Raw genomic sequence first — 50,866 nt, forward strand, 5'->3', positions numbered from 1 at the left:
AATTGTTGAGCATTATGCACACACTCATCGTGCATCAGAAAACCTTCGATTATTCAAAGGCTTTTCAGGTTACGGCTTGACAATTCCCTTTAACGGGCATTTCGAACGGAGTGAGAAATATCGCGCCATAATGAGATTTCTCCTCGCTGTGCTCGTCGATGACGAAGCGGCGCGCTTCACTTTGGAAATAGCAATGGAATTAGCCGGGGAGCTTGGCAGGGGAACCGATAAGCGCCTCCAAGAGCTCGGCGTCGCTCAGATGATTGTTTTCGATCCGTTCCGCTTTCAGGTAAGTCGCTCCGATCCAGACCAGAAAATGTTCGATCCGCTCTGAACGGACCGGGTCCTGGCCCATATAGCGATCAAAATGATCCAGACTGCCGCGCTGTTCGCGCGCCGCCATGCGCGCCGCTCTGACGGCATGATCAATGTCGAGAACCAGGGTGCGCGCGCCGGTTGCCGGAACGATGGCCCGCAGTGCCCGATCCGCAAGCCAGGGCATTCGGATGTCCTCAACCCGGTCGAAGAGATGTCCCAGGGCAAAGGCCAGCAGGCGGATGGCGGTGTGGCTGACCACAAGGATGGAGCCCTCCGCAGGCGGGCGAAACCGACGGATGTCGCGCCAGACGAGCAGGGCTGTCAGAAAGGGGAGAAGGCGGCAATGGAGCGGCAGGGTAGCGAGAAAGAGTCGTTCCATCCAGAGGTTGAGGGCGCTCTTGTTTTCCGAGGTCCGCCGGTCGTCGGCCTGGGCGCTGAAGGCCCCGCGCCGGCGTTCCACCTGGATTCCGGCCGCCTGGGCGGCGTCGGTCAGCACATTGGCGCAATGATCCTTGCCAGCCAGATCGGTTCCCAGGATCAACAGGGTTTTGGGAAACGAGGTGAGGAGTTCGCGATGGAGCGTCATTGTCAACCGTCCAGAGGCGGGGAAAGAAAGCGCGGGCGTCTCAGGGGCCGCAGCACTTTTTAAATTTTTTGCCGCTGCCGCAGGGGCAGGGACTGTTCCGCCCCACCTTCGCAGCGTGGCCATCGTCGATCAGATCGCCATTAACATACAGCCATTCCCCGGCCTCCCGCACGAAGCGGCTGACTTCGCGGAGGCAGAAAACCCCGTGAGCGCTCCGCGCCGTGGCCCGAAACTCGACCAGACCTTCGGCGTCCTCTTCCCGCCCCTGTTCGGTGCGCAAAATTTCCAGGCCGCGCCAATCAGGAATGGTCGCGGCGTCGATGGCGGCCGGCCGGGTGTTGGCCCGCCAAGTCCGCAGCAAATAGGCCGCGTCCGCCTTGGTGTAGGCGGTGTAGCGGGAGCGCATCAAGGCTTCGGCGGTTGGCGCCGCGATCCGGCCGCTCAGAATTGGCCCGCAGCAGGCTGAAAAGGGGACGCCGGAGCCGCAGGGGCAGGGTGCTTGATCAATCATGGTGGTGCAATCCATAAGGTCCTCCGCAATTGAGCCGCGATCAGGCAGCCACGCCCGGCGCGTCGGTTTCAAGGGCTTCACGCACCTTGACGGCCAGGTCGGCCAAGGTAAACGGCTTCTGCATGAAGTGCATGCCCTCGTCGAGCACCCCGTGGTGGGCAATGACGTTGGCGGTGTAACCGGACATGAACAGGCGCTTGAGGCCAGGGTAGAGGGACAAGAGGTTCTTGGCCAGATCGCGGCCGTTCATCTCCGGCATGACCACATCGGTCATCAATAGATGAATTTCGCCGGCGTGCTCCCGCGCCAACCGGATGGCCTCTCCCGGAGTGACGGCCGCCAGCACCGTGTATCCCTGCAGCTCGAGCATAGTTTTGGCAATGTCGAGAATCATGGTTTCATCCTCCACCACCAGAATGGTTTCGGAACCGCGCGCAACCGCTCCCGCCGCCGCAACCTCCTGGCGTTGCTCGGCCTTGCCCCGATGGCGGGGCAGGTAGACGCGGAAGGTGGTCCCCTGTCCGGGTTCGCTGGACACGTTGATCAGGCCATTGTTCTGCTTGACTATGCCGTAGACCGTGGCCAAACCCAGGCCGGTGCCCTTGCCCGTCTCCTTGGTGGTGAAGAAGGGCTCGAACAGGTGCGGCAGCAGCTCCGGCGCGATGCCGCAGCCGTTGTCGCTCACCGCCAGCAGCACATAGTCGCCGGGCGCGCATTCCAGGTGCTCGGCGCAGTAGGCCGCGTCAAAGACGACGCTGTCGGTTTCGATGGCGACCTTGCCGGTGTCGCCGATGGCGTCGCGGGCGTTGACGCAGAGGTTGACCAGCAACTGGTCGATCTGCGAGGGGTCCATGTTGACCGGACCGACGTCGGCGCCCGGCCGCCAGACCAGATCAATGTCCTCGCCGATGAGGCGGCGCAGCATCTTGAGCATGCCGTCCACCGTCTGATTGAGATCCATCACCCTGGGGGTCACGGTCTGTTTGCGGGCAAAGGCAAGCAACTGGCGGGTCAGATCGGCCGAGCGCTCGGCGGCCTCGCGGATGTGCTGCAGGCTGGAGAAAAGCGGCAGGCCGGGGTCGGTCTGATTGAGGACCAGTTCCGCGTGGCCGAGAATCACACTGAGCATGTTGTTGAAATCGTGGGCCACGCCGCCGGCCAAGCGCCCGATGGATTCCATTTTCTGGGATTGGAGCAACTGGAACTGGAGTCGTTCCTTGTCCGCCTCGGCCTGTTTGCGGCCGGTGATGTCCTGCAGGCTCAGCTGGATCAATTGCCGGTTGCGGTGCATAAAAGACATCAGCTGCACCTCGGTTTCCCAGATCTCGCCGTCTGGCCGCTGGTGCCGCCACTCGAACACCAGCGATCCCTGGGTGAGAGCCTGGCTGATTCTGTTCGCAGCCGCAATGTCTGACGGCTCGTGATCGTACTGGAACTGCGGCGACACCTCTGCAGGCCCCTTGCGCAGCAGCTCGGCCCGGTCCGCGACGCCGTACATGCGGACCGCCGCCGGATTGCAGTCGATAAAGCGGCCGGTTGCCGGATCGATCACCGCCAGCGGAATGTGGGAATCGTGGAACAGCACCTTGTTGAAGGACTCGCTCTCCCGCAGTTCGTCCTCCGCCTGTTTTCGCTCGCTGTAATCATAGATCAAGGACAGCATGACCTCGGCGCCGCCGAGATTGACGGCCACCGCAGACCACAGGGCGTCTCGAACCTGTCCTGATCGAGCGACGAAGCGAATCGGCTCGTCGCGAAACGATCCGGTTGCCTTGAGCCGTTGGCCCAAACGGGTTCTGCTTGCCGGATCCTCCCAGATGCTTTGGGCGTAGGAGGTGTTGCCGATGGTCTCTTCCCGCGTGTATTCGAGCATCCGCAGCCACTGTTCGTTGACGTCGATGAAGCGGCCGGTGGCAATGTCGGAGATGACCATGGGCGCTGGAGAGAGGACAAAGGCCTTGGAAAAACGCTCCTCGCTCTCGCGCAGCGCCGCTGCCGCCTGTCGCTGCTCGGTGACGTCGAGATAAACGGCCATCAACAACCGACGGCCGGGCGCGCCGATGAAACGGCCAAACAGCGAACAGATGCGGATGGAGCCGTCGCGACAGCAGAGCTGCGCTTCAAAACCGGCCACTGACTGCTCTTTGTTGGCCAACTCGACAAATCGTCTGCGGTCGTCGGGATTGCGCCACAACCCAATGTCAAACCCGCTTCGGCCTTCGGCTTCTTCCCGCGTGTACCCGAAGGTCTGATGCCAGGTCTCGTTCCAGGTCGTTCCCTGATAACCGTCGACCTCGGAGGCGAAGGCCATGGGAACCGGCGCCGATTCAAACAGCTGGATAAAGCGGCTCTCGCTCTCCCGCAACTCGTCGTTGCGCTGTTTCACTTCGCGCAAGGCCTTGGCCACTGTTCTCCTCAGCTGGAGATTCCAGAAAAAACCCAGGCAGAGCAAGGCCGCAACGCCTGCTCCGTACCACTTGATTTCGGACCAGGAAATTGTGGAAAAAAGGGAGTGGCCGGTCCAGGAGGCGACAATCGCCGCGATCTCGCGCCCCGACATCCGGTTGAAGCCGTCGTCCACCACGGCCAGGAGCGCCGCATTGCCTTTTCGGACTGCGGTGTGGAGCGGGCTGACCGCGACCGGACGCGCGGTTTCGCGAAACAACCCGTTGGCGGCGTGCTTGGCCAGGTAAAAACGCCCCACCTCGGCGTCAAGGGCCAGCACCTTGATCTCGCCCCGCACCGCAGCGCCGATCAGGGTTTCAGCGTCGGCGTAGGTCTGGAGCAGGATCGTGGGATGGCCCTGGCGGATCAGTTCCACCGCGCTGTCGCCGGCGACAACCCCGACCGGAAATCCCTGCAGATCCTCAAGACCTCGGATGCCGTGGATTTGTTTGTGGAAAAAAATCGAGCTCGGAATCGAGAGATACGAGCGGGAAAAATCAAAGCGGCCAAGACGCTGCTCGGTTTTGAACAGCCCGCCGACCACGTCGGCCTCTCCGCGGTCCACGGCGACGAGGGCCGCCTCCCAGCGCATCAGACGAAACTCAACCGGGATGCCGGTCTTGCGGCTCCACAACTTCCAGACGTCAACGGTGATGCCGGCGGGACGACCTTCGGCGTCGAGAAAGGTGAAAGGGGCGTAGGCGGCGTCATCAACAACCGTTATCCGGGCCGGTTTGACGGGAACGACCCCGGCGGCGGAAGGGCCGGAAAAGAGCTCAGCAGGGCTGAAAACGCCCACCAGGAGCAGTGCCCAGACGGACGCCGTTACAAAAATCCACCGTGTGGCGCTGTGTGCCATGCGTGCAAGCCCTCTTGCTGTGTCCATGTTCCGGCCTGCGTAAAACGCCTGGGCGGATGTCCCGCGCGCTGGACCTGAACGGTTGCTTCACTGTAGCGAATGAATTCGAGATAACCTAAAAAAAATCCTGGAGGCGCTATATTATTGAGGTCTGTCCCAATCCGGGAGCGGCTTCGCGACCGCCGGATTTTGGTGGATTGAGCAAAAAATCAGGGAATTTCCCAGTGTTGTCGGCAAGCCGCCCATTTCCCGGCTTGCGCAACAGGGCTAAAAAGGCTATTTTCAGGGTTTCGCCGTAACGCCGGTTCGTGTAACCTTTTCAGATTGCTTCCTTTTTTAAACTCAACCGTTGCATTGCCCACCTCGCCATGAAAAACCCAGACGCACCACCTGCTCCTTCCTCCGCCATCCTGCTCATCCATTGCCCCGACAACAAAGGCATCGTGGCCACGGTCAGTGAGTTTATTTATAAGAACAACGGCAACATAACCTTTCTTGACCAGCACGTTGACGCCCTGCGCCAGGTCTTTTTCATGCGCATCGAGTGGGAGTTGGAGAATTTCATCATCCCCGACGACAAGATCGACGAGTATTTTGCCACCCTGATCGCCCAAAAATACGACATGAAATGGCAGCTGCACTTCTCCCACGAGACGCCGAGGATGGCCATTTTCGTCTCCAAATTGCCGCATTGTCTCTACGACATCCTGTCTCGCTGGAAATCCAAAGAGATTGATGTGGAGATTCCCCTGATCATCAGCAATCACCCCGACCTGGAACCGGTGGCCCGCCAGTTCGGCATCGACTTCCATCTCTTTGCGGTCAACAGCGACAACAAGCGGGAACAGGAGCAGGCGCAACTGCAGTTATTGGCCGAGCACAAGGTGGAATTCATTGTCCTCGCCCGGTACATGCAGATTCTCTCTGACGACTTTATCAGCAAGTATCGCAATAAAATAATCAATATCCACCACTCCTTCCTCCCCGCCTTCCCCGGCGCCAAACCCTACCACTCCGCCTTTGAACGGGGGGTCAAAATCATCGGCGCGACCAGCCATTACGTGACGGCGGATCTCGACGCCGGGCCGATCATTGCCCAGGACGTCATCCGGGTCAGCCACGCCGATTCGGTCGAGGATCTGGTGCGCAAGGGCAGGGATCTAGAAAAGGTGATTCTTTCCCGCTCCATCTGGCACCACCTGCAACGGCAGATCCTGGTGTTCCAGAACCGCACCGTGGTCTTCACCTGAGGTTCGCCCCGGTTTACATCGCCTCGGGCAGCGGTTCGGCGTCCGGCGGCGGTCCGTCCATTTCAAACAGGTGAAACTCCAGCGTGCCGTCGTAAATCAAAAAGGTGGCGACGTACCTACCGGGCTCGTCGGGAACTGCGGTGTTGGTGGTGTAGATGCCGATGTAGCGGTCCTGGGGCGGCATTTCGGGATCGACCAGCACCCACATCAGCGGCGCGTTGTCTCCCTTGGTCTGCACGGTCAGAATCTGGCCGCCAAAGGGAATGGGCACGGCCTGGACGCGGTTGGGCGTAAGTTCAAATTTCCAGATGGTTTTCATGGCGGTTGCTCGGTTGGGGGTGATCATGTCGGTTGCAAGGCTTGGTTGCGTGCCCCCTTTGTACCGTCCTTGACCGCAAGGCGCAAGACCTCGCCGCATGCCGGCGGCGGTGCGGACCGGGCGAGATCGCCCTTGCGGATTTTCACATTTCTGTTATCTGTGCAGTAGTTTTTTCCGGACCGTGAACGGAACCCTGCGACTTTCCATCAAAGCCGTTCCCAGAACTTCTTCCCATCAGGATATGTTATGAAATTTCCTATTGATTTGTCGGCGTACACGCCCTTGCGTTTCTCCGTGGCCCAGGACGGGCTTTCTGCGGAGCAGCGCGCCGCCTTGGTGCAGAACATCAATCTGGTGCGCGACAGTATCGTTTTTTTCACCGCCCTGGCCAACACCAAAGGACTGGGCGGCCACACCGGCGGGGCCTACGACATTGTCCCGGAGCTGTTGATCGCCGATGGGTTCATGAAGGGCGGCGACTCCTGCTATCCGGTCTATTTTGACGAGGCTGGCCACCGGGTAGCGATTCAATACGCCATGGCGGTGCTCAACGTCTTTCAGCCGGCCGAAGCGCTGCTCCATTACCGTGAATTCGGCAAGGGTTTGTACGGTCATCCCGAGCGGCATGAGGAAGCCGGAATCTTCTTCAGCTCCGGCCGTTTGGGCCACATGTGGAGTCACGTCAACGGCGTGGCCGAGGCGCACCCGACCCAGAACGTGTTCATGTTTGGCAGCGACGGGTCCCAGCAGGAGGGCGACGACGCCGAAGCGGCCCGCTACGCCGTGGCCCGGAACCTCAAGGTCAAGCTGCTGCTCGACGACAACGACGTCACCATCGCCGGCCATCCCACCGAGTACATGAAGGGCTATGACCTCGAGCGCACCCTGTCCGGCCATGGTCTGGTCGTGCAGACCTGCCAGGGCGAGGATCTGGACAGCCTGTTTGCCTCCATCCGCCAGGCAATTGTCGTCGACGGACCGGCGGCGGTGGTGGTCAAACGCAAGATGGCGGTCGGCGTTGCCGGCATCGAAGGATTGCCCAAGGGCCACGACGTCATTCCCGTGCCGCTGGCGATCGACTACCTCACCGCCAAGGGCCACGCGGCCGCGGTGGCCATGCTCCAGCAGGTTCCGGCCAAGGCCGCCAAGGTCGAGTATCGCGGCAGTTCAACCCAATCGGCCAAAAACCGCGACGAGTTCGGCAAGATTGTCAGCGACCTGATCAAAGAGATGGACAATCCCGCCTCCCGGGTGCTGGTGGTGGATTCCGACTTGGAGGGCTCCTGCGGCCTGCACCACGTCCGCAAAAACTGCCCGGAGGTGTACGTCCACGGCGGCATCATGGAGCGCAACAACTTCTCGGTGGCCGCAGGTTTTGGTTCCAGCCCCGGCAAGCAGGGAATTTTCGGCACCTTTGCCGCCTTCCAGGAGATGGTGATCTCCGAAATCACCATGGCCCGGCTCAATCAGGCCAACGTCATCGCCCACTTTTCCCATTCCGGGGTGGACGACATGGCCGACAACACCTGCCATTTCGGCATCAACAACTTCTTTGCCGACAACGGCCTGGCCGAGCACGATCAAACCCGGCTCTACTTCCCGGCCGACGCCCTGCAGCTCAAGGCGATCCTGAGCTCAATCTTCAATAATCCTGGCCTGCGTTTCGTCTACTCCACCCGCTCCGCCACCCCGTTTATTTTGAACGAAAAGGGCGAGAACCGCTTCGGCGACGGGTACGCCTTTGCCCCGGACAAGGACGAGGTGATCCGCGAAGGTCGCGACGGCTACATCGTTTCCTACGGCGAGATGCTCTATCGCTGCCTGCATGTGGTGGAATTGCTCAAAGAAGAGGGCATTCAGCTCGGCCTGATCAACAAGCCGGTGCTCAATGTGGTGGACGAGGCCATGCTGGCCACGGTGGGTTCCAGCCCGATGGCGCTGGTGGTTGAGACCCAGAACAGCAAGACCGGCCTAGGCGCCCGCTACGGCAGTTGGCTGCTGGAGCGCGGCTATGCTCCGAAATACGGCGCGATGGGAACCTGGAAGGACGGCGCCGGCGGACTCTCCGAGCAGATACCCCACCAGGGCCTGGGAACCGCGGCAATCCGCGAAAAAGCGCTTGAACTGCTCAAAAAGGGCTGAGGCTGCTTAAAGCCGCTCCCACCCTCCACTCTATCCGTCAAACCCGCGTTGATGTAGGTGCCAAGCCTTCATCAACGCGTTCTTTTTTCTTGCGCTGTTGTTCGCTCAGCGCCGTCGGCCAAACTGCTCAAAACTGACCTGATTGCTGCACAGCGAGGATGCCGGATGGCCGCTCTTCGCGCCCTCCGGATACCCGACGCCGACCATCGCCAGCACCATCATCCCCGCAGGCAGACTGAGCAGTTCGCTCATATATTCTTGGGAGCTGGAGCCGTCGTCGCGTTGCCGCAACCGGATCTGCACCCAGCAGCTGCCCAGACCAAGATCGGCAGCCTCCAGGTGGATCAGGGCGGCGGCAATCGAAGCGTCTTCCACCCAGACGTCGCTTTTGTCCGGATCGGCGCAGACCACGATCGCCAAAGGTGCGCCGCCCAGGAAGGTTGCGCCGTGGGCCTTGGCGACCGCAAGCTGTTGCAGCCGAGCCGGGTCAGTCACCACGACGAATTCCCAGGGATTGTTGCCCTTGGACGAGGGGGCGCGCAGGGCCGCCTCCAAGAGGAGATCGAGTTTTTCCCGCTCCACCGGCTGGGCGGTGAAACGGCGGATGCTTCTGCGGGCGCGCAAGAGATCAATCAACATACAGTCCTCCTTAATTTAACGCTGCATTGCGGCCAGAGCGGCGGATATCTCGTCCTGGACGGCGGTGATGCACGCCTCCGGGTCGTGGGCGTCGCGGATGGGCCGGCCAATGACCAGATAATCGGCGCCGTCGGCAATGGCCCGCCCCGGCGTGGCCACCCGCTGCTGGTCGTTCAGATCGGCCCCGGCCGGGCGGATGCCTGGGGTGACCATGACAAAATCATGTCCTAAGCGGCCGCGCAACAACGCCGCTTCCCTCGCCGAGCAGACCACCCCGTGACACCCGAGACGGAGCACGGCCTCGGCCCGTTGCAGCACCAGATCATCCACGGTTCCCGGATACTGCAACTCGCGGAGCTGTTCCGCCCCAAAGCTGGTGAGCACGGTCACCGCCAGGATCTGAATCCCGGTTTCGGCCGCCAGGGCCGCCTCCACCACCGGCCCGTAGCCGTGCACCGTGGTCAGACTGACGCCCCGATTGGCAAACTGGCGCACCGCCAACTGCACCGTGGCCGGGATGTCGTAGAGCTTGAGATCAAGCATCACCTTGCAACCCTTGCCCACGATGTAGTCGACCATCGGCCAGCCGCCGGCAAAAAACAGCTGCAACCCGACCTTAAAAAAGCGGATGCGGCCGCACAAGCGGTCCACCAGCGCCCTGGCCTCGCCGGGGTCGGCAAGGTCAAGGGCAAAGATAATGCGTTCTTCCAATGGAATCGCGGTTGGGTTCATGCCCGGATCATCTCCTCGCTGAGCATGCGGTCGGCAAAATCAAAGACGAACTGCCGCTGGGCTGGGGTGGCCAGGGCGATGCAGGTGCAGTGCATGTTGCTGGCGCTGCGCACCAGCAGCTCAAAACGAATCGAGCCCTGTTCGAGCACCACCGTAAAATAAAAAGGGCCGCACTCCCCGTGGTTCAACTGCTCCGGGCCCAGCAGGTCCGGGGGCACGCTGAGAAAAAAGACGCCTTCCAGGCCACCCGGTTTCAGGGTGCGCTTGAGGTAGCTGTCAAGGGCGTCGCGTTCGAGAAAAGAAATCTCGTCAATCATGTACTGGCGCATAATGTTTCACATTTCCAATCGTGGGATATTACAGATATTCAGCCGCCAGCGAGGCCAGATGGCTGCGCTCGGAGCGGGTCAGGGTGATGTGGCCGCAGGCCTCCTGGCCCTTGAGCCGCTCCACGGTGTAGCTGAGCCCGTTGCTGCTGGCGTCCAGGTAGGGGTTGTCGATCTGCTCCGGGTCGCCGGTGAGGACCATCTTGGTGCCCTCGCCCGCTCGGCTGACAATGGTTTTGACCTCGTGCGGCGTCAGGTTCTGGGCCTCGTCGATGATCACGTACTGACGCGAAATCGAGCGGCCGCGGATATAAGTTAAGGCTTCAAGTTCAATCCGGTCTTCGCGGAGCAGCCGATTGATGCCCAATTCGGCGGCCGCGTCCTGCTTGCCGCCGTTGGTCAGGCCCATCAGGTAGGCGAGATTGTCAAAGATCGGCTGCATCCACAGCTTCATCTTCTCATCCTTGGTGCCCGGCAGATAGCCGATGTCGCGGCCAAGCGGAATCACCGGCCGGGAAACCAGCAGTTTTTCGTAGCGGCTCGACTTGAGGGTGTTGGCCATACCGGCCGCCAGGGCGAGCAGGGTCTTGCCGGTGCCGGCCTGACCGATCAACGAGACCAGCGAGACCGTCGGATCCATCAGCAGCTCCAGGGCCAGCCGCTGCTCCATGCTCCGGGGTCGGAGGTTGGAGGCGGAGTCATAGGCCGGATTGAGCGGCTTTAACAGGTTGCCGGCCACCGCCCGGCCAATCCCGGTGTGCTTCTCGTTGACCGCATCAACCAACAGAACGAACTCGTTGGGCTGAAGCTCCTCTCCGTCCCACAGCAGCTCCTTGCTGTGGTGAAAGCGGTCGATAGTGGCCGCCGAGGTCTTGAGGCTGCGCCAACCGGTGTAGAGTTGATCGAAATCAGCCTTTTCCTTCTCAAAATCCTGCACCTCGATGCCCAGGGCGTCGGCCTTGAGCCGGGCATTGATGTCCTTGGACACGAAAATGACCCGTTTGCCTTCCCTGAACAGGCGGTAGGCGGTGGCGATGATGCGGTTGTCCGGAATGTTGAGATCAATGCAGGCGCCGCCGTCTCCCTCCTTTTCCATGGTGATCCAGACCACGCCGCCGTCGCTGGTGGGCACGCCCTTGCCCAGACTGCCCTGGACGCGCAAGCGGTCGAGGCTACGGATGACGTGGCGGGCGTTGCGGCCCAACTCGTCGTTGTTCTTCTTGAATTTGTCCAGCTCTTCAATCACCGTCATCGGCAGCACCACGGTGTTGTCGGCAAAGCAGGTGATCGCGTCGCTGTTGTGGAGCAGAACATTGGTGTCGAGGACGAAATATTTGGCGGCCATGCAACTCCCTAAAACTGAAAAGGGGGACGGTTGACGAACGGGTTACAGGTCAAGACCGGTGGTGTCCTGGTTAAGGACCTCGCAGCCGTCCTCGCCCACAATCACCATGTTTTCCAGGCGGATGCCGCCCCAGTCGGCCAGATAGAGACCCGGCTCGACCGTGACCACCATGCCGGCCTGCAGCTGTTTGGTCCCGCGCGGCGACAGGCGCGGCTCTTCATGCACCGCAACCCCCACCCCGTGTCCCAGACCGTGCCCAAAGGCTTCATACCCGGCGTCAATCAGCGTCTGCCGCGCAATCCGGTCGACCTCAGCCCCGGTGACCCCGGCGCGAACGGCGCCGATCCCGGCCAGCATGGCCTTGCGCACTGCGCGGTGGCGGTCGATGTAGGTCTGATCAGGTTTGCCGGCGACAAAGGTCCGGGTCATGTCCGAACAGTAGCCCTGATACACCAGCCCCATGTCGATCAGCACCAGATCGCCAGCCTGCAACTCGCGGTCTGTGGGCACGGCGTGCGGCCGGGCGGCGTTGGTTCCAAAAGCGACGATGGTGTCGAAGCTCGGGCCTTCCGCGCCCATCTCCCGCATGGTCAACTCCAAGGCCAGGGCGATCTCCCGTTCGGTCATGCCAGGTTCGATGGTGTTGTACACCGATTGAAAGACTTTCTCGTTCAATTGGGTGGATTGGCGCAACAGGCGCAATTCGTGTTCGTCCTTGATTGCCCGCATCTTTTCGATCAGCCCGCTCTCGGCCTGCAGGGTCAAGCCCCGCTTTTCAGCCATGGCGGCCAGACGCAGGAAGGACGAGTGGAGAAAGTAATCGCTTTCAAAGGCTAGCGTCCGAACGCCGCTCTTTTTGCACAATTTCTCCAACAGCTGCAGCATCCCTTTGGCGTAAGTGTCCACCTGAAAAAGCGGTGATTCCGCCTCGGCCTGGAGGGTAAAACGGGAATCGGTCAGGAGATGCGGCATCCCCTCGGCCGGGATGAGGAGAAAGCCGGCGCTCTCCTGGATGCCGTGGTCGGGCGCGGTGTAGCCGCTGAGGTAGCGGCGGTTGTCCGGCTGGGAGACCAGCAGGGCGTCCAGCCGTTTGCGCCGCAGGACCTGTTGCACCCGGGTGAGCCGTTCAAGCTCGGCGTTGCGGCTCATGATCAGGCTCCGGTCCAGTCCTTGAGTTGGGCCTTGAATTGCTCCATGGCCTGACCGTACTGCGCGTCGATGTCGGCCTCCAGTCGGTTCCACTGCTCCTTGAACTGGGGTTCCATGGTGGGATCGATCTTCATGCTGTCGGCCTTCATCCCTTTACGGAGCAGCATCTGTTCGATCTGCATTCGCATCTGCTCCTTGAGCTGCTCATACAACTGCTTGCGATGCTGCCCGTACTGGGAGGCAATGGTCTGTAATTCCTGGCAAAGAGCGGCAATATCCGGGGTTCCCTGATTGAGTTCGACCACGCCTTTGACGGCCTGTTCGATCCGTTTGACGCCGTCTTCGTCGCGGGGCAGAAAGAGGTTGCGCAGCAGCGAGGCCAGCATGCCCTTGCGGACCGATTCCTGCTGGGACGGGTCCTGCTCGCGGAGGATTTCGACGAGGGTGGCCTTGCCGCCGTTGAGGTACTCGGCGGTCAGTTGCATGCCTTTTTTCAGGCTTTCCTCGTGGCGCATCTCGTCCGGAGTGGCCATTCCCATGCGGGCGGCGCGCTCCATCACCAGATCCATGGTTGATTTTATTCCAGCCATTGTCGGTTTCTCCTAGCAGATTGTTGTGGGGGGTGCATATGGCCTGCGAATATAAACACTGTCTGCGGAAACTACAAGTTGCGGCAACGAACCAGGCGGGCGGCGAAAAAGCCGTCCAGCCCGTCGGCCGGGTTGGGACGGAAAAATCCAGACGCATCGGCCAGCCGCCGGGCAGACTCCGGCAGCAAGGGAGCCGTTCCCTCAACCGAAAAGAGCGGGCAGCGTTCCAGAAAAAGACGGACCACCTCGCTGTTTTCCTCAGGCTCCAGCGAACAGGTGGCGTAGACGAGAATGCCGCCCGGTTTGAGCAGACCGGCGGCGATCTCCAGCAGGTGGGTCTGGGTCTGCTGGTACGTCGCCAGCTCCTCGGGTTGACGGTTCCAACGGATGTCGGGCTGGCGCCGGATAACGCCGGTGCCCGAACAGGGGGCGTCGATCAAAACAGCGTCAAAGGGCTGGGGCCGGGTGGCGGCAAAGGCCCGCAGATCAGAGCGCACCGCTTGGACCGCATCGTTGTGTCCCAGCCGGCGCAGGTTTTCTCCCAGCAGGCGGGAACGGCGCGCGTCAGGCTCCACAGCAACAATGCCGCCGTCCGGCGGCAGCATTTCGGCCAGGTGCGAGGTCTTGCCGCCCAAACCGGCGCAACCGTCGAGCACCCGACAGCGGGCGGGCAACGGACCGACAAGTGGTGTGGCCAGTTGCGCCGCCTCGTCCTGGACCTGAAAATTCCCTTGCTCATAACCGGGCAGGCCGGCGATGGAGCCCGGGAAGGTTTCGACGATCAGACTCAAGGGGCTGAAGCGGCCGTTGCGGACAACGATTCCGGTCTTTTCCATCAGGGCCTTGAGGGCTGCACGACTGGAGCGGCGACTATTGACCCGCAGGGTGAGGGGTGGCTCAACGTTGTTGCTGATGCAGATCGCCCGTGCCGTTTCCGCGCCGAATGCCGCCTGCCAACGCTCGATCAGCCAGGCCGGGTGATTGAGGATCGGCGGGCTGGCGGCCGCCGTCTGCTCGGGGCTAGGCAGAGTGGCTCGGCCCCTGGCGATGGCGCGGAGGATGCCGTTGGCAAAGCCGATCAGCCAGGCGGGTTGACCAGCGGCTTTAAGGGTGTTGACCGTAGCGTTGACCGCCGCCGATTCCGGGATGCGGTTGAGAAACAGCAGTTGATAGACCCCGATCCGCAGGGTCATCAGGGTGCGCGGCTTCATTTTCCGCAGCGGATGCTTGGAAAAGGTGCGGATGATGTGGTCAAGGTGTTCCTTTTGCCGTAGCACGCCGTAGACCAGGGTTTTCACCAGGCCGCGGTCAATGTCGGCCAACCCTTCGATGGCGGAGTGAAACAGGAGATCAATCGAATTGTGGGTGGTGGCCCAGAGGCAAAGGATGTCAACGGCGGTGGCGCGCGGCGTGGGGGGAGGCGAGGTCATTGTTGGGCGTGATGTCCTTGAGGAAGAGAGAAGGGCCATTGGCTAATGGCAATATTCCCGACGGGAAGGACTGCAATTGGTTCATGGTCGAGGGAAAATGGGGTGGATGGGCACATCGGTCGATCTCCTTGAGGGCTCTGGCTCTGACAACCTGGGTTGAATATCCTATTGGGCGTGTCTGCAGAGGCGATGAAACTGCTTGTTAGGTTGCGCGGGCTCTGGGCCAGGAAAACACTTCCTGTTCCGTGACTAATACATCCATGGGCACGTCGTGGGGGAGAGCGGGAAGGTGATCCGCCACTTGTCGGGAAAAAGCCAGACCGATGCGCAGGGCTTGAGCGGCGGCGCCAGAGAGAAAGCGATCATAATAGCCGCCGCCGTACCCCAGTCGGTTGCCGGCGCGATCAAAAACAGCGCCGGGAATCACCGCCGCTTCGATCTGCGAGGGCGGCAGGAAACGGAGCGGGGCGGCGAAATCGGGCTCGGGAATCCCTTTATAGCCGGGAATCAGGTCAAGGGCAGGGTTGGTTATCACCACCGCCGACATCCGGGACTGTGCAGGTTGAGTCAGGGGCACGCAGACGGTTTTACCCGCCGCCAGGCAACGACGAATCAAATCCCAGGTTTCCACCTCGCTCTGGTAGCTGCAGTAGATAAAAACGCTGTTTTTCTCCTGAAAAACAGGCAAACGCATCACCGAGTCAACAATCTGCCGGCTCAAAGCGGCGCGCTCTGTCGGCGACAACAGAGCGCGTGCCGCCAAACATTGACGACGCAACAGTTGCCGCTCTGCAGCCTGGTTTTCTGTCATGGAGGAGCCTCTGCAAAAAAAAGGGCGGCACCCGTTGGATGCCGCCCTGTCGCCGTTGTTAAAAAACGATTACATCGGCAGCAACAGTTTGTTGGTGTCCTCGTTCCAGGTCACCACCAGATACCAAAGGGTGCAAAAACCAATGATCAAGGCCATGGTGTACCCGTAGCCCATGGCGTCGGGCAGATAGACGTAGCTGCCCAGATAGCCTTTGCCTTCAAAATCATAGGCTTGGAACCATGCCGACACCAAGGAGTTGGAGAGCGAGAAAAACGGCACCGCAACCCAAAGTTTGATCTGGCCTTCGCCAACCCGCCACAAAGCGCCGGATCCGCAACCGCCGGCCAGCATCGCGCCAAGGCCGAAGATGAAGCCGCCCACTACGCCGCCCCAGCCAAAGGTGCCGCGCACGTAGTTCATCGGATCAAGCACCGGCTCGCCGCCGATGCGGGTGGCCACGCTATATTTCAGCACTGCGGCGCCAACGGCGACTATGACGATGGACAAGGCCACGGATTTGGCCATTTTGCAGTCGCCGGTCATATGCGGTTCACGGAAACCCTGAATCATGCACCAGCGGCCGCGCTGCATGGTGTAGCCGAGACCAGCCGCTATCAATACGATGCCGGAAAGCGAGGAGATGTATTCCACATAATCGTCGCCGTCAAAATTGGCGTAATAATTGGCGCACCAGATAAGACCAACCACGCCGGCAACGCCCAAAATCCATTGGATAGGGTACGGGATATTCAGCGTCCAGGAACCGCCGCCGCCCCAGCTGATGAGCTCCATTTCCTTGTACAGCAGCCAAAGTCCCAGTAAAACGCCAGGAACCAGACCAACCCACATGGCAAAACCATTGGCGGCAAGATTGCCGATGGCGTTGTACATGCCGCCGACGTTGCAACCGCCGGCCAGCGCCGCGCCGATGCCCATGAGAATACCGGCTATAATGGCCTTGACGTACTCGCGGATCGGGGGAAAACGGAACGCAAACTGACCGCCGAGACAGGCGGAAATAAAAGCGCCGCCGATAAAGCCAAGACCGATAACCGAACCGGTGTTAAACAGCATCGATTTAGTGAGAATCTTGTCGCCGTCTTCGTTGACGAAACCAACCAATTCCGCCAGATCGCCATTGAAAATGCCGGCCTGCCAGAGCATCCAGTCGCCCCAGTTGCGAATGGCGCCAACCGCGCCCCAAGGACGCCACCAAGCCATGATAAGAATGCTCAACAGGGCAACGATAATGCCGGTGATGACGGGATTCCACTCCTCCTGACAGAGCACTTTATATAAGTGCTTAATTTTTTGCCAAAAAACCTTAATGTCTTCCATTTCCGAACAGCCTCCTTTCCCTTTTTTTGATAACGACGCCAGACTCAAACTTCTAAAAATAGGTTTATTTTACTAAAATTCAGCAAAAATACCTTTGCCCTCGATATTTGTCAATACAAGTGAACATTTAAAAAAAACGATTCAATAATTTGTTTTTGTTGGATAAAAAAATGATTCTATCCTCATTACTGAATCCTTATTCAATTTTTGTTTCTATCTTGACAACCCACCCTTTTATCTATAAACTAAATCGTCCTTTTTTCATGTATAAAATGGTCTTTTTAAAAAAGTATTTTCTTAAGGAGAACAACAATGAGTGACGTTAAAGTAGCGCCTGAAGGTTTGGCTGTTGCCGTAGTTCTGGATGCAAGAGGTTTAAGCTGCCCCATGCCGCTCCTCCGCACCAAAAAAGAGATCGGCAAGATCAGCGCCGGTCAGATTCTCCACATCCAGGGCACCGATCCGGGTTCCAGAAACGATATTCCAGGTTGGTGCGAACGCGCTGGTCACGAATATCTTGGAGAGAAGGAAGAAGCTGGTTACATTAGCTTTTTTATTAAGAAAGGATGATCATTCCATCTTTACAGTCCTTTTGAAGGAGGAAAAAGCCAATGGCTGCTGATCCAAACAAACTCGGAATTTTTGTTACCTCGCCCCAGCACATGCGTCATATCCTTGGCATCGCCAAGGCTGCGGTTCGCGCTGGCAAAACGGTAATGGTTTTCTTTACATACAAATCCATCCACCTGACCAAAAATCCTCTTTTTGTCGAGTTGACCCAACTGTGCGCCGTTGAAAACATTGCCATCTGCGCGGACAGTTATATTTGCGAAGGATTTGACAACGTCAACGACATCCCTCGCGGCCTGATCGACAAGCAGATGCGGACCCAAGCTTTCCACGGCGCCATTCTTGACGAATGCGCCAAGTATATCGTGATGTAAGGAGATACGGAAATGGAATCATTGAAAGTTTACATCCTGATCGCCAACCGTGTATACAATGACGGTATCCGTTCCGGTTTGGGCCTCGCCGTAGAAAACCACTACGCCTTTCCTGTTATCATGAACGGAGAATTTCCGCGCATGTCTAACTACATGGCTGAAAACATCGCTTGGATTTCCGATATGGAAGGCCAGGTGTACAGCTGCGGCGCCGAGGCTCCCACCGATCTGCCGGAGGGAACCGAGATTGCCAATATTTCCTTGGAAGAGCTTGGCGAGGCAATGAGAGAAGCCGATTTTATTATTCCCTACGGTCTTCCCAAACAATCCCACGAGCCTCCAGGTGCTTGTAGCGAATAACAAGAGAATACGAGGAATGGTGATACAATGAAAATATTGCAGGTATACAAGTCAGAACCCACCGAGGACGTAAAAAAACTGGTTGAAATTCTCAACCGTGACCGTACCGCCGATGAATTCAAATTGTACATGGGCGAGCCGAATTACGACACCTTGGTTCAGAAAATTTTTGCCAACGATAAGACAGTTTGCTGGTGGTAAGGCTTTTTTAACCGCTGCGCATTACACTGCGAACCCCCTGTCATTGCTGAATGACAGGGGGTTTTTATTTTGCGTTAAGAATTGTTTCCATGACGCAATCGTGGAAATAGGGCCTGAACGCCCGTATGAGTGTGTTGTCCCGCGTGGGATGAATTCTATTGGTCAATAAGACCACAACGGTTTCCTTTTCAGGATCAATCCAAAACGATGTTCCGCTGAACCCCAGATGGCCAACACTCTGCGGTGAGAAATATCGGCCGCTACTCGATTGCCCTGGCGACGGCGAATCAAATCCCAATAGCCAACTCTCTTTTGGGTGTTTGCTGGTCAAGGCTTTGTTGAGCAGCGCGGTTGCAATACTTGGCCTATCTATTCGACCTTTCCATACATCCAAAAGATATTCGCACAGGGTCATAACCCCTTCAATTGTTCCAAACAGACCAGCGTGCCCCGCAACCCCGCCCATGAGCCAACTGTGCTCATCGTGTACCTCTCCGTGCATTAATTTTTTTCGCCAGGGGCATTGTTCCGTGGCGGCGATAGAGTCTAAAGCCCTCGTCAAAGGTTCATCAATGGGTAAAAAGCACATTTGATGGGAGAGTTGCAGGGGAGCGGCGACGACATTTTCAAAAAGCCGGTCGAGTCGAAACCCTGATGTTTTTTCAAGTACCACCCCCAAGAGAATAAAACCAAGATCGCTGTACATACACCGTTCACCAGCGCCATATTCCAGCGGTTCCTGAAGAGCTTTGTTTATCAACGATTCTTTGGCTCCGGACAACAGTTGGGGCGAAAATTCCTTAAAAAAAGGCTTATACGCAGGCAACCCCGAAGAGTGATTCAAAATATGGTGGAGGCTTATCTGTCGTTTGTCTTTGGGGAGTAAGCCATCCAGCACCCCTAGAGGACATTTGTTCCATTGCAGCAGGCCTTTTTTTATAAGATCAAGCGTGCATAAGGTCGTGCACAGCGGCTTGGTTAATGAGGCCAAATCAAACAGGGTTTTAGTGGTTACCGCTTGACCTTCGGGTCCCATCCGAGTCGAACCGCCGCAGAACCGTCCGCGATGACTAGTGGTTTTATGCAGCACACTCACGCCTGCCGCCACCCCGCAAAACACCCCTTGTTCAAGGCCTTGCCGACACACCTCGAAAAGCTTTTTATTTAATTGATTTTTCATTATTTTACAGCCTCTTGCATCAAACAATTTGTTTGATCTTTCGTCTCTTTTCGAGTATTTTTGATTGATTAACAACTTGTTAAAAACACTGTTAAAAACCTGTGGCAGAGAATGTTGAAAAGCCACAAAGGCCGCTGAACAGCCTCTTTTCAAGACAAACCAACAAACCTGCACACAGCGCTTTTAACATAAAATATATATAAAATACAGATTGTTATAAGCGATACAAACATATCAACAGCCATAACATCAACAACAAATACTCTATAAATAAAGGATAGTTATTATGGCCTTCCAGTTTAATATAGGCAGAGACGATTTACTTCGAGCCATAGGGGCTCAGCAGAATATAACGAGTAAAAAAGGAACCTTTGCCATTTTGGCGAACGTTCTTATTGAAGTGGAACCTAACCGCGTCGTTTTCACCGGAACCGATATGGAAATAGGTCTCAAGCAAATTGTCCCGGCGGAGGTTGTTGAAACAGGCATATTAACCCTTCCGGCAAAAAAACTTTTTGAAATAGCCAGAGAAACAGGTTCTTCCATCATTTCATTCAAAGAATTGGAAAACAATTGGGTGGAAATAACCGCTGGACCCAGCCTCTACCGCTTGGCTGGAATGTTGGCCGATGAATTTCCTCAATTTCCCGCATACGATGAAAGCGCCATGGTGGCTATGGATTGTTCCATCATGGTGGATCTGGTCGATAAAACCATTTTTTCGATTGCTCAGGACAAGGAAAATATGTTCACCCTGACTGCGGCTATGCTGCAGAAAGAAAAGAAAGACGATAAATTGATTTTCAAAATGATTTCCTCTGATGGACATCGTTTAACCATTATGAGCAGGGAAGTCGACGAAACCCTCGATGCGTTGCGAATGAACGACAGAACCTTGATTCCGCGAAGAGGTGTTCAGGAAATACGCAAATTTTGCGACAACAAAACGAGTTTGTTTTTTGGGATTGAGGAAAAGCAAGCTGTTTTGAAAACTGACGATGCGTTGCTTATTATTCGACTTATGGAAGGAGATTTTCCTGATTTTCAAGGATTGCTCAATATATTATCAAAAGATAATTCTATTCAAATTGAAAGAACCCGATTTCTTGAAAGTTTAAAAAGAATCAATCTTTTTACAGAAGACCTCTTTCATGCGATTAAAATTGATATAGCTGACAACAAAATGATTTTGACCTCGCAAAATGCAGATTTTGGTTCAGCAAAAGATGAAATAGATGTCGAATACACTGGAGAACCGCTGTCACTTGGATTTAATTGTCGATATTTTATCGAAAGTCTTCAAGTCATGGAAGGAGACACGGTCACTGCAAGTATCAACACTCAGGAAAGCCCTTGTATGATAACCTCTGATGACGACATCGGTTTTTTAAGTATTATTATGCCGATGAAATTGTAATAAATATAAATTTTTAAATGTATATTGTTTTGAGTTATATTTGGTAGTTAAAAACATATTGATATGTTTCATTATTTCATAACTACCTTTAAATTTTTATAAAGAAGGAAAAAAGTGAGTGATTTAACCAATACATCGTATGGAGCTGAACAGATCAAGGTCCTTGATGGACTGGAAGCCGTGCGAAAAAGACCTTCCATGTACATCGGAAACACCGGTGTTGAGGGACTGCATCATCTTATTTATGAGGTGGTGGACAACTCCATTGATGAGGCTTTAGCGGGACATTGCAATAAAATTAGTATTGTCATTCACGAGGACAACTCTGTTACCGTCAAAGACAATGGTCGCGGCATTCCTGTGGACAAGCATCCCACAGAAAACATGTCCGCGTTGGAACTTGTTATGACCACCCTGCATGCAGGCGGCAAGTTCGATCATTCGAGCTACAAGGTATCCGGCGGTCTTCACGGCGTGGGCGTGTCGGTGGTCAATGCCCTGAGCGTCCACACCATTGCTCAGGTGCAGCGCAACGGTAAAATTTATCGTCAAACATACGAGTATGGGATCCGCACCTGCGACTTGCAGGAAATTGGAACAAGTGAAGAGACCGGGACGAGCATCTATTTTCAGCCGGATCCGGACATTTTTACCGAAACCACGGTTTTTCAGTACGAGATAGTCAAAAACCGGATGCGCGAGTTGGCTTTTCTTAATAAAAACATAGAAATAATTCTCAAAGATGAACGTGACGGCGCTGAGGATAACTATCATTTCGACGGCGGCATAATCTCTTACGTAGGGTATCTCAACCGCAACCGGACCTGCGTTCATCCAGAACCGATTCTCATCTCCGGCGAGCGCGACGGCGTGCAGGTGGACATTTGTCTGCAGTATTTCGATGGATATTCCGAGCGGTTGTTTTCCTTTGTCAACAATATCAACACCCGTGAAGGCGGTTCGCATGTGGCCGGTTTTCGGGCGGCGCTGACTAAATGCATCAACCGCTATGCCAGCGACGACGTGGTTCCGAAAAATCTCAAGGAAAAGATGGGCGGCGACGATGTCCGCGAGGGATTGACCTGCGTCATATCAGTGCGCGTCCCTAATCCGCAATTTGAGGGACAGACCAAAACAAAATTGGGCAACTCCGAAGTAAAGTCCATCGTCGAATCCTTGTGCAGTGAAAAACTCGGGGCCTATCTGGAGCAAAATCCAGCGGTGGCGCGGGGTATTTTGAGTAAGGCGGTCGAGGCGGCCCGAGCGCGGGACGCGGCCCGCAAAGCGCGTGATCTTTCGCGCAAAAAAGGCAGCCTCTCGGTGCTCATGGCGGGAAAACTGGCTGAGTGTCAGAGTAAAAATCCGGCTGATCGCGAATTGTTCATCGTCGAGGGTGATTCGGCGGGTGGTTCTGCCAAACAGGGTCGGGATCGGGCCATTCAGGCTATTTTACCGTTACGCGGTAAAATTATGAATGTGGAGAAAGCCCGTTTTGACAAAATTTTAGGTTCAGAGGAAATTAAACAGTTGGTGGCCTCCCTGGGGACCGGCATTGGTTCTGAAGAATTTGATCTGGAAAAACTGCGGTATCATAAGGTAATCATCATGACCGACGCCGACGTCGACGGAGCCCATATCCGAACCCTGTTGCTGACCTTTTTCTATCGACAGATGTTGCCGCTCATTGAAAACGGGCATGTCTACATCGGCCAGCCGCCCTTGTATCGACTGGGGAGGGGCAAGAAAGAACAGTACTTCCTCAATGACGAAGAACTCAACGCCTACCTGTATTCCCAGGCCAGCCAGTTGATGCGCATCCAAACCGATGCGGACGTTGTGATTGCTGAAGATGAAATGGTCAACGTCTTGCGCAAGCTTTCCGCCTTTGAGCGGGTTGTCGCGTATCTGGAGCGTTTGAATATTAAAGAATCCATGACCATGTTCTTGCTGGAAAACAATGTACACTCCGCTCTGCAGTTCGAAGATCGAGGTTTTGTCGAGCGATTGGCCGAACAAATCAAAGACAAGGCGTCCCAGATTGGCGTTATCCGTTCCTGCGTTTGGCGACCGGCCTGTTTTGAGTTTGACGTCACTTTCGCCGGTCAATCGCATATGGCGGCTGTGCTTGGTCCCAATATTCCTCTGATCAACGAATTCCGGCATGCGCTGGAACTGTATAAGACCCTCAAACAATATCTGACCACTTCCTTTCACTTAACAAGAACCGGCGCCTCCGGACAGGAAACAGTGGTGACGGCTGAAAACTGGCACAGTTTGATCGAACTGGTGCGCGAGGAAACGTTTAAAGGCAGTCATCTTCAGCGGTACAAGGGTCTTGGTGAAATGAACCCGGAACAGTTGTGGGACACCACTATGAACCCAAGCAACCGCACCTTGGTTCAGGTAAAGATTGATGACGTTGAAGTCACCGACGACATGTTTACGACGCTCATGGGAGACAAGGTCGAACCGCGGCGGGAATTCATACAGAATCACGCCCTCGAAGTGGCTGATCTTGATATCTGACGAGTGACCGTCAATCAAGCAACAGCCTCGCTCCCTTTAAGTTAGAGTCAATCAGGAATTTACAATGACGGAACAATCAGTAGAAAGTGGTCAACAACCAACCATAGCCATATCCAAGGAGTTGCGCAAATCCTACCTGGATTACGCCATGTCGGTGATTATCGGCAGGGCCTTGCCCGATGTCCGCGACGGTTTGAAGCCGGTGCATCGCCGCACCCTGTTTGCCATGCGCGAATTGGGCAACACCTATAACCGGCCCTACATCAAATCGGCCCGCATCGTCGGTGATGTAATTGGTAAGTATCATCCCCACGGCGACACCGCCGCCTATGACACCTTGGTGCGCATGGCCCAGGATTTTTCGATGCGCTACCCTTTGGTGGACGGCCAGGGCAACTTCGGTTCGATGGACGGCGATTCAGCGGCGGCCATGCGGTACACTGAAGCCCGCATGACCCGGTTGGATCAGGAACTGGTGGCTGATCTGGAAAAGGAAACCGTCGATTTTGTTCCCAACTACGACAACTCCCTGCAGGAACCGGCGGTTCTCCCTTCCAAGATCCCCAATATCCTCATCAACGGTTCGGAAGGCATTGCGGTGGGTATGGCCACCAAAATTCCGCCGCACAATATCACCGAGGTTATTGACGGACTGATCGCGTTAATGGAAAACCCGGACATCACCGTGCATCAGTTGATGGAAATCATTACCGGACCTGATTTCCCAACCGGTGGTTTTATCTGTGGCCGAGCTGGAATCCGAGAAGCCTACGAAACCGGTCGCGGCGTCATTATCATGCGCTCCAAAACCCATATTGAGCAGCGCGGAGCCCACGGGGAATCGATCATTATCACCGAAATCCCCTTTCAGCAGAACAAAGCCTCCCTGGTGGAAAAAATAGCCCTGCTGGTCAAGGAAAAACGGATCACCTCGATCAGCGAAATCCGCGACGAATCGGACCGGCACGGGGTGCGGGTGGTGTTGGATCTGCGCAAAGATGAAATCGCAGACATCGTCATCAACCAGTTGTATAAAATGACGCCGTTGCAGAAAAGTTTTGGCATCATCTTGCTCTGCATCGTCAACAACAAGCCGGAAATTCTCAATATTAAGCAGATTCTGCAACACTTCCTGGCCCATCGGAAAACAGTGGTGTACCGGAGAACCGCCTTTGAACTGCGCAAGGCCGAGGAACGGGCCCATATCCTCGAAGGGTTGAAAATAGCCATCACCCATCTTGACGAGGTGGTGGAGTTGATCAGGGGATCGGCCAATCCGGCGGTGGCAAAAGAAGGTTTGATGCAACGCTTTGAGCTTTCCGAGATTCAGGCGCAAACTATCCTCGATATGCGTCTGCAACGTCTCACTGGCCTAGAGCGAGATAAAATTGTCAGTGATTACCAAGAAATAATCGAAAAAATCAACTGGCTGCAACAGGTATTGAACGACGACAACCTAGTGCTGGAGATCATTCGCGAAGAGTTTGCGAAGATTCGCGAGGATTACGGCGATGGGCGTCGCACTGAAATTATCGACGCACCCGACGAAATTTTGCCTGAAGACATGATTACGCCTGAGGAAATGGTGGTCACCATCTCCCACACTGGCTACATCAAGCGCAATCCGATGAATCTGTATCGGGCGCAGCGTCGGGGCGGCAAAGGCATTAAAGGCATGGTCACCCTGGACGACGACTTTGTCTCCAGTCTTTACACCGCCTCTTCGCTGGACACTTTCCTCTTTTTCACCAACAAAGGACGGGTTTTCTGGCGCAAGGTCTATGAATTGCCATTGGCCGGCCGGACTGCGCGAGGCAAGGCGATTGTCAATCTGCTTGAGTTGGGCGATCAGGAAAAGGTGGCAGCCGTTTTACCGGTGGCTGATTTGGCCAATATGGACGACACGCTTTCGGTGCTCACCGTCACCAAGCTCGGCCGGGTGAAGAAGACTTTTATATCCGAATACAAACGGCCGATGCGCAAAGGAAAGTTTGGTTTAACCATCCGTGACGACGATGAAATTCTCACCGCCGCGATCACCTCGGGCGACGATGAAATATTTTTGGTCACCAAGAAAGGGTTGTCGATCCATTTCCACGAATCCAACGTCCGCGCCATGGGGCGTCTTGCCGCCGGCGTCAAAGGTATATCCCTGGGCGAGGACGACGTGGTGGTGGGTGTGGCGGTCTTGAAAAGCGATGATTCCATTCTCACCGTCACTGAAAACGGTTACGGCAAACGCACTGCTGTGTCTGAGTACAAACTGCAAAGTCGCGGCGGCAAGGGCGTGTTCACTATTAAAACCAGCGAACGTAACGGCAATGTCGTTGGCGTCTTGCCAGTGGTTGACGAGGATCAGGTGATGCTCATCGCCAACTCCGGCAAGATCATCCGCATGCCGATGGACACTCTTCGCATCATCGGCCGCAACACCCAGGGCGTGCGTTTGATCAATCTGGAAGAAGGGGAAATGGTGGTCGACATGTCCATGCTTGCCCGCGAAGAAGGAGTGGACCTTGAGGACGACATCATTGAGGGGGAGTATGATGAAGAATAAAATTGCCATGATAGGCGCCGGCAGCTGGGGCACAGCCTTAGCCTTGCTGTTGGCGCGAAAGGGTCTTCCGGTTGTTCTCTGGGACCGAGACGTGGATCATATTCACCAGTTGGCTCAAGATCGGGAAAATAAAAGATACCAGCCGGGTCATGGCTTTCCCGATGTCTTGGACGTTACCGGCAACCTTGCCGAGGCTGTAGACGGAGCCGAATGCGTGGTCATGGTGGTGCCTTCCCACGGCTATCGCGCGGTGTATCGGCAACTTTATCCACTGCTCAAAGAGGATGCGCTTGTTGTCTCCGCCGTTAAAGGCATTGAGATCGACAGCGGCCTGACCATGACCGGCGTCATGTGGGAGGAGAATTCCACCCCGAAACGTCTTCATTTGGGCGTCTTGAGCGGTCCGAGCTTTGCGGCTGAGGTGGCGGATCGTCAACCCACGGCGGTGACGGTGTCTTTTGCCGACGCCGAGGCGGCTGAGACGGTTCAACGCCTATTTTCCACAGATTACTTCCGCGTTTATACCTCCGACGACGTTGTTGGCCTTGAGATCAGCGGCGCGATGAAAAACGTCATTGCCATAGCAGCGGGAATCTGCGATGGGTTGGGGTATGGGCTCAACACCCGCGCCGCCCTGATGACCAGGGGTTTGGCCGAGATAACCCGCATGGGTGTGGCGCTGGGCGGCCAGCCGCAGACCTTTGCCGGCTTGGGCGGCATGGGTGACCTGGTTCTTACCTGCACCGGCAATTTGAGTCGAAATCGCACCGTTGGTTTGAAATTGGGATCAGGTTTAACCCTGGAACAGGCTCTCAGTGAAATGAAAATGGTGGCTGAAGGCGTGAAAACCACCAAATCGTGCTACGCTTTGGCTCAGCAACTGCAAGTCGAGATGCCGATACTGGAACAGGTGCATCAAGTTCTGTATCACGACAAAAAATGCGAAGACGCCGTTCGAGAGTTGTTTCAACGAAATCTGAAAAAGGAATCCAGATAAAAAACAAAGCACCGCAAAATGCGAACGACCCGTTGGCTATTTTCTGATGCAGAGGTGAGATAACCGAACACTCGGCAGGCGGCGGCGAGCTTCTGCTCGTTTCTTGGCCGTCGTCGATTCCTTTCTTTATATTTTACGGAGGTAAGCGATGAGAAAATGGGAATGCACGGTTTGTGGTTATGTTCACGAAGGAGAAGAGCCTCCGGATGAGTGTCCGGTGTGCGCCGCCGACAAAAGCATGTTTGTGGAGATAACCGAAGAAGCCGCGTCATCCTCGGAGTCGACGGCAACACCGGCGTCGGCGTCAAAGGCCGAGGAAAAAACGACATTCCTTGCCACGGTGTATCACGTTGCTTCGGAACAGATCCTCAAACATCATCTCCATCCGATCATGGTGCACACGCCCAACGGCATCTTGCCGATGGCACTTATTTTTTTGCTTATAACGGCATTTCTGGGTTTTCCCCTCTTTGAAACTGCGGCTCTCTACAGTTTTGTTTTTGTGTTGATAACCATGCCGATCGTCGTGTTTACCGGCTATGAGGTGTGGCAAAAGCGGTATAGAGGCGCCATGACCACCACATTTAAAATCAAGATAGGCGCCTCAATAGTGACGGTTCTGTTATTGTGCGTCCTTTCGGTTTGGCGGATAGTGCGCCCAGATATCGTCACCACAACTTCGACGGGACGATGGATCTTTCTCCTGCTCTCATTAGTGCTGGTGACTGCTGTGGGTTTGGCCGGGCATATGGGGGGCAAATTGGTGTTTGGTTCCCGCAAAAATTAGCCACCCGTGATAATAAGTATCAAATGGTTTTTATTCTTATTTAAGCTTGCTTGTCATAAAGATATAGGGTATCATCCTCCAATTGGTGCAAGAATGGTCGAATAGATTCGTCTATTCAATGGATTAAGAGGAAAGGCTGATTTTTGAGGACAATGCTTTTTATGCGTTGCTTCAAAGAGAGGCGACAATCAATTAAAGAACAGGAGAAAAGCCATGCCCACAACAAAAGACAATCTCAAAGAAGCCTTTGCCGGTGAAAGTCAGGCCAATCAGAAATATCGGGCTTTTGCCAAAAAAGCGGAAAAGGACGGATTCGCCAACATCGCCAAATTATTCCGGACCACGGCCGAAGCGGAGCGCATCCACGCCGAAGGCCACCTCAAAGCCTTGGATATGATTGCCACCACGGCGGAAAATCTTCAGGCCGCCATCGACGGGGAAACCTACGAGTTTACCGAGATGTATCCGCCGATGGTTGAATTGGCTGTCGCCGATGGACATAAGGCAAAAACCATGTTTAAATTTGCCGTCGACGCTGAGGCGGTGCATGCTAAAATCTACGCTCAGGCGCTTGAAGCGGTAAAAAAAGGCGTTGATCTTGATGTCAGTGAATTTTATCTATGTTCGGTATGCGGCTATATCGAGTTGGGTTCCGCTCCGGAAAAATGTCCGGTGTGCGGCGCGAAAAAGACTATTTTTGAGAAATTCGCGTAATTATCCGCCAAGTTCAGCGGCAAGGCCGCTTTAAGGATCTCCGTGAAGTAAATCAGTGACACACCACGGAGAGACGGCAGACATCTAACCCCGCAACATGTGTTTGTTGCGGGGTTAGCGTGTTTTGTTGAAAGGAAAAACGCGTTGGTTTTGGGGCGCAAAAGCCGATCCCATTCTTTCCACAGCAATAACGCTTTCCTCGAGTGCGCGATTGTGCGACACTGCATAGAAGTAGGTGACGGAGGTTGACCTTTTCATAGCGCGTCGTTTTTAACCTTTCAATTTGGCTTGAAAAATCTATGGGATCGAAGATTCTTATCGCAGACGACGACACCATGGTTCGTCTTGCAATCCAAAAAATCCTCAGTTTGTTTGATCACGAGGTGGTTGCCGTGGAATCCGGGCGGCAGGTTCTGGAACGGGTTTCCGATGAATTTGACGTCATCGTGCTCGATATCAATATGCCTGATATGGATGGTTTCGAAACATTGGCGCGGTTGAACCAGCAACGGGTCGATATTCCGGTCCTGTTTCTTACCGGAGCAGGTTCCATGGATTACGCGGTAAAGGCCATCAATCTGGGCGCATACGATTTTTTGACCAAACCTATTGCGGATATTGAACTGTTTCACGCCAAGATTAAGCAGGCGGCGGAAAAACGGCGTTTTCTTCTTCAAGAAAAAGCCTATAAAAAGGATTTGGAGCGAGAGGTTCAGGCAAAAACCCGAGAGTTGGCGGAGAAAAATGTTTTGCTTGAGCAGTACAGCAATCACCTGGAGAACGCCACTGTTCAGATCATGTCCAGTCTGCAGGCGGCCATGGAGGAAAAAGACGGGTACACCGCCGGCCACACCCGGAGAGTGACGGAATTATCGGTGTTGCTGGGCGAGGCCGCCATGATCGGCAGCGACGATATGCTTGTTCTTCGCCGGGCTTCACAGTTCCACGATATCGGCAAATTGGTGATCGACCTCTCCTGCATTCAAAAACCCGGAGCCCTGACTCCGGAAGAGTGGTCGTTGATTAAAAAACACCCGGAGGTGGGGGCCAGCATCATCGAGCCCCTAAGCTTTATGGACCGGGAGCGCGACATCATCCGTCATCACCACGAAAAGCTCGACGGGTCGGGCTATCCGGACGGCATCGGCGGCAATGAGTTGGACACGCTGACCCGGATCATCACCATTGCCGACAGTTACGACGCCATGACCTCACGACGCAATTATCGTAAAAATCTCACCAGCCCCGAAGCAGTGGGCGAACTCCGTCGTTGCGCAGGCAGCCAGTTTGATGCGGAGTTGGTTGAAATCTTTGCAGGGGTTGTTCTTTCCACCTGTTCGCGGTATAAACAGTAGCTGTTTTTTAATGAACAACCGCACCTGTCCCTTTTGTTTTTTCCTTTGATCAGCCATGAAAATTACTCGAGAAGAAGTGCAGCACGTGGCCAAACTGGCCCGGCTTGATCTGACCGCCGCCGAGGTTGACCGCATGACCGGACAACTCGACGCCATCCTCTCCTATGTGGCCAAACTCGACGAGTTGGACGTCACCGGCGTGGCCGTCACTACGCATACCCAACAGGTGGTCAACGCCTTTCGCGAAGACGAGGCGCGCCCGTCGTTGCCCCGTGAGCTTGCCCTGGCAAATGGACCGGAACAAAACGGCGAATCTTTTGTGGTTCCCCGGGTCATCGGCTGATCCATCGGCCCGGCTTTTTCTCTCTCTCTTACACCCCCCACAATAAAGCATGGAACTGTACGCGTTAACCCTACATGAGGCCGCAAGCCTCCTGGAACAAGGCGAGGTGAGTTCGGTTGCCCTCACCGAATCGGTGCTTGGCCGGATCGAGGCGGTGGAACCCAAGGTGCAGGCGTATCTAGCCTTGGATCAGGAAGGCGCGCTGCGCCAAGCCGAACAAGCCGATCTCAACAGGAAAAACGGCCAAGTCGGTCCGCTCTGCGGCATCCCTCTGGCGATCAAGGATGTGCTCTGCACCACCTCGATGCCCACCACCTGCGGCTCCCGGATTCTGGAACACTTTATTGCCCCCTATAACGCCACGGTGGTCACCAAATTGGCGGACGCGGGATCAGTGCTCCTGGGCAAGTTGGCCATGGACGAGTTTGCCATGGGTTCGACCAGCGAAAACTGCGCCTTTCAGACGCCGCATAATCCCTGGAAATTGGGCTATGTGGCCGGAGGTTCCAGCGGCGGTTCCGCTGCTGCGGTGGCGGCTGATCAATGTTTTGCTTCGCTCGGTTCCGACACCGGCGGTTCAATCCGCCAACCCGCCTCGCTCTGCGGCACCGTGGGCATGAAACCAACCTACGGCCGGGTGTCGCGCTATGGGCTGGTGGCTTTTGCCTCGTCGCTGGACCAGGTTGGGCCGCTGACCAAGGATGTCCGCGACTGCGCCCTGATGATGAACGCCGTCAGCGGCTACGATCCGCATGACTCAACCTCGATTAAGTTGGAGGTTCCCGATTTTACCGCCGCCCTCCAGGACGGCCTGAAAGGGGTGCGAATTGGCATTCCCAAGGAGTATTTCGGCGAGGGTCTGGACTCTGAAGTTGACCGGACGGTGCGCGACGGCATAGCCATGCTCCAGGAGGCCGGGGCTGAGATGGTCGAAGTCACCCTGCCGCACACCGAGTATTGCGTGGCGGTCTACTATCTCATTGCTCCGGCCGAGGCCAGCTCCAACCTGGCCCGCTTCGACGGAGTTCGTTACGGCTACCGCGACCGCAGCGCCGATACGCTGATCGAGATGTACAACCGCTCGCGCTCCCAGGGATTTGGCGACGAGGTCAAACGGCGGATTCTGATCGGCACTTACGCCCTCTCGTCCGGTTACTACGACGCCTTTTACAAAAAGGCCTCCCAGGCGCGCACCTTGATCAAGGAGGATTTCGCCAAAGCCTTTGCGAGTTGCGACCTGATGGTTTCACCGGTCACCCCGACCCCGGCCTGGAAGATCGGCGACAAGGCGGACGACCCGTTGGCCCTGTATCTCTCCGACATCCTTACCCTATCAGCCAACCTTGCCGGCATTCCCGGCATGTCGGTCCCGTGCGGATTCAACAACCAGGGTCTGCCGATCGGCATGCAGCTCCAGGCCGCCCATTTCAATGAGGAAATCCTCTTGCGCGCCGCCTACAACCTTGAACAACGCGCCGGCGTTGCAGGAAAAAAACCGGTTATCGCCTGATTATGCAACTTCCAGTTCCCCAACACATTGCAGCCATTGTCCCCTATCCTCCCGGCAAACCCATGGATGAACTGGAGCGCGAGTATGGGGTGACCAACGCCATTAAACTGGCCTCCAACGAAAATCCCTGGGGCCCCTCGCCCAAGGCGGTTGCCGCCATTGGCGCCATGTTGCACAATCTGCACCGTTATCCCGACGGTTCCAGCTATTCTCTCACCGAGGCCGTGGCCGGTTGGATTGGCTCGGAGGCTTCGGAGATCGTGCTTGGCAACGGTTCCAACGAGGTGATTGAGTTCCTGGTCAAAGCCTTTGTCGGCACTGGCGATGCGGTCATCACCAGCCACCCCTCCTTTCTTATGTACCAGAAGTTCGTCCAGGTGCGCGGCGGCGAGAATGTTGTGATTCCCCTGAAGGCGATGGACCACGACCTGGAGGCCATCGCAGCTGCGGTCACCGAGCGCACCCGCTTGATCTTCATCGACAATCCGAACAATCCCACCGGAACCTTGATCGCCAAGGAGGCTTTTGATCGCTTTTTGGCGGGCCTGCCGCAATCGGTGATTGTGGTGGTTGACGAGGCCTATGTCGACTTTGTCGAACCGGCCCAGCGCATCGACATCCTGGGGTATATCCAAAGGCCGGAGAATATCCCGGCGGTGGTCAGCCTGCGCACCTTTTCCAAGGCCTTTGGCTTGGCTGGCTTGCGGGTCGGTTTTGGGGTCATGCACCGCGAGGTCGCCTCCCTGCTGCACCGGGTGCGGCAGCCGTTTAACGTTAACCTGCCCGCCCAGGCAGGCGCGCTGGCCGCCTTAGGCGACACGGATCATTACGACCGCACCCTGCGCGGCACCGCCGAGGGGCGGTCTTGGCTGAGCGAGGCAGTGGCCAAGCTAGGGTGCGTTCCTTATCCTTCGCACACCAATTTTTTTCTGATCGACGTCAAGGGCGACGCCACCAAACTGTACGAGGCCATGCTCTACAAAGGGGTGATTGTCCGCTCCATGAAAGCCTATGGGTATCCGGATTTCATTCGCATCACCGTGGGCACGGCCGAGGAAAACCAGCGTTTTGTGACCGCCCTGGCCGAGTGTCTGCAGGATCTGGCCTATGTGTAAAGGCCTGCGCATCGTCACCATCGACGGCCCTTCCGGAGGCGGCAAATCCACCGTGTCGCGGGCGCTGGCCGCCAGATTGCATTTCACCTACCTCGACACCGGGGCGATGTACCGCGCCGTGGCCTATCAGTGTCGGGAAAAGGGGGTGGAGTTGGCCAACAGCGAACAACTGGCCGCCTTGCTGCAGACGATCCAGATTGAACTGTTGCCGCCAGCGGCCGGCGAAGATGACGTCCGAGTGTTGATCGACGGCAAAGAGGTGGGAGCGCTTTTGCGGACTCAGGAGATGGGCCTGCTGGCTTCGCAGGTTTCGGCCCTGCCGCTGGTGCGGAAAACCCTGACCCGACTACAGCAAAAAATAGGCGAGAGCGGTCGGATTGTTGCCGAGGGCCGCGACACCGGCACCGTGGTTTTCCCCCAGGCGGCCTGGAAATTTTTCCTCGACGCCAGCCCCGAGATTCGGGCGCATCGCCGGGCGGAGCAACTGCGCGGGAAAGGGGAAGAGGTGGATGAACAACAACTGCTGGCCCAGATTGTCAAACGGGACAAGGACGACCGCGAGCGGACCATTGCCCCGCTCAAGGCCGCGCCCGACGCCCTGACCATTGATTCCACCGGTTTGCCGGTGGAGGAGGTGGTGCGTTTGATGCACGAAAAAATTCTCGCCTCCTTTTGAAATAAGGAGGCGAGCTCAACACCATTGGTTGCCGTCACTGCAACCGTCTTGCACACGGCCTGCGTTCGAAGGGCTTTGCAGTCGTTACATTTCCTGCCTTGTCGTGATCAGGTTCCCCTTCTTGCCCTCTTGCCTCGTCCCCACAAACTGGGTGTCCTTTGCTTTGAGGATCAAAATCCCTCAAGCGATTTCGCTGTTATCGTCCATCGAGAAGTGTCCACAGAGCATATAACGGCGTGGACACGACCCTCTTGTAGTGGAAAGAGGGGGAAGATATTATCCCAAAGCCTCGCGAATCCGGCCCATGGCCTTGACCACATTGGCCTCGGAATTAAACGCCGAGAGCCGGATATAGCCCTGACCGCACTTGCCGAAACCCGCCCCAGGCGTGCAGACGACGCCTGCCTTGTTCAAGAGCAGATCAAAAAATTCCCAGGAATCGCGCTGGCCCTCGATCCAGACGTAGGGGGCGTTGTCGCCGCCGACATAGGAGTAGCCCAGTTCGGAAACCGCCTTGCCGATGATCTTGGCGTTGGCCAGATAGCCGTCGATCAGGGCGGTGCACTGGGCCTTGCCCTCGGGCGAGTAGACCGCCTCGGCCGCGCGCTGCACCGGATAGGAGACGCCGTTGAATTTGGTGCAATGCCGTCGGTTCCACAACGGGTGGATGGCCTGCTTGTTGCCTTGGGCGTCAAAGGCCATACACTCCTTGGGCACCACCGTGTAGGCGCAGCGGGTTCCGGTGAAGCCGGCGCTTTTGGAATAGCTGCGGAACTCGATCGCCACTTCGCGGGCGCCTTCAATCTCAAAAATGGAGTGCGGCAGCGCTGGATCGCGGATAAAGGCCTCATAGGCGGCGTCAAACAGGATCAGCGCCTTGCTGTCGCGGGCAAAATCAACCCAGACCTTGAGTTGCTCTTTGGTGATGGTCGAACCGGTGGGGTTGTTGGGGAAGCAGAGGTAGATCAGGTCCACCGGCTCCTTGGGCAGGTCGGGGACGTAGTTGTTGGCCTTGGTCGATTCGAGATACACCAGCCCTTCAAAGCGGCCGTCCTTGAACGCGCCGGTGCGGCCGGCCATGACGTTGGTGTCGAGGTACACCGGGTAGACCGGATCAGGAATGGCGATTTTGGCGTCGGTTGCAAACAGTTCCTGAATGTTGCCGGTGTCGCACTTGGCGCCGTCGGAAACAAAGACTTCGTCGGCCTGGATGTCGGCGCCGCGCGCCTGGAAATCATGCGTCGCTATCGCCTGGCGAAGAAAATCATACCCCTGCTCGGGACCGTAGCCGCGAAAGCCGCTGGTGGTCGCCATCTCGTCCACCGCCTTGTGAAAGGCGGCGATGCAGGCCTCGGGCAGCGGGTTGGTGACGTCGCCGATGCCCAGCTTGATCACCTCGCGCTCTGGGTTTCCGGCCTGGAAAGCGGCCACGCGTTTGGCGATGTCGGAAAAAAGGTAGGATGCCTGCAGTTTGAGATAATGCTCGTTCACTTTCAACATGACGAATCCCTTCAATGTGAAATCCCGCCGGCGTCCGGAAGGAGTTAGAGGTTAACCTTAACCCGATTGGTGAAATCAAAACCCTCAGTGGAAAAATCATAGTCCATGCGGCCGGCGTTCAGTTTCATGTCCGGCGCCTGGATAAAGACCTTGCCCGGACTGACCAGCATCTTGCTGGCGTCGTCGTATTCCAACCGTTCGGACAGCATGACTTGGTTTTGGGTTGGTTTGACGACCTTGACATGATCGGTGAGCACCAAATGCCGTTTGTCGATGAGATAGGTTCCCTTGCGGCTCTCGATATTGATCGGTTCTTTCTCTGTGCCGATGTACATGGCGCTGACCTGTTCCATCTCGATTTCATGGTCCTGTTCGCCGGTGTAGGCGCGCTCGGCGTCGATCTGCCATTCTTCCATGCCATTGGTGGTCATGGTGATGGCCACTGAATCCATGACGAAATTCTGCATCGGCGACTCGTCCTGCGGTTGAGCCAGCTTTGGATTGTAGCCGCCCCTGGGCGCGAGAAAGGCGCTGACTGAGGGCTGCCACAGGGGGCTGGTTGCAAAGAGCAACAACGGCAGCATCCACAACAGATTGCGGGGATTGTTGATCATCGGTCGAACTGGGCCCGCATGCGTTCCAGGTTGCCCTGCGCCTCAAGGATGAGATCGCAGACCTCGCGGACCGCTCCCCGGCCGCCGCTGCGTTCGGCGACATAGTGGACCCGCTGGCAAATCTCGGCCACGGCGTTGACGGGTGCTGCGGCAAAACCAACCCGGTTGAGAATCGGCAGATCGATCAGATCATCGCCCATGTAGGCCGTCTGCGGCGGCCGCAGGCCGGTTTGTTTGAGGATGGCTTCAAAGGCGGTCAGTTTGTCCCCTTGCCCCTGAAAGACGTGGGCCAGGCGCAGATCCTTGGCGCGTCGCTCCACGGCCTCGGAACTGCGGGCGGTGACGACGCCGACCGCCACCCCGCTTTCCTGCAGGAGCCTGATGCCAAGGCCGTCCTGGGTGTTGAAACTCTTGGTCTCCACGCCGCCTGCGCCATAGGTGATGCTGCCGTCAGTGAGCACGCCGTCGACGTCGAGCAACAGCAGCTTGACCTGCCGTGCCTGCGCCAGTGCCGCCTTCCAGACCTCGCTTCGTTCCAGCGGCCGGTTGCGGGCCATGGCTCGGTTACGCAGAGCCTCAGTCAATTCGCAGTCCGTGGGATAGGCGCCGCCTTCCAGGCCGCAGGTGTTGTTAGGCATCGATCACCCCGGCTACGGCCTGTCGCACCGCCAGCAATTGCCTGAGCAGGGGTTCGACCGCATCAAGCGGCAAAGAGTTGGGGCCGTCGCACAGGGCCTTGGCCGGGTCGGGATGGACCTCGATGAACAGGCCGTCGATGCCGACCGCCATGGCGGCCCGGGCAAGGGCGGGAATGAATTCGCGCTGCCCGCCGGAACTGCCGCCGGCGCCGCCGGGCAGCTGCACCGAATGGGTGGCGTCAAAGACCACCGGGTAGCCGAAGGAGCGCATCACCTGCAGGGAGCGCATGTCCACCACCAGATTGTTGTAGCCGAAACTGGCCCCGCGTTCGGTGAGCAGGATCTTCTCGGTCCCCGCGCCGCGCAATTTGTTGACCGCATGCTCCATGTCCCAAGGCGAGACAAACTGGCCCTTCTTGACGTTGACCACCTTGCCGGTGCGGGCGGCGGCCGCCAGGAGATCGGTCTGGCGACAGAGAAAGGCCGGAATCTGGAGGATGTCGAGGTAGTCGGCGGCCATTTCGGCCTGGGCTGGTTCGTGAATGTCGGACACCACCGGCACCCCGACCTCTTCCCGCAGGCGTCCGAGAATGCGCAGCCCCTTTTCCGCACCGGGTCCGCGGAAGGAGGTGAGCGAGGTGCGGTTGGCCTTGTCAAAGGAGGCCTTGAACACGTAGGAGACGCCGAGTCGGGCGGCAATGGCCTTCATCTCCCGGGCGATTTCCCAGGCCAGCTCGCCGCTTTCAAGCACGCAGGGGCCGGCCATGAGCAGCAGCGGCGCTCCCGGTCCGATGGTGATTGGCCCGGAAGGGGTGGGTTGGAGGACAACGGTGTTGATCATCTCAGGCCTTGTTTCCTTTTTTATAGGCAATAGCCGCCTTGATGAAATCGCGGAACAGGGGATGCGGTTTCATTGGTTTGGACTGGAACTCCGGGTGGAACTGACAGCCGAGGAACCAGGGGTGGTCGGCCAGTTCGACAATCTCCACCAGAGAACCATCGGGCGACGTGCCGCTGACGATCAAGCCGACCTCCTCCAGTTGCTGGCGGTAGGCGTTGTTGAACTCGTACCGGTGCCGGTGCCGCTCGCTGATCGACTCCTGCCCGTAGGCGGCCGAGGCTAAGGTGCCGGGCTTGAGCTCGCAGGGATAGGCGCCAAGGCGCAGGGTGCCGCCCATGTCGGAATGCTGGTCGCGTTTTTCGATCTTGCCGGTGCGGAAATCAAACCATTCGGTCATCAGGTAAATCACCGGGTGGGGCGTGGCCGGATTGAACTCGACCGAGTGGGCCCCTTCGATTTTGGCGATGTTGCGCGCGAACTCGACCACCGCCAGCTGCATGCCCAGGCAGATGCCAAAGAAGGGAATCTTGCGCTCGCGGGCATAGGTCACCGCCTGGATTTTGCCTTCCATGCCCCGGCTGCCGAATCCGCCCGGCACCAGGATAGCGTCACAGTTGTCAAGCTTCTCCAGGTCAGTGCCGTCTTCAAGGCCGTCGGCGCTGATGTACTGCAGGTTGACCTTGGTCTCGTTGGCAATGCCGCCGTGGATCAGGGCTTCGTGCAAACTCTTGTACGACTCGGTCAGATCGACGTACTTGCCGGTGATGCCGATGGTCACGAATCCCTTGGGATTCTTGATCCTGCGCACCAGTTGCTCCCAGGGTTCAATGTTGGGCGAACCGGTCCAGATGCCCAGCTTCTCCAGGATGCGGTCATCCACCCCCTCTTGGCGCAATTTGAGCGGCAATTCATAAATGGATTCGACATCCTCGGCGGAAATGACCGCATTGGCCTCCACGTTGCAGAAGAGAGCGATTTTCTTTTTCAGTTCCGGGGTGAGCGGAGCCTCGGTGCGGCACATTAGAATGTCGGGTTGGATTCCCGAGGCCAGCAATTCCTTGACCGAATGCTGGGTCGGCTTGGTTTTGACCTCACCGGCGGTTTTGATGTAGGGCACCAGGGTCAGGTGGATGAACAGGGTGTACTCCCGGCCGAGGTCGATGCGCAGCTGGCGGATGGCTTCGATGAACGGCAGGCCCTCGATGTCGCCGACCGTGCCGCCGATCTCGATGATCGCCACATCGGCGCTGCCGTCCAACTGGAGCACCGCCTCCTTGATCTCGTCGGTGATGTGGGGGATAACCTGGACCGTGCCGCCGAGATACTCGCCTCGCCGCTCCTTCATGATCACCGAATAATAGATCCGCCCCGAGGTGTAGTTGTTCTGCTTGCCCATCACCGCGTTGGTGTAGCGCTCGTAGTGGCCCATGTCCAGATCGGTCTCGGCCCCGTCGTTGGTGACGTAGACCTCGCCGTGCTGGAAGGGGTTCATGGTGCCGGGATCGACATTGATGTACGGGTCAAGTTTCTGGAAGGTGACGGTCAGTCCCCGCGATTCGAGCAGGGAACCGATGGAGGCGGCGGAAAGCCCCTTGCCCAGCGAGGAAAGGACGCCGCCGGTAATAAAAATAAATTTCGTTTTTTTGCTCAGGGAAGCTTTCATACCGATACCTTTCGGGGGCTGGGAAAAAAGAGGAAGGCAGCCGGGGCTGCCTTGGTGTGGTCGGGGACAAAATATACCCGATCATCCCGAGCTTGACAAGTCCGGGAGACCGGAAAATGCACAACAAAAACGCTTGATTTTACGTGTTAATTGCCGCAACAGGGAGAAGGTTGCGGTGTGCCGGGCCCTTGTCGCAGCGACGCGGCCAACCGGATCAGCTCACGATGCTGCTCCGCGCTGAGCTGGGTAAAGGGTGAATTGTCGTAGGTGGTGTCGCGATTTTCCACCACCAGAACCTTGGCGTCGGGGCTGAGGGCGTGGGTGTGCCAGACCGCCTGTTTGACGTTGTAAATCGTTCCCGGCTGGAGGTCTTCGGCGTGAATCCGGGTCACCGATTCCTGCCCTTCGCCGACAAAGAGGATGCATTGCCCCTGGAGCAGCACAAAGACCTCGTCGGTCTCGTTGTGGCGCTGCATGCGGGTGAGGTTTTCCGGCAGCAGATCCGGGCTAAAATTAAGGACCGCCACCCGCCAATCGGCAAAATCCACCAGGGGTTTGTAACTCAGCCCCTCATGCTGGTGAATTTCCAGCAGTGCGCTGTTTACGCTGGTCATCGGGTGGCGGGCGCCAGGATCTGGCGGAGAAAGAGCTGGCTGCGCGGGTTCTGCGGATTGGTGAAAAATTCCATCGGTTTGGCCACTTCAACCACCGCCCCGGCATCCATGAACACCACCTTGTCGGCGACCTCGCGGGCAAAACCCATCTCATGGGTGACCACCAGCATGGTCATGCCCTCCCGGGCCAGGGTGATCATCACCTCAAGCACCTCGTTGATCATCTCGGGGTCCAGGGCCGAGGTCGGCTCGTCAAAGAGCATGATCTTCGGCTCCATGGCGAGCGCCCGGGCAATGGCCACCCGCTGCTGCTGACCGCCGGAAAGCTGGATCGGGAAATGGGTGGCCCGGTCGCGCATCCCCACCTTGTCGAGCAGGGCCAGGGCCAGGGTCTCGGCCTGGTCGCGGTCCATTTTCTTGAGCTTGATCGGGGCCAGGGTGAGGTTTTCCAGCACCGACTTGTGACGAAAGAGGTTGAAGCTCTGGAAGACCATGCCCACCTCCATGCGGATGCGGTTAATGTCTTCGCCCGGATCGTAGAGGTTGTGGCCGTCGACGATGATCGTCCCGGAATCGATGGATTCCAACCTGTTGACGGTGCGCAGCAGGGTCGACTTGCCCGAACCCGAAGGGCCCAGGACCACCACCTTTTCGCCGCTTTTGATGTCAAGGCTGACGTCGCTGAGCGCCTTGAACGCGCCAAAGAACTTGTTGATGTGCTGTAGACGGATGATCGGGTCAGCGGCGTTCATAATGGCTCAACCTGTGTTCCATGATGCTGATGAGTTTGGACAAGACGAGGGTAATCAGGAGATAGATCAGGGCGATCATGGTGTAGGTCTCGAAATAGTTGAAACTTTCCGAGGCGTATTCCCGCCCGCGCCGCAGGATGTCGGCCACGGCCAGAATCGAGACCAGCGAGGTGTCCTTCAACAGGGCGATGAACTCGTTGCCCACCGGCGGCAGGATGGTTCTCCAGGCCTGGGGCAGGATGACGTAGGCCATGGTCTGGCGGTGGTTGAATCCCAGCGACAGCGAGGCTTCGGTCTGTCCGGAATCGATGGATTTGATGCCGGCGCGGAACACCTCGCCCATGTAGGCCCCGTAGCAGAAGGCCATGGCGATCACCGCCGCGACCAGATCCGGCACCCGGACAAAACGGCCCAGGGCGTAGTAGATGTAGAAAAGCTGCACCAGAAGCGGGATGCCGCGCACCACCTCCACATACAGGGAAGCGATCAGGTTGATGAACCGGTTGCGCGACAGGCGGCCCAGACCGGTCAGCAACCCGATGACGATGGCCAGCGAAATCGAGAACACCGTCACCTCAAAGGTGACGATGATGCCGTCGGGAACGAAACGGAGGATGTTGAGGTAAGGATCGGGTTTGTACCACGGTAGGAACACGAGCAAGGCAATGGCCCCGAACAGGGCGATCCACCAGGCCGAGACCAACCCCTTGTCTTCGGGCCTGGGGATGGCCGCGCCGTCGCCGACTTCGATTTTGGTGATTTCTGGTTCAGACATGGTCGTCCCGTCTTGACGGTTGGATAAAAAAAGCCGGGCGCAAAGGCCCGGCAATGGAAAAATCGAAACGGTCGCTTACTGACCAATCCATTTTTTCTTGAGTTCCTTGTCCAGCCCTTTGGCCTTGACCGCCTTGATGCCTTTGTCAATCAGAGCCAGGGTCTCGGCGCTGCCCTTGTTGACCGCCACCCCATAATTCTCGGCCTCGCCGGTTTCGATCACCGAGGCAATCTTGAGATTGTCTTTGTATTTGTCGATGGCGTAGTTGGCGGCAACAGGATCGTCGCAGACCACGGCGGCGATGCGGCCGACGTTGAGATCTTCCATGGCCAGACCGACTTCGTCGTAGGATTTGGCTTCCACGCCGGCCACGGCCTTGATGGCGAAATAGCCGGTGGTGCCGATTTGTCCGCCCACTTTCTGTCCCTTGAGATCAGCCAGGCTTTTTGCGGTCGAGGCTTTGCCGACGATCAACGCCTGGCGCACGGTGTAATAGGGCTCACTGAAATCCATGGCCTTTTTCCGCTCCTCGGTGATCGAAACGGAGCTGACGATGGCATCGTATTTCTTCGACGCCAGTCCGGCGAAGATGCCGTCCCAGGCGGTGTTCTTGAAGACCGGCTTGAAACCTGCCTCTTTGCCGGCCGCAGTCATGAAGTCGATGGAATAGCCAACCACCTGCTTCTGATCGTTGACGAACTCCATCGGCGGCCAGGTGGCGTCGGTGGCAAAGACAATGGTGGTTTCGGCGGCAACCGGGCTGCACAGAGCTGCCAACAGCAACAAGGCGGCGAGTACTTTGTTGATCATGCATTCCTCCTGCATTGGATAATGTTGATAAGATGCTCCTTCATCTACCATTCATGGCTGTGGCTCGCAAGAAAAAGGTGCGGCTAAGAGGGCAGAGCAAAATCGCCAAAATTGTTGGAGCAACAGGGGAAAATTAGGTTTTTGTTGACGTTGTCGGCTGGTTGTAGGTATACATCGACTACTTGTTTTCTCTTGTCCTTTATCTCACTTGCGAGGCTTACGTATGAATTTTTTTCCCCGGTTTTTCTTTGCCGCAACATTGGCGTGCACAGTTGCTCTGTTGGGCGGCTGCGGCCCCAAACATGTTTCACCGTATGCGGGCGGCGCGAACAACGCCTCCGACGCAGACAGCAATCGCATGGGCAACATTACTGAGGAAACCGGCCCCAGTACGGAAGGGTTGGATTCCACCGGCCGCGGCGGGAGCGGCAGTCTCGCCAATGGAGCCGATGACCAGAGCGACGCCTACAAACGGGAACACGGGCGCTGCTCACCTGAATTCAAGCCAGTCTATTTTGATTACGATCAGTCCAAGATCAATGGCGACCAAATTCCCACCATGGAGCACAACGGCGGATATCTGAAGAATAATTCTTCCGGCCGTGTCTTGATCGAAGGCAACACCGACAACCGAGGCACCAACGAATACAACCTGGCCTTGGGAGAACGCCGCGCAATGAGCGCCAAAGCCTATTTGATTGAGTTCGGCATCGAGGAAGGCCGCATCCGCACGGTGAGCTACGGCGAAGAGCGGCCGCTGTTCAACGGCGGCAGCGAGGACGATTACGCCCACAATCGCCGCGACGACTTCATCCTCGAATAAGCCTGCCCCCCAATCCGTTCGCGCCTCCAATTGAGGCGCGAACGGATTCGAGTTTTCCCCTTTTCGCCTTTCCTCAAAATCTCCCCCCTCTCTGGTTTCTTTTCCCTTCGCAATCGCGCGCCTTCTCTTTCCTGGGCTTTTCTTTTTTTCTTGACGTGTAAATGATTCTCAATTACTTTTAGGAAAAATTTCTACAAGGGGAATGATGAATCGAAATCTGCGCATGACCCACCAACGGGAGATCATCCTTGAAGAATTGCATCGAGGCAAGATTCATCCCACTGCGGACGAGTTGTACGAGCGTATTAAAAAAAAACTGCCGCGCATCAGTTTAGCCACGGTGTACCGGAATCTGGAAATTCTTTCTGAGGCCGGGGTCATCAAAAAACTGGAGATCAGCGGTCGGCAGAAACGCTTTGATTGGGACCCGCACGACCACGACCATGTGTTTTGCACCCAATGTCAAAGGGTCGACAATATTCCCACGCCCGACGCCCCAGTTCCCTATGTGGCGCCGACGCAGGAAAAAGGATACCGGATAACCGGTTGCAGAATTGAATTTTTCGGCCTTTGTCCGAAATGTCGGAAACAACAGGAAACGACCAAGAAAACAGGAGAACACGACATGGCTTGCACAACATGCGAACCAGCCTCGCTCAGCGACGCCCAGCGGCAAGTGCTTGAAGCGCTTGCGCAAAGCGCCGAAGCCTGCGGAAGCAAGGAGTTGGCCGCCTCGACCGGCCTGGAGACTAAACAGATCAGTTGCCAGATAACCGCCCTCAAAAACAAGGGCTACGTCAGCAGTCCAGCCCGGTGCAAGTACGAGATCACCGACCAGGGCAAGGGCGCGCTGGGGTAACCCGCGCACGACGCCATTTTCAATTTCAAGGAGACGTTTCCATGAGCTTTTTAGTGACCAAACAGGCCCCGGATTTCACGGCAACCGCCGTCATGCCCGACAATTCGATGAAACCGGATTTTAAACTCTCCGACTACCGGGGCAAGTATGTCATCCTCTTCTTTTATCCGCTGGATTTCACCTTTGTCTGCCCTTCGGAGATTTTGGCTTTTGACAGGACCTTGGCTGCTTTTCAGGCCAAGAATTGCGAGATCATCGGCGTGTCGATCGACTCCCAGTTCTCCCATTGGGCCTGGAAAAACACCCCGATCAAGCAGGGCGGCATCGGCAATATCCAATACCCCCTGGTGGCTGATCTCGATAAGAACATTTCCCGCCAGTACGGCGTCCTGCTCGATGCCGGCATCGCCCTGCGCGGCACCTTCCTTATCGACCGCGACGGCGTGATTCGCCATGCGGTGATCAACGACCTGCCCCTGGGGCGCAACATCGACGAAGCGCTACGTATGGTCGACGCCCTTCAGTTCCACGAGAAACATGGCGACGTCTGTCCGGCCAACTGGGAAACCGGCAAAGAGGCCATGACCCCGACCGCCGCCGGCGTTGCAGACTATCTTGCCAAACACAACAGCTGAACATGTGCCGATTTTACAGACAAAACCAGGGAAAAGGACAAATTGGCCCTTTCTAAGCCAAGTCGGATCGTTTATCCTTTATCTATGTTTTGCCGGTGTTAGGGTGGAAACAACGCAATTTTTCACCCCTAAGATTTTTTCAATCTACGAGGAGAACATGCCATGACGAAAAAGAACGATGTGTACAAGTGCGCTCTCTGCGGCAACATTGTTGAAGTGTTGCATGCCGGGGCGGGCGAGTTGGTCTGTTGTGGCCAGCCCATGAACCAGATGACCGAAAACACCGTCGACGCGGCCAAGGAAAAACATGTGCCGGTGATCACCAAAGTGGCTGACGGCTACAAGGTTGCTGTTGGCTCGGTGGCCCACCCCATGGAAGAAAAGCACTGGATCGAATTTATCGAGTTGATTGCCGACGGCAAGGTCTACCGACAGAACCTGAACCCCGGCGAGGCCCCTGAGGCCACCTTCTGCATCAAGGCGGATCAAGTTTCCGCCCGCGAGTATTGCAATCTCCACGGACTGTGGAAAGCCTGATTCCTCTCCCCCACAATTATAGGAGCAAAAAATGAAAAAATACCGATGCGTTGTCTGTGACTATGAGTATGATCCCGCCGCCGGCGACCCCGACAACGGGGTTGCGGCGGGAACCGCCTTCGCGGACATCCCTGACGATTGGGCCTGTCCGGTCTGCGGCGCCGGCAAAGATCAGTTCGAAGAGGCGTAAACACCTATCCCGCCGCCCGGCACGTTTCGGGCGGCGGGTGTTGTTCCGCCCCGAAACATGCGATTTTCCCGCTTCATCCCTTCCTTGTCGCATTCCAGCATTCCATCCCCCGGCAGAACTTGCTTTTCCACTCCGTTCTTGATCACGTACTCCATCTGAGGTTAACGTTATGCAAACATGTGTCTTTTTTGCCTTCCGCGGCGATCCCCTCTGTTTTGTTCACGTCCTTTTGAACAGCTTGGACATGGCCCAGAAAGGCATGGGGGGTAAGATCATTCTCGAAGGCGAGTCGGTCAAGCTGGTGCCGCTGATGGCTGACCCAGGCCATTTTCTGCATCCGCTGTACATCAAGGCAAAAGAGGCCGGGCTGATTCTCGGGGCCTGCCGGGCCTGCTCCCACAAATTAAAGGTTGCCGACGCAGTGACCCAAGAAGGCATCCCGTTGATCGGCGAGATGGCCGGTCACCCCGCCATGTCGGATTTTATCGAGAAAGGCTACACGATTCTCACTTTTTAACTGCCCCTTGTGCAGGAGGATTTGCACCATGAAAACAATTCAACTGGCCGAAAACGTCTACTGGGTGGGGGCCGTCGACTGGACCACCCGCGATTTCCACGGGTATTCCACCGAGCGCGGCACCACCTACAACGCCTTTTTGATCATCGACGAGAAGGTCACCCTGATCGACACGGTGAAAAAGCCGTATCGCAGCGAGCTGATGCACCGGATTCACTCCATCATCGATCCGAAAAAGATCGATTATTTGGTGGTCAACCATGTGGAGATGGATCACAGCGGCTCGATTCCCGAGGTGATCGAGGCGATCAATCCGGAAAAGGTGATCTGCTCGAAAATGGGGCAGAAGGCCCTGGTGCAGCATTTCCATCGCCCGGATTGGCCCTTCCATGTGGTCGGCCCCGGCGAGGAACTGAGCCTGGGCAAACGCACCCTGAGCTTCCTGGAGACCCGGATGCTGCACTGGCCGGATTCGATGTTCACCTATCTCAAGGAAGACCAGATCCTGTTCACCAGCGACGCCTTTGGCGAGCATCTGGCCACCAGCGAACGGTTCGACGACGAGGTCAATCAGGACGTGCTGATGCACGAGGCCACCAAGTATTACGCCAACATCCTCACCCTCTATTCGCCGCTGGTGAAAAAACTGCTGGCCAAGGTGCAGGAGATGCAGTTGCCGATCAAGATGCTGGCCCCGGATCACGGCGTGATCTGGCGCTCCAACCCCGGCAAGATCATTGAGGCGTACTCCCGCTGGTGCAACCATCAGGGCAACGGCCGAGCGTTGGTGATCTACGACACCATGTGGGAATCAACCAAGAAGATGGCCAAGGCGGTGGCCGAAGGGCTGCACGAACAAGGCGTCGAGTACAAGCTGCTTGATCTGCAGGTCAACCACCGCAGCGACGTCATGACCGACGTCCTGGAGGCCAGCGCTATTGTCCTTGGCTCGCCGACCCTCAATAACGGCATGCTGCCGCGAATGGCTGATTTTCTGATGTATATGCGCGGCCTGCGGCCCACCAACAAGGTCGGGGCCTCGTTTGGTTCCTACGGCTGGTCGGGCGAGGCGGTCAAGATGATGAACGAGATCCTCAAGGACATGAACATCATCCTGTGCCACGAAGGGCTGAAGGTGCAATATGTGCCCGAACACGCCCAGTTGGGCGAGTGCGTGGGGTTGGGCCGCACGGTGGGAAAAGCGATGCAGGCCCAGTTGGCCGGCGAGCAGATGGAATCCGTGGTCTGATTTTTTTTAATTGAGCATTGCTGGCCCGGCCTTCCGATCATAACGGAAAGCCGGGCTTTTTTTTATGTTGCTGCGCAGCGGGCAAAGGTGCGCCCGCAGTCGCCGATCAGGGCGGAGCGTTCACGCCCCCCTGTGTTGCGGCGTCTCCGCCGCTCACTTGGAGGTGAGGCTGACGGTGTACCGGCATTCTCCTTCCGTCCCGATGAGGCGCAACGTATACTGATCGGCCTTGGAGGCGGTGAAGGGGATGAACGAGGTCTCCTGGCCGCGGATCCGTTTGTAGGGGTCGCTGTAGACTGGGCTTCCGGTGGAATCCAACACTTTCACGTTGTACGCGCCTTGGTCGCCAGTTGCCGGGAAATTGAAGCGCACCGGGACGTTGGCGTCGAGATCAAAGCGATATTCCGCCACGGCGTCCTTGGCGATGACGCCGCTTGCCGCGCTGCCTCCAATTTTCAGCAGATTGGCCTCGCCGCGAAGCTGGGCGTCAAAGGCGATGGACTGCAGGGCCAGGCTGTATTGCCCGGCGCCTTCCGTTCCCAGGACGCGCACCACATAGGCGTCGGTTGTTGGGGGGGTGAAGGGGGTGGTGATCGGCGCTTGGTCAGGTCGTGACTCGCACAGGTTGCGAAAGACTATTTTTCCTGTGGAATCGGAAAGTTCGGTGGTGTATTTATAGTCGTCGCCGTGCAGCGACTGGACGATCCGCACCGGGCTGTTGCGGTAGAGTTTCACCTTGTATTCGGCGACGGCGTTCTTCACGATGGTTTCCGACTGCGCGTCGCCGTCCACGCTGATGATGTTCTTGTCGCTGCGCAAGGCCGCATCGGAGGTAATCGGGGAGAAGGCAATCTTGTAGGCGCCTTCGCCTCCGGTGCCGGTGACCCTGAGGGCAAATTTGTCGGTCGCCAGAGGCGTGCACGGAAAGGAAACCTCGGCGTCCAGCAGGGGGCTTTTCAGCGAGCGGCTGCAGGACACCCGGTTGGTCGAGTCAATCAATTCCACGGCGTATCGCACCTTGTCGCCTGTTGGCGCCAGGGTGATTTGGATCGGGCTGTTTGCCGTCAACGAGATGGCGTGCTCCTTGGTGACGTTGGTGAGAATGGTCCCGGTAAACGAGGACTGGTTTTGCGGGGCGGCAATCTTCGGAGCCGACTTGCCGGGCGCGGGGTCGGCGCCAAGGGTGGTCGGTTTTTCGCCGCCGCCTTGGTCGCCCTCGTCAAAGAACAGGGCGATGGCGTTGGCGAGCGCGTCCTGGCGGATCACATTGCCCACGCCGTTGGTGATTGAAAGGAGCATCCCGGCAACCTGTCCGGCCAGGTACAGGGGGCTGCCGCTGGCCCCTTTGCTCAGAGCGTCTTCCTGGTTCACGGGGCGGATGTTGATGTTGCGGTATTTGTCGTAGCCTATGACATCAACCGGAATTTTGCGGATGCTGCCGTCGGCGAGCATGGAGTGCAACTCGCCCTGTTGTTCCGTGCCGAGCAGCGCGTTGAGTTGTTCCCGGCTTGGCCAAATGGTTTGCCGGCAGGCAACGTGATCGTCCGTTTTCAGGCGGAGAATGCTGATGTCTCCCGGGAACAATTCAATTAATTCAGCCGGATATTTTGATCGGTCGGCTGTTGTCGCTTCAAGGGTAAAGGCGTCTTCAACAACATGGGCCGGGGTGATGAGCAGGCACTCGGTGTTTCTCTGGCGAAAAATTCCCTGACCTGTTTCGTTTTCATCCACCTTCAGATACACGTCGGAGGCTCCCGCTTGCACGCACTGCAGACAGACAAGCAGGGCGCCGACAAGAAAAAATTGATAAAATATTCTCATTTGAATTAATTATGGTTGATGAGTTGTGGAAACGACACCTGCTATTTTAATTTCATCTGTGAATGAAAATAGAGTATGCGTATTGAAAAAACCAAAATTCCTGGAACCGCCAGCATCAAGGCCCAAGTAATAACGAGCTCTTCATCTTTTCCCAGTTTGGACCATAAATTGTTGCGAATTTTTAAGTTTGTTTCTCTGAATTTTTTGATCGTTGCAGAATGCGCTTCAACGATGGCGATAAGCTGTATGCCGCGATCACTGTCAAAGGTGACCATGCCGCTTGTTTTGGGATCAGCGGGCATGAATTGCAAACCGTCGCCCAATTGCAGTTTATAGGGGTCAACCTTGTAGTGATTTCCAGACAACAGCTGTTTGGCGACCATATGAATCTCGCCGTCAAGCAACAAGCCGTTTTGCTGGTAGGCGTCATAGGTCGGCACCCGTCCAACCACCAGCGGTCCGTCAATATTGTATTTCCACGCCACGCCTTGGTTGATTAAACTCATCGGATCGTTGAGCACCAGATCAATCGTTTCCGGCAGGGTGCGAATTTTTTGGTCGTTTTCGTCGTAAACGCTGTTTTTTCCAGCGCTTTTAATCTGCACATGCAAGGGCCCCTTGCCGATCCTGGAAAAAACAATATTCGATTTTCCTTGGATTTGCAGCGATCCTGATCCTTGATGCGAGAATGACTGCGATTTCGAGGAAGTGGAAGCAAGGGGATCAAAGACTTCAGCGCTGGCCTCTTCTTCCCAATACAAGGTCGCGTTGCGAAAGGGGATTCGGGGCGGATCTACGCTCTCGGGCTGGTATTCTATCCGCTCTGATCTCGCCGTGACGATAAATGAGCCAGGACTGAAGGAGTTGATGGCGATTTTGGCGACAAACATCACCAGGATTGCAATATAAATGCATAAAAACAAGGCGATGCAGTGCAGGGCGCGAGGGTATTGATGCGACATGTCCTGGAACACCTTTTTTTCCGGTTCCGAGACAACCGCCGCAAGTAAAACATCTCGGATGAGAACGATGCCTTTATAGAACAATCTTCGCGCCGGCACTGATTTATCTCACCGGGAATTCAACATTGGGCAGTCTGTTGCCAAAATTGTTTCTTAAGATAAAGACGCTTTTCGGCTCGTTGACCACATCCTTTTTCAGCAGGCATTGGGTGTCGTAGGCGATGGTGCTGTCGGCCGTGATTTTGCTGCAGGGAATCCTGCCCGTTGCTCCCGGCACGCCAATTTCAGTGTCCGTGTTGCCGGAGTTGACGTACAGCACGTAATCGTTGGCCGCGCTGGCGCCCCAACTGGACGGAACATATTTGACCTCGCTGGACAAGCAGTCTTTTTGGGTGACGGCCGCGAGCACAACCAGGGCGTCCGGGGCGTAGCCGGCAATTTGCGTCTGATATTTCGACGGCATGTTCACCAGGATGGAGCCGGCCGGTTGTTCGCCCAGGGCGTATTGCCAGGAGGCGGCGTAGCGGCCGTCGCGACTGACCATGTTGACGCACAACATGGTGTCTTGCTCCCGGACGTCGTGTTGCAAATAGATGTACAGCGCATTCAGGTCAATGTGCTCAAGAGCGCTTTGGTGCATGAAGCCGGCGCGAATGCCGCCTGAAACCGTTACTTTTTCCAAGTAGGATTCTTTGAACTGGGCGTCGTTCAGGACGATTTTTCGTTGCTCTTCCCCGATTGCCGGCCACGATGCGCCGAAAATCGCGATTGAGCCGCAGGTCAGGGCAAGCAAGGCGGCACAGCGCTTTGTGGTCGCGCGCTCCTTCGGCTGCTGGCGGTCTGGAAGATTTTTTGCAGTCAACAGGGTGTGTTTCATGGGGTGGCCTCCTGGGTCATTCTGCCGCGTCACGGCGCAGTGCGGTTGCATGGTGCTCTTTTCAGGGCGGGCGCTTTCTTGTGCGGAAGCGTTTGCGAGGGTGGAGAGGATCTTGTGCAAGGTGGAATGTACCAATCTCCCTGTGCATTTTCCATGTGTATTCACTGCGTTTAGGAAAATTCCATGCGGCGGCCTTGCCGGGAGCATCGAATGCCTGGGCAACGGCGCGCCGTCGGCGAAACGGCCCCTTTTTCCGATGAGGCTTGGCCGACGAGACCGTCGGGTCTCGGCCGGTTGCGGCCCAATCCCTCTTGATTTTTGCATATTTTTCTTGATTATCTTGAGGTAAGATTGAACTTTGCCATTGTTTGCCTCTTTCTCCGAGCCGCGTCTGTCCCAAGGTGCGAGGCCAAGCCTTCCAGGCGGCTCCTTTGTTTCCAAGAGATCTGCCATGAACTGCGAAACTGTGCCGTATCAATGCAACACCCTTGAAGAATTGGCCCTGGAACTGCGGCGTTTTGCCGACCAGCGCAACTGGGAGCCGTTCCACACCCCGAAAAATCTCGCCTCAGCCCTGATCGTGGAAGCGGCGGAACTGCTGGAACACTTTCAGTGGATGACCCAGGAGCAAAGCCGCAACCTGGCGCCTGCAACCAAGGCTGAGGTGGCGCACGAGATCGCCGACGTGCTGATTTATCTCACCCGCCTGGCCGACCA

At 56.6% G+C, this 50,866-nt stretch carries 52 protein-coding genes; 25 read left to right on the forward strand and 27 right to left on the reverse strand.

Features of this window, described 5'->3' with window-relative positions:
• Positions 1-199: 199 nt before the first annotated feature.
• From RCH93_RS02150 to RCH93_RS02160, 3 genes are read right to left on the reverse strand one after another with little or no spacing between them, the layout of a single operon-like run.
• Positions 200-904: a hypothetical protein gene (locus tag RCH93_RS02150; protein WP_306546651.1), complete on the reverse strand. Its 705-nt coding sequence runs from the start codon at positions 902-904 to the stop codon at positions 200-202.
• Positions 905-944: 40 nt separating this feature from the next.
• Positions 945-1,430, reverse strand: coding sequence for a YchJ family protein (locus tag RCH93_RS02155; RefSeq protein WP_306546652.1), 486 nt, complete (start codon positions 1,428-1,430; stop codon positions 945-947).
• Positions 1,431-1,455: 25 nt separating this feature from the next.
• A complete protein-coding gene (locus tag RCH93_RS02160; RefSeq protein WP_306546654.1) occupies positions 1,456-4,719 on the reverse strand; it encodes a PAS domain S-box protein in 3,264 nt (1,087 codons plus the stop codon).
• A 368-nt stretch (positions 4,720-5,087) separates the two neighbouring features.
• On the opposite strand from RCH93_RS02160, the gene purU reads away from it, so the two are divergent.
• Entirely contained in the window at positions 5,088-5,969 is an 882-nt protein-coding gene (gene purU / locus RCH93_RS02165) for a formyltetrahydrofolate deformylase (RefSeq protein ID WP_306546656.1), read from the forward strand.
• Between the two features lie 13 nt (positions 5,970-5,982).
• Here the strand turns inward: purU and RCH93_RS02170 are convergent, their stop codons facing one another.
• Positions 5,983-6,288, reverse strand: a complete 306-nt coding sequence (locus tag RCH93_RS02170) for a hypothetical protein (RefSeq protein WP_306546658.1) — start codon at positions 6,286-6,288, stop codon at positions 5,983-5,985.
• Positions 6,289-6,534: 246 nt separating this feature from the next.
• Between RCH93_RS02170 and RCH93_RS02175 the strand changes: the two genes are divergently transcribed.
• Positions 6,535-8,430 (forward strand): transketolase C-terminal domain-containing protein, encoded by a 1,896-nt coding sequence (locus RCH93_RS02175; RefSeq protein WP_306546660.1) that lies wholly within the window; start codon positions 6,535-6,537, stop codon positions 8,428-8,430.
• Between the two features lie 105 nt (positions 8,431-8,535).
• Here RCH93_RS02175 and RCH93_RS02180 read toward each other — a convergent pair whose 3' ends face one another.
• The 9 genes from RCH93_RS02180 to RCH93_RS02220 all read right to left on the reverse strand — a co-directional run bounded on the left by RCH93_RS02180 (position 8,536) and on the right by RCH93_RS02220 (position 16,790).
• A complete protein-coding gene (locus RCH93_RS02180; protein WP_306546662.1) occupies positions 8,536-9,069 on the reverse strand; it encodes a nitroreductase family protein in 534 nt (177 codons plus the stop codon).
• A 15-nt stretch (positions 9,070-9,084) separates the two neighbouring features.
• Entirely contained in the window at positions 9,085-9,801 is a 717-nt protein-coding gene (gene pyrF, locus RCH93_RS02185; protein ID WP_306546664.1) for an orotidine-5'-phosphate decarboxylase, read from the reverse strand.
• Positions 9,798-10,130: a hypothetical protein gene (locus RCH93_RS02190; protein ID WP_306546666.1), complete on the reverse strand. Its 333-nt coding sequence runs from the start codon at positions 10,128-10,130 to the stop codon at positions 9,798-9,800. Before RCH93_RS02190 ends, pyrF begins: the two co-directional genes overlap by 4 nt.
• Positions 10,131-10,158: 28 nt before the next feature.
• On the reverse strand, positions 10,159-11,472 hold the full coding sequence (locus RCH93_RS02195) for a PhoH family protein (RefSeq protein ID WP_306546668.1): 1,314 nt from the start codon (positions 11,470-11,472) through the stop codon (positions 10,159-10,161).
• A 42-nt stretch (positions 11,473-11,514) separates the two neighbouring features.
• On the reverse strand, positions 11,515-12,621 hold the full coding sequence (locus tag RCH93_RS02200) for a Xaa-Pro peptidase family protein (protein WP_306546670.1): 1,107 nt from the start codon (positions 12,619-12,621) through the stop codon (positions 11,515-11,517).
• Positions 12,622-12,623: 2 nt separating this feature from the next.
• Positions 12,624-13,211: a DUF6657 family protein gene (locus RCH93_RS02205; protein ID WP_306546672.1), complete on the reverse strand. Its 588-nt coding sequence runs from the start codon at positions 13,209-13,211 to the stop codon at positions 12,624-12,626.
• Between the two features lie 71 nt (positions 13,212-13,282).
• Positions 13,283-14,641: a 16S rRNA (cytosine(967)-C(5))-methyltransferase RsmB gene (gene rsmB / locus RCH93_RS02210; RefSeq protein WP_306546674.1), complete on the reverse strand. Its 1,359-nt coding sequence runs from the start codon at positions 14,639-14,641 to the stop codon at positions 13,283-13,285.
• 202 nt (positions 14,642-14,843) lie between these two features.
• Complete coding sequence (locus RCH93_RS02215; RefSeq protein ID WP_306546676.1) at positions 14,844-15,452, reverse strand: 5-formyltetrahydrofolate cyclo-ligase; 609 nt, start codon at positions 15,450-15,452, stop codon at positions 14,844-14,846.
• Between the two features lie 69 nt (positions 15,453-15,521).
• The gene (locus RCH93_RS02220) at positions 15,522-16,790 is read right to left on the reverse strand and encodes a YeeE/YedE thiosulfate transporter family protein (RefSeq protein ID WP_306546678.1); all 1,269 of its coding nucleotides are present in this window, start codon (positions 16,788-16,790) and stop codon (positions 15,522-15,524) included.
• 312 nt (positions 16,791-17,102) lie between these two features.
• On the opposite strand from RCH93_RS02220, the gene RCH93_RS02225 reads away from it, so the two are divergent.
• The 4 genes from RCH93_RS02225 to RCH93_RS02240 are packed head-to-tail and all read left to right on the forward strand — an operon-like array spanning position 17,103 to position 18,295.
• Positions 17,103-17,360 (forward strand): sulfurtransferase TusA family protein, encoded by a 258-nt coding sequence (locus RCH93_RS02225; protein WP_306546679.1) that lies wholly within the window; start codon positions 17,103-17,105, stop codon positions 17,358-17,360.
• A 41-nt stretch (positions 17,361-17,401) separates the two neighbouring features.
• Positions 17,402-17,734, forward strand: a complete 333-nt coding sequence (locus tag RCH93_RS02230) for a hypothetical protein (RefSeq protein WP_306546680.1) — start codon at positions 17,402-17,404, stop codon at positions 17,732-17,734.
• Between the two features lie 12 nt (positions 17,735-17,746).
• A complete protein-coding gene (locus tag RCH93_RS02235; RefSeq protein WP_306546681.1) occupies positions 17,747-18,094 on the forward strand; it encodes a hypothetical protein in 348 nt (115 codons plus the stop codon).
• Positions 18,095-18,121: 27 nt separating this feature from the next.
• On the forward strand, positions 18,122-18,295 hold the full coding sequence (locus tag RCH93_RS02240; RefSeq protein WP_306546682.1) for a hypothetical protein: 174 nt from the start codon (positions 18,122-18,124) through the stop codon (positions 18,293-18,295).
• 64 nt (positions 18,296-18,359) lie between these two features.
• Here the strand turns inward: RCH93_RS02240 and RCH93_RS02245 are convergent, their stop codons facing one another.
• Positions 18,360-19,475 (reverse strand): serine hydrolase, encoded by a 1,116-nt coding sequence (locus tag RCH93_RS02245; RefSeq protein ID WP_306546683.1) that lies wholly within the window; start codon positions 19,473-19,475, stop codon positions 18,360-18,362.
• 286 nt (positions 19,476-19,761) lie between these two features.
• On the opposite strand from RCH93_RS02245, the gene dnaN reads away from it, so the two are divergent.
• From dnaN to cmk, 11 genes are all read left to right on the forward strand, one after another.
• Positions 19,762-20,892, forward strand: coding sequence for a DNA polymerase III subunit beta (gene dnaN, locus RCH93_RS02250; RefSeq protein WP_306546684.1), 1,131 nt, complete (start codon positions 19,762-19,764; stop codon positions 20,890-20,892).
• A gap of 114 nt (positions 20,893-21,006) precedes the next feature.
• Positions 21,007-23,418 carry a DNA topoisomerase (ATP-hydrolyzing) subunit B gene (gyrB, locus tag RCH93_RS02255; protein ID WP_306546685.1) on the forward strand — a complete coding sequence of 804 codons (2,412 nt, stop codon included), beginning with the start codon at positions 21,007-21,009 and terminating at the stop codon, positions 23,416-23,418.
• Between the two features lie 64 nt (positions 23,419-23,482).
• Complete coding sequence (gene gyrA / locus RCH93_RS02260; RefSeq protein WP_306546686.1) at positions 23,483-25,975, forward strand: DNA gyrase subunit A; 2,493 nt, start codon at positions 23,483-23,485, stop codon at positions 25,973-25,975.
• Complete coding sequence (locus tag RCH93_RS02265; RefSeq protein ID WP_373693244.1) at positions 25,965-26,972, forward strand: NAD(P)H-dependent glycerol-3-phosphate dehydrogenase; 1,008 nt, start codon at positions 25,965-25,967, stop codon at positions 26,970-26,972. Before gyrA ends, RCH93_RS02265 begins: the two co-directional genes overlap by 11 nt.
• 148 nt (positions 26,973-27,120) lie before the next feature.
• Positions 27,121-27,759, forward strand: coding sequence for a rubredoxin-like domain-containing protein (locus tag RCH93_RS02270; protein ID WP_306546688.1), 639 nt, complete (start codon positions 27,121-27,123; stop codon positions 27,757-27,759).
• A gap of 213 nt (positions 27,760-27,972) precedes the next feature.
• Positions 27,973-28,473, forward strand: a complete 501-nt coding sequence (locus RCH93_RS02275; RefSeq protein WP_306546689.1) for a rubrerythrin family protein — start codon at positions 27,973-27,975, stop codon at positions 28,471-28,473.
• Positions 28,474-28,772: 299 nt separating this feature from the next.
• The gene (locus RCH93_RS02280; protein ID WP_306546690.1) at positions 28,773-29,828 is read left to right on the forward strand and encodes an HD domain-containing phosphohydrolase; all 1,056 of its coding nucleotides are present in this window, start codon (positions 28,773-28,775) and stop codon (positions 29,826-29,828) included.
• 55 nt (positions 29,829-29,883) lie between these two features.
• Positions 29,884-30,171 (forward strand): Asp-tRNA(Asn)/Glu-tRNA(Gln) amidotransferase subunit GatC, encoded by a 288-nt coding sequence (gene gatC, locus RCH93_RS02285; protein ID WP_306546691.1) that lies wholly within the window; start codon positions 29,884-29,886, stop codon positions 30,169-30,171.
• 49 nt (positions 30,172-30,220) lie between these two features.
• Entirely contained in the window at positions 30,221-31,681 is a 1,461-nt protein-coding gene (gatA, locus tag RCH93_RS02290; protein WP_306546692.1) for an Asp-tRNA(Asn)/Glu-tRNA(Gln) amidotransferase subunit GatA, read from the forward strand.
• A gap of 2 nt (positions 31,682-31,683) precedes the next feature.
• Positions 31,684-32,796, forward strand: a complete 1,113-nt coding sequence (gene hisC / locus RCH93_RS02295) for a histidinol-phosphate transaminase (RefSeq protein ID WP_306546693.1) — start codon at positions 31,684-31,686, stop codon at positions 32,794-32,796.
• A complete protein-coding gene (gene cmk, locus RCH93_RS02300) occupies positions 32,789-33,472 on the forward strand; it encodes a (d)CMP kinase (RefSeq protein ID WP_306546694.1) in 684 nt (227 codons plus the stop codon). Before hisC ends, cmk begins: the two co-directional genes overlap by 8 nt.
• 276 nt (positions 33,473-33,748) lie before the next feature.
• On the opposite strand, the gene RCH93_RS02305 is transcribed toward cmk, so the two are convergent.
• The 9 genes from RCH93_RS02305 to RCH93_RS02345 all read right to left on the reverse strand — a co-directional run bounded on the left by RCH93_RS02305 (position 33,749) and on the right by RCH93_RS02345 (position 41,679).
• Positions 33,749-34,972, reverse strand: coding sequence for an LL-diaminopimelate aminotransferase (locus RCH93_RS02305; RefSeq protein ID WP_306546695.1), 1,224 nt, complete (start codon positions 34,970-34,972; stop codon positions 33,749-33,751).
• A 44-nt stretch (positions 34,973-35,016) separates the two neighbouring features.
• Complete coding sequence (lptC, locus tag RCH93_RS02310) at positions 35,017-35,586, reverse strand: LPS export ABC transporter periplasmic protein LptC (protein ID WP_306546696.1); 570 nt, start codon at positions 35,584-35,586, stop codon at positions 35,017-35,019.
• A complete protein-coding gene (locus tag RCH93_RS02315) occupies positions 35,583-36,224 on the reverse strand; it encodes an HAD family hydrolase (protein WP_306546697.1) in 642 nt (213 codons plus the stop codon). The genes lptC and RCH93_RS02315 overlap by 4 nt, the downstream gene beginning before the upstream one ends.
• Positions 36,217-37,065, reverse strand: a complete 849-nt coding sequence (kdsA, locus tag RCH93_RS02320) for a 3-deoxy-8-phosphooctulonate synthase (protein ID WP_306546698.1) — start codon at positions 37,063-37,065, stop codon at positions 36,217-36,219. Before kdsA ends, RCH93_RS02315 begins: the two co-directional genes overlap by 8 nt.
• Before the next feature lies 1 nt (position 37,066).
• Entirely contained in the window at positions 37,067-38,728 is a 1,662-nt protein-coding gene (locus RCH93_RS02325; protein ID WP_306546699.1) for a CTP synthase, read from the reverse strand.
• Positions 38,729-38,874: 146 nt separating this feature from the next.
• Complete coding sequence (locus RCH93_RS02330) at positions 38,875-39,342, reverse strand: hypothetical protein (protein WP_306546700.1); 468 nt, start codon at positions 39,340-39,342, stop codon at positions 38,875-38,877.
• Positions 39,339-40,094: an amino acid ABC transporter ATP-binding protein gene (locus RCH93_RS02335; RefSeq protein WP_306546701.1), complete on the reverse strand. Its 756-nt coding sequence runs from the start codon at positions 40,092-40,094 to the stop codon at positions 39,339-39,341. Before RCH93_RS02335 ends, RCH93_RS02330 begins: the two co-directional genes overlap by 4 nt.
• The gene (locus RCH93_RS02340; RefSeq protein WP_306546702.1) at positions 40,081-40,869 is read right to left on the reverse strand and encodes an amino acid ABC transporter permease; all 789 of its coding nucleotides are present in this window, start codon (positions 40,867-40,869) and stop codon (positions 40,081-40,083) included. The genes RCH93_RS02335 and RCH93_RS02340 overlap by 14 nt, the downstream gene beginning before the upstream one ends.
• A gap of 75 nt (positions 40,870-40,944) precedes the next feature.
• Entirely contained in the window at positions 40,945-41,679 is a 735-nt protein-coding gene (locus RCH93_RS02345; protein WP_306546703.1) for a basic amino acid ABC transporter substrate-binding protein, read from the reverse strand.
• Positions 41,680-41,902: 223 nt separating this feature from the next.
• On the opposite strand from RCH93_RS02345, the gene RCH93_RS02350 reads away from it, so the two are divergent.
• The 5 genes from RCH93_RS02350 (at position 41,903) to rd (ending at position 44,723) form a co-directional block, all read left to right on the forward strand.
• Positions 41,903-42,502, forward strand: coding sequence for an OmpA family protein (locus tag RCH93_RS02350; protein ID WP_306546704.1), 600 nt, complete (start codon positions 41,903-41,905; stop codon positions 42,500-42,502).
• Between the two features lie 202 nt (positions 42,503-42,704).
• Positions 42,705-43,361, forward strand: coding sequence for a transcriptional repressor (locus RCH93_RS02355; protein WP_306546705.1), 657 nt, complete (start codon positions 42,705-42,707; stop codon positions 43,359-43,361).
• A 41-nt stretch (positions 43,362-43,402) separates the two neighbouring features.
• Positions 43,403-43,996, forward strand: a complete 594-nt coding sequence (locus RCH93_RS02360) for a peroxiredoxin (protein ID WP_306546706.1) — start codon at positions 43,403-43,405, stop codon at positions 43,994-43,996.
• A gap of 162 nt (positions 43,997-44,158) precedes the next feature.
• Complete coding sequence (locus RCH93_RS02365; protein ID WP_306546707.1) at positions 44,159-44,533, forward strand: desulfoferrodoxin; 375 nt, start codon at positions 44,159-44,161, stop codon at positions 44,531-44,533.
• Positions 44,534-44,564: 31 nt separating this feature from the next.
• A complete protein-coding gene (rd, locus tag RCH93_RS02370) occupies positions 44,565-44,723 on the forward strand; it encodes a rubredoxin (protein WP_306546708.1) in 159 nt (52 codons plus the stop codon).
• Here rd and RCH93_RS02375 read toward each other — a convergent pair.
• Entirely contained in the window at positions 44,705-44,878 is a 174-nt protein-coding gene (locus RCH93_RS02375) for a hypothetical protein (RefSeq protein ID WP_306546709.1), read from the reverse strand. The genes rd and RCH93_RS02375 overlap by 19 nt on opposite strands.
• Positions 44,879-44,892: 14 nt before the next feature.
• On the opposite strand from RCH93_RS02375, the gene RCH93_RS02380 reads away from it, so the two are divergent.
• Both RCH93_RS02380 and RCH93_RS02385 read left to right on the forward strand, forming a co-directional pair.
• The gene (locus RCH93_RS02380; RefSeq protein WP_306546710.1) at positions 44,893-45,240 is read left to right on the forward strand and encodes a cytoplasmic protein; all 348 of its coding nucleotides are present in this window, start codon (positions 44,893-44,895) and stop codon (positions 45,238-45,240) included.
• Between the two features lie 28 nt (positions 45,241-45,268).
• Positions 45,269-46,489, forward strand: coding sequence for an FprA family A-type flavoprotein (locus RCH93_RS02385; RefSeq protein WP_306546711.1), 1,221 nt, complete (start codon positions 45,269-45,271; stop codon positions 46,487-46,489).
• Positions 46,490-46,642: 153 nt separating this feature from the next.
• Here the strand turns inward: RCH93_RS02385 and RCH93_RS02390 are convergent, their stop codons facing one another.
• The 3 genes from RCH93_RS02390 to RCH93_RS02400 are packed head-to-tail and all read right to left on the reverse strand — an operon-like array spanning position 46,643 to position 50,149.
• The gene (locus RCH93_RS02390) at positions 46,643-48,310 is read right to left on the reverse strand and encodes a hypothetical protein (RefSeq protein ID WP_306546712.1); all 1,668 of its coding nucleotides are present in this window, start codon (positions 48,308-48,310) and stop codon (positions 46,643-46,645) included.
• 41 nt (positions 48,311-48,351) lie between these two features.
• The gene (locus RCH93_RS02395) at positions 48,352-49,356 is read right to left on the reverse strand and encodes a hypothetical protein (RefSeq protein ID WP_306546713.1); all 1,005 of its coding nucleotides are present in this window, start codon (positions 49,354-49,356) and stop codon (positions 48,352-48,354) included.
• A 19-nt stretch (positions 49,357-49,375) separates the two neighbouring features.
• Positions 49,376-50,149 carry a hypothetical protein gene (locus RCH93_RS02400; protein ID WP_306546714.1) on the reverse strand — a complete coding sequence of 258 codons (774 nt, stop codon included), beginning with the start codon at positions 50,147-50,149 and terminating at the stop codon, positions 49,376-49,378.
• A gap of 451 nt (positions 50,150-50,600) precedes the next feature.
• Between RCH93_RS02400 and RCH93_RS02405 the strand changes: the two genes are divergently transcribed.
• On the forward strand, positions 50,601-50,866 hold a 266-nt coding region (locus RCH93_RS02405; RefSeq protein ID WP_306546715.1), incomplete at its 3' end, for a nucleotide pyrophosphohydrolase.

This window comes from Desulfobulbus sp. (assembly GCF_030824455.1).
GTDB lineage: Bacteria > Desulfobacterota > Desulfobulbia > Desulfobulbales > Desulfobulbaceae > Desulfobulbus.

Excerpts from the sequence above, each read along its gene's own strand:
- RCH93_RS02315 (WP_306546697.1), bottom strand. The coding sequence starts at position 36,224 with ATGCCTAACAACACCTGCGGCCTGGAAGGCGGCGCCTATCCCACGGAC.
- hisC (WP_306546693.1), top strand. The coding sequence starts at position 31,684 with ATGCAACTTCCAGTTCCCCAACACATTGCAGCCATTGTCCCCTATCCT.
- RCH93_RS02360 (WP_306546706.1), top strand. The coding sequence starts at position 43,403 with ATGAGCTTTTTAGTGACCAAACAGGCCCCGGATTTCACGGCAACCGCC.
- RCH93_RS02190 (WP_306546666.1), bottom strand. The coding sequence starts at position 10,130 with ATGCGCCAGTACATGATTGACGAGATTTCTTTTCTCGAACGCGACGCC.
- gatC (WP_306546691.1), top strand. The coding sequence starts at position 29,884 with ATGAAAATTACTCGAGAAGAAGTGCAGCACGTGGCCAAACTGGCCCGG.
- kdsA (WP_306546698.1), bottom strand. The coding sequence starts at position 37,065 with ATGATCAACACCGTTGTCCTCCAACCCACCCCTTCCGGGCCAATCACC.
- gatA (WP_306546692.1), top strand. The coding sequence starts at position 30,221 with ATGGAACTGTACGCGTTAACCCTACATGAGGCCGCAAGCCTCCTGGAA.
- RCH93_RS02280 (WP_306546690.1), top strand. The coding sequence starts at position 28,773 with ATGGGATCGAAGATTCTTATCGCAGACGACGACACCATGGTTCGTCTT.
- RCH93_RS02220 (WP_306546678.1), bottom strand. The coding sequence starts at position 16,790 with ATGGAAGACATTAAGGTTTTTTGGCAAAAAATTAAGCACTTATATAAA.
- RCH93_RS02155 (WP_306546652.1), bottom strand. The coding sequence starts at position 1,430 with ATGGATTGCACCACCATGATTGATCAAGCACCCTGCCCCTGCGGCTCC.
- rsmB (WP_306546674.1), bottom strand. The coding sequence starts at position 14,641 with ATGACCTCGCCTCCCCCCACGCCGCGCGCCACCGCCGTTGACATCCTT.
- gyrA (WP_306546686.1), top strand. The coding sequence starts at position 23,483 with ATGACGGAACAATCAGTAGAAAGTGGTCAACAACCAACCATAGCCATA.
- RCH93_RS02235 (WP_306546681.1), top strand. The coding sequence starts at position 17,747 with ATGGAATCATTGAAAGTTTACATCCTGATCGCCAACCGTGTATACAAT.
- RCH93_RS02215 (WP_306546676.1), bottom strand. The coding sequence starts at position 15,452 with ATGACAGAAAACCAGGCTGCAGAGCGGCAACTGTTGCGTCGTCAATGT.
- RCH93_RS02240 (WP_306546682.1), top strand. The coding sequence starts at position 18,122 with ATGAAAATATTGCAGGTATACAAGTCAGAACCCACCGAGGACGTAAAA.
- RCH93_RS02160 (WP_306546654.1), bottom strand. The coding sequence starts at position 4,719 with ATGGCACACAGCGCCACACGGTGGATTTTTGTAACGGCGTCCGTCTGG.
- pyrF (WP_306546664.1), bottom strand. The coding sequence starts at position 9,801 with ATGAACCCAACCGCGATTCCATTGGAAGAACGCATTATCTTTGCCCTT.
- RCH93_RS02225 (WP_306546679.1), top strand. The coding sequence starts at position 17,103 with ATGAGTGACGTTAAAGTAGCGCCTGAAGGTTTGGCTGTTGCCGTAGTT.
- RCH93_RS02305 (WP_306546695.1), bottom strand. The coding sequence starts at position 34,972 with ATGTTGAAAGTGAACGAGCATTATCTCAAACTGCAGGCATCCTACCTT.
- lptC (WP_306546696.1), bottom strand. The coding sequence starts at position 35,586 with ATGATCAACAATCCCCGCAATCTGTTGTGGATGCTGCCGTTGTTGCTC.
- RCH93_RS02205 (WP_306546672.1), bottom strand. The coding sequence starts at position 13,211 with ATGGCTGGAATAAAATCAACCATGGATCTGGTGATGGAGCGCGCCGCC.
- RCH93_RS02275 (WP_306546689.1), top strand. The coding sequence starts at position 27,973 with ATGCCCACAACAAAAGACAATCTCAAAGAAGCCTTTGCCGGTGAAAGT.
- RCH93_RS02245 (WP_306546683.1), bottom strand. The coding sequence starts at position 19,475 with ATGAAAAATCAATTAAATAAAAAGCTTTTCGAGGTGTGTCGGCAAGGC.
- RCH93_RS02270 (WP_306546688.1), top strand. The coding sequence starts at position 27,121 with ATGAGAAAATGGGAATGCACGGTTTGTGGTTATGTTCACGAAGGAGAA.
- RCH93_RS02230 (WP_306546680.1), top strand. The coding sequence starts at position 17,402 with ATGGCTGCTGATCCAAACAAACTCGGAATTTTTGTTACCTCGCCCCAG.
- rd (WP_306546708.1), top strand. The coding sequence starts at position 44,565 with ATGAAAAAATACCGATGCGTTGTCTGTGACTATGAGTATGATCCCGCC.
- RCH93_RS02195 (WP_306546668.1), bottom strand. The coding sequence starts at position 11,472 with ATGGCCGCCAAATATTTCGTCCTCGACACCAATGTTCTGCTCCACAAC.
- RCH93_RS02365 (WP_306546707.1), top strand. The coding sequence starts at position 44,159 with ATGACGAAAAAGAACGATGTGTACAAGTGCGCTCTCTGCGGCAACATT.
- purU (WP_306546656.1), top strand. The coding sequence starts at position 5,088 with ATGAAAAACCCAGACGCACCACCTGCTCCTTCCTCCGCCATCCTGCTC.
- RCH93_RS02180 (WP_306546662.1), bottom strand. The coding sequence starts at position 9,069 with ATGTTGATTGATCTCTTGCGCGCCCGCAGAAGCATCCGCCGTTTCACC.
- RCH93_RS02200 (WP_306546670.1), bottom strand. The coding sequence starts at position 12,621 with ATGAGCCGCAACGCCGAGCTTGAACGGCTCACCCGGGTGCAACAGGTC.
- RCH93_RS02355 (WP_306546705.1), top strand. The coding sequence starts at position 42,705 with ATGATGAATCGAAATCTGCGCATGACCCACCAACGGGAGATCATCCTT.
- RCH93_RS02170 (WP_306546658.1), bottom strand. The coding sequence starts at position 6,288 with ATGAAAACCATCTGGAAATTTGAACTTACGCCCAACCGCGTCCAGGCC.
- dnaN (WP_306546684.1), top strand. The coding sequence starts at position 19,762 with ATGGCCTTCCAGTTTAATATAGGCAGAGACGATTTACTTCGAGCCATA.
- RCH93_RS02375 (WP_306546709.1), bottom strand. The coding sequence starts at position 44,878 with ATGGAGTACGTGATCAAGAACGGAGTGGAAAAGCAAGTTCTGCCGGGG.
- RCH93_RS02150 (WP_306546651.1), bottom strand. The coding sequence starts at position 904 with ATGACGCTCCATCGCGAACTCCTCACCTCGTTTCCCAAAACCCTGTTG.
- RCH93_RS02330 (WP_306546700.1), bottom strand. The coding sequence starts at position 39,342 with ATGACCAGCGTAAACAGCGCACTGCTGGAAATTCACCAGCATGAGGGG.
- RCH93_RS02390 (WP_306546712.1), bottom strand. The coding sequence starts at position 48,310 with ATGAGAATATTTTATCAATTTTTTCTTGTCGGCGCCCTGCTTGTCTGT.
- RCH93_RS02350 (WP_306546704.1), top strand. The coding sequence starts at position 41,903 with ATGAATTTTTTTCCCCGGTTTTTCTTTGCCGCAACATTGGCGTGCACA.
- RCH93_RS02265 (WP_373693244.1), top strand. The coding sequence starts at position 25,965 with ATGAAGAATAAAATTGCCATGATAGGCGCCGGCAGCTGGGGCACAGCC.
- RCH93_RS02380 (WP_306546710.1), top strand. The coding sequence starts at position 44,893 with ATGCAAACATGTGTCTTTTTTGCCTTCCGCGGCGATCCCCTCTGTTTT.
- RCH93_RS02340 (WP_306546702.1), bottom strand. The coding sequence starts at position 40,869 with ATGTCTGAACCAGAAATCACCAAAATCGAAGTCGGCGACGGCGCGGCC.
- RCH93_RS02400 (WP_306546714.1), bottom strand. The coding sequence starts at position 50,149 with ATGAAACACACCCTGTTGACTGCAAAAAATCTTCCAGACCGCCAGCAG.
- cmk (WP_306546694.1), top strand. The coding sequence starts at position 32,789 with ATGTGTAAAGGCCTGCGCATCGTCACCATCGACGGCCCTTCCGGAGGC.
- RCH93_RS02385 (WP_306546711.1), top strand. The coding sequence starts at position 45,269 with ATGAAAACAATTCAACTGGCCGAAAACGTCTACTGGGTGGGGGCCGTC.
- RCH93_RS02345 (WP_306546703.1), bottom strand. The coding sequence starts at position 41,679 with ATGATCAACAAAGTACTCGCCGCCTTGTTGCTGTTGGCAGCTCTGTGC.
- RCH93_RS02335 (WP_306546701.1), bottom strand. The coding sequence starts at position 40,094 with ATGAACGCCGCTGACCCGATCATCCGTCTACAGCACATCAACAAGTTC.
- RCH93_RS02175 (WP_306546660.1), top strand. The coding sequence starts at position 6,535 with ATGAAATTTCCTATTGATTTGTCGGCGTACACGCCCTTGCGTTTCTCC.
- RCH93_RS02325 (WP_306546699.1), bottom strand. The coding sequence starts at position 38,728 with ATGAAAGCTTCCCTGAGCAAAAAAACGAAATTTATTTTTATTACCGGC.